A 53,020-nucleotide genomic window follows, 5' to 3' on the forward strand; every position below is an offset into this window, starting at 1 on the left:
TGACCGAGAACGAACAACACGCCGATCGCCACCATCGCCGCGGCCAGCGTCACCAGGGAGCGGCGCCGTCTCACCGATCCGTTCATCGTCACTTCGGTCCTCCCCTGCCGTGGTGGTGTCGACGAGGTGTGCTGCTGCGCGGGGTGGGCGGTTCATGCGGATCTCCGGATTGACAGGGAGGGCACAGCGCGGGCACAAGGGCATCCTCAACTCGGAGGAAATTCTTGGCGTCGTCCCGATGAACTGTTACGAAGGGTGAGTTCTGATGCCTCCCTACCAGCTGTCCCGCCGCTCCTTCGGCGCTGCTCTCGCCGGAGTTGTCGGCCTTGTCGCGCTCGGCGCCTGTGCTGAGGACGCGACGTCAGCGGGGGGATCGACCACGGCCACCGCTGGCAGTGGGCTGTTCGACGACACCCAGGTGCACGACATCGAGTTCACGTTCGAGCAGGCCGACTACGACGCGATGGTCGACGCCTACCTGGAGTCCAGCGACAAGAAGTGGATCGAGGCGACGGTCACCGTCGACGGCTCGACGTTCGAGAAGGCCGGCCTGCGGCTCAAGGGCAACTCGACCCTGCGCGGCCTCACCAAAGCCGGAGCCACAGCGAGCACAGCGAACACGGAGAGCAACAACCGAGGCGGTCCGGGTGGCAGTCTGTCGTCGGACAACCCCCAAGATCTTCCCTGGCTGGTACGTCTGGACAAGTACGTGGACGGCCAGGCCATCGGCGGCTACTCGGAGTTCGTCGTCCGGTCCAACAACTCGGAGTCGGCACTGAACGAGGCGGTCGCCCTGGAACTGCTCGGTGAGACGGGCCTGGCCACCCAGAAGTCGGCGTCCACCCGGCTCAGCGCCAACGGCGGTGCCGAGGTGCTGCGCCTGATCATCGAGAACCCGGCGGACAAGTGGGATGCCGACAACTTCAGCGGCGCCGGCATCCTCTACAAGGCCGAGGCGAACGGCGACTACAGCTACCGGGGCGACACCGCGGAGGACTACGAGGACGTCTTCGATCAGGAATCCGATTCGGACAACGTGAACTTCGCGCCGCTGGCCGCGTTCCTCAAGTTCATCAACGAGTCCGACGACGCCACGTTCGGCTCCGGCCTGGGTGAGCACCTGGACACCGCGGCGTTCGCCACCTATCTGGCGTTCCAGGAGCTGATCAAGAACTCGGACGACATCGACGGGCCGGGCAACAACTCGTACCTGCGGTACACGACCGACAAGGATCAGTTCACCGTGGTCGCGTGGGACCACAACCTGGCGTTCGGCGGCATGGGCGGTGGCGGCGGCAACCGCGGCGGAGGCGGTGACCAGGGTGGGGGCGGTAACCAGGGTGGAGGCGGCAACCCGCCCGCCGGCGCTGGAGGCTACGGCCAGCCGCAAGAAAGAGAAGGGAACAAGGGTGGCGGCGGCCGGATGGGCGGCAAGAGCAACATCCTGGTCACCAGGTTCAACGCCAACACCACGTTCAAGAAGGCGTACGAGAAGGCCCTCACCGATCTGAAGGCCAGCCTTTACACCAGTGGCAAGGCCGAGGAGATCCTGACGGCCCGGGCGGCGGTCCTGACCGCGAAGGCCTCCGACCTGATCAGCGCCGACACGGTGACCAGCGAGTCGGCGAGCATCAAGGCGAACTTCGGCTAGGCGAGGCTGGGCCCCGCTGAGGGATCGCCGTCGACGGCGAGGGTGAGCCGCCCCAGGAAGTCGAGGATGACGGTCTTCTCGGCATCCGGTAGGGCGGCGCACACCTCGTCGATCCGGCTGATGACCGGCGCCCACGCCTCCAGCGACGCCTCCCGGGCGGCTTCGGTCTCGGTGATGGTGACCCGGCGCCGGTCGATGGTGTCACGATGGCGTTCGACGAGACCGGATCGTTCCAGGCGGTCGATCAGCAGGGTCGCCGAGGCGGTCCGGATCCCGAGGGTGTGGGCGAGCTCGGTGGAGCCCATCGGCCCGTTCTGCACGAGAGCCCCGATGGCGGACATGTCGTTGGCGTTCATCCGCATCCGCACCGCCATCTTGCCGACGAGCTCCCGCGAACCGCCGATCATGTCGCGCACGGCCAGGGTGACGGGGTCGAGTCCGTCGTACAGATGGATCAGGTCTTCCCGCATGTGGTTATTTCATCATGCCTTGCAACTTCACCATCAAGTAGTTAGTTTGCCTAGGTGACCTGCCATGACCTGGTCCAGCAGCACGTTCGGTGCCTGCTGGAGGCGCCGTTCCGTGCCGAGGCGGACCGACTGCGGCAGGCCGAGGAGATCACCCGGACCGGCCTGCGGGTCGTCGAGGGTGTGCTGTCGTCGGCCACCGGCTGGGAGTTGCGGGACTGGCTCACCGGCGCGGTGATCCGCCGCGGCGACGACGGCCCGGCCGGGCTGACCCGTGCCCTGAGCGGCCATTACGACGCCGACGACCTGTTCACCGACGTGCCCGAGCCGGCCACGCCGGGGATCCCGCCGTCGCTGGGCCGGGCGATCGAGGAGTGGCTGTTCGCCGCCTCGACCCCGGATCAGGACATCGCCGAGTTCATCGGCTGGCCGGTGGGCGAGGTCCGGGAGCACCGATAAAAGGTGAGGGAGCGCCGACGATCTCCCGCAGTGTGGTCAGGACGGTGCGGACCGCCGCCCGGTGCAGGGTCTCCGGCCGGGTCAGCACGTCGATGTGCCGGACCGCAGGCAGATCCGCCAACGGTCGCAGGACAAGACGAGGATCAGGCGCTGTCGTACGCCCGGGCAACAGCGCCAGCACCGCACCGCCCGCGACCACCGACGCCGCCACGGTGAACTCGTTGATCCGGTGCCGCACGTCCAGCGGCCGCCCGGCCGTCGCCGCGATGGCTGCCAGGATCCCTTCCAGGGGGAATCCGGTGTGCGTGCTGATCCACGGCCAGGCACTGACGTCCACCGCGCGCAGCGGGTCGCGCCCGGCGAGCGGATGGTCGACGGACATCGCGACGTACAACGGCTCGATCATCAAAGGGATGACGGTGAGCCGCTCGGCCGGCCAGGGCGGACTGTGCGCCAGCCGATGGGCGATCACCAGGTCGTAGTCGCCGACCAGGGCCGGGAATTCGGCGTGCGGCACGTCCTCGTCGAAGCAGCGCACCCCGGGCGAGCGGGCGAGCAACGGCGCGAACCAGGAGAGACCGGCACTGTGGTACGCCGCGACGGTCACCGCCGAGTCCTCGTCGTCCAGGTGGTCGCCGACGGCGCGGGCGGCCCGGTCGAGCGCGGCCATCACGTCCACCGCCGCCGCGGCCAGTGCCTCGCCGGCCGGGGTGAGCACCAGCCGCCGCCCGCGGCGCTCGGTCAGTGGCACCCGCGCCGATCGCTGCAGGACGTTGAGCTGCTGGGACACCGCCGACGGTGTGATCCGCACCGCACGGGCCACCGCGGCGACACTGCCACGCTCGCCGAGTTCACGCAGCAACCTCAGGTGATGCGGATCCACAAGTCCTCACTACATCGTCGTTTCACCAGTTGGCGTCTTGTCTACCGTATCGGCGGGCCTCAGGCTTCTGACTGTGCTCGGAGACCTTCTGCTGTTGGCCGTCGCGATCATCTGGGGGAGCAGCTATCTGGCCGCGAAGACCCTGGTGATCGCGGGCGGCGTGCTGCTCGTGCTGGCGTTGCGTTACCTGGTGTCGGCGGCCGTGATGCTGCCGCTGATGCTCCGCCGCCGTCGCCGGATCGGCCGTGGGGAGTTGGGCGTCGGGATCCTGCTCGGCTGCACCCAGGCGTCGGTGCTGGCGCTGGAGACCTACGGGGTGTCGCTGACCAGCGCGACCAACGCCGGTGTGCTGATCAGCCTGACGATCCTGATCACGCCGATCATGCAGGGCGGGCTGCCGCCGCGGTTCTTCGCGGCTGCCGCGACGGCCACCGCGGGCGTGGTTCTTCTGGTGGCCGGACCCGGTCTGCGTACGCCCAATCTCGGCGACCTCCTGATGCTGCTCGCCGCACTGGTCCGCGCGGCGCATGTGACGCTCTCCGGCCGGCTCAGCCGCCCCGAATACGACACCGGTCACGTTGACGACGCTGCAGACCGTGGTCGGCGCCGTGGTCTTCGGCGCCGCCGCGTGGCCGCTGACCACGACCGGTTTCGGTCACGCCGAGTGGGCCGGGGTGCTGTACCTGGCGCTGGGCTGCAGTGTGTTCGCGTTCCTGGTCCAGTTGTGGGCGATCCGCCGCACGTCCGCGGCCCGGGCGAGCCTGCTGCTGGGCACCGAGCCGGTGTGGGCGGTCCTGATCGGAGTCGGACTCGGCGGCGAGCACCTGACCACCCTCGCGGTGGCCGGCATCGTGCTGGTGCTGGCCGGCACGTTCTGGGGTCAGCGGGTGGAACGCGAGGTGCGCGTCTCCAGGGCCCGCACCACAGCAGCCATGTCCGCGGTCCCGTGACCGTCCCGGAGGGCCTCGGCATACAGCTCCCGGCACACCTCCGACAGCGGCGCCGCGACACCTCCGGCGTGCGCCGCGTCGACGATCAGCTGATTGTTGTAGAGCACGTCCCGGATCGAGGCCTGCACCGAGAAGTCGCGTTCCCGTAGCTTGCCGCCCTTGGCCCGGGACACCGTACTGGCCATCGGCCCGGCGTCCAGCACCGCCGACAGTGTTCCCGGATCGAGCCCGTGCTCCCCGGCGAAGTGGAACGCCTCGCACAACGCGGTGACGGTCCCGATCAGGAACGTGTTGACGGCCAGTTTCATCAGCAGCGCCCCGGGCACCGGCCCGCACCGCACGATCTCCCGGCACATCGGCCGCAGCATCCGCTCGACTCCCGGGTCGACGGCATCACCGGCGATCATCACCACCAGGTCGCCGGTCTCCGCCGGGCCGCGCGACCCCGAGACCGGAGCTTCCCGGTACGTTCCACCAGCGCGCGCGACGTCCGCCGCGAGCCCGGCCGAGTAGTCCGGGGCGGTGGTGCCCATGTGCACGAGCGTCCGCCCGCGCACCATCCGCGCGAAGTCTCCGGTTCCGCGCCGCAGCACGGCGTCGACGACCCGGTCGTTCGCCAGCATGACGACAACGGTGTCCGCGCCCCGGAAGACCTCTTCCACGTCGGTGGCGACTGTCGCGCCGGCCGCCCGCAGTGGCTCCGCCCGGTCCGGGGTCCGGTTCCAGACGATCAGTTGTGTTCCGGCCCGGGCCAGGTTGAGCGCCATGGGCTGCCCCATCACCCCGAGGCCGATGAATCCCACCGTCATACCGTCGACGGTACGAACCGTCTCCGCCGGGCGCGGCGTCCAATTCGTGTTTCCCGGCTCTATACCCTTCGATAGAGCGGAACATCGGCCCGGAGCGGGTCGTCCGGCGGGCCGGTGATCGGCAGACTATCCGCCATGGACAGATCCTCCACCCGCGTCTGGCTCCGCCGGCTGGTCATCGCCCTCTCGTTCGTTCCCATGGTTGCCGCCTTGATGCTGCTCGCCATGGGAAGATCAGGCGATCACGGGGTGCTCGGCGAGTGGTACGTGCTGGTCCCGCTGGCCGTGGTGCTGTTCTTCGGCTGGGACATCGTCGAGGCGGCCATCGTGAAGACGTCGGCCACGAAGACCGGTTCGGCTACTGAGACCGGTTCGGCTACTAAGACCGGTTCGGTCACGAAGACCGGTTCGGTCACGAAGACCAGTGAGGAATCCTGATGGTGACAAAACGTGGTCTTCGTTTTCAGGTCGCAGCCGCCGTGCTGGTGGCAGCGCTGTCCGCGCTGGCCTGGTTCGGCTGGCTGGGCTGGGACACCGAGTACCAGTTCGACGCGGCCACCAACTCGTACAGTGGGCCGTACGAAATCTGGCAGGTTGTCGGTTGTGGGTTGTCGCTGGTGATCCTGCTGGTCGGGGCGTTGCTGGCCGGGACGCGTGAGGTGGCGGCGGCGGCCGCGCTGACCGTCGGGTTCACCGTGGCCTGGACCATCGGCGCGGCCCGGACCGACCAGACCGGCCTGTTCGCGGTCGGCGCCGTCATGGTGTTCCTGGGACTGGCGGCGGCCTCCGGCCTGATCGCCGCGATCATGTTCGGCATCCGTGACCGACGGTCACCTGGTGCTGGGTGAAGCCGGCCCTGAGTGAGCCGGCTTCGGACGAGGCCGGCCTCGGGTGAGCGGCGAGGCCGGCCCTGAGAGAGCGGTGAGACCGGCCCTGGGCGCGGCCGGGTGGTGCGGCCTATCGTGGACCGGTGGTCGGCAACCTCGAGACGTTTCAGGGCAAATTGGCGGACAGCGGATTCCCGACGCTGGTCAACCTGCTGGCCGGCCCGGACTTCCGGGCCCGGATGACCACGCGCGACCTCGGGCCGCTGCGACTGGTCTCGCTCGGCACGCCCGCGAGCGCGGTCGTCGGGACGGCGCGTGACGTACCGGACGGCGAGAACCTGGCGGTCAAGGTGATGACCCGGGGCCGGACCCGGATCGAGCAGGGGCACGGTGACGCCGACCTCGGGCCGGCCGACTGGGTGCTGCTCGATCCCACCAGGGCGGTCCGGTTCGAGAGCACCGCCTCGACACACGTCACGATCCTGCTGCCGCGCCGGGAGCTGCGGATCCGGCCGGCACAGATCGACCGGCTGATCGGCGTCCGCATCGACGGCAGGCAGGGCCCGGGAGCCCTGGTGTCGGCGCTGGCCCGGGATTCGGCCCGGTCGATGAGCGGGTTCCGCCCCGGTGACGCGCTGCGATCGGCGGCCGCGGTGGTCGAGCTGATCGCCGTCGCGCTGGAGGCCCGGCTGGGTGCGGAACGATCGGCCCCGGACGAGCGGTTACGTGACCGGATCACCGGCTACATCGAGGCCCGGCTGGCCGATGCCGATCTGTCCCCGGCCGGCATCGCCGCCGCCCACCACATCTCGATACGACGGCTGCACAAGCTGTTCGAGGACCAGCCGCTCACGGTTGCCGCCCTGATCCGCCGTCGCCGCCTGGAGCGCTGCCGGGCCGAGCTGATCGCAAGCGGTCACACGATCACGGCGGTGGCCGCGCGCTGGGGCTTTGTGGACCCGACCCACTTCAGCAAACTCTTCAAGGCGACGTACGGCTATCCCGCCCGTGCACTGATTGACGCCAACCGTGCGCTGACGACCAGGACACCCGGGCCCGGCCCGGAACAGGATGGTGATCACCAAGGCAAGTGGTGACAAGGAGAGCATTCATGGCGAAGGTATCGATCGTCCGGCCCGGTGAAGGCGAGATCCTCGGCAGCGGCCCGGCGCGGGTCCGGATCCTGGAGAACGGCGAGCACACCCAGCACCGGCTGGGATTCGCCGAGATCACCGTTCCGCCGGGTTTCCCGAGCCCGTTGCAGCACCGGCACGCCCAGCACGACGAGGGCTTCTACGTGCTGTCCGGGACGCTCCGGTTCACCATCGGCGAGGACGACCACATCGCCGGGCCCGGCACCTGGGTGATCGTGCCGACCGGGGCGCCGCACACGTTCGCCAACGACGGCGACGAGACGGCGGTCATGCTGAACACGTTCACGCCGGACCTGTACGTGCAGTACTTCCGGGACTTCAAGGCACTGATCGATTCCGGGCAGCCGGTGAACGCCGACACGATGACGCCGCTGTGGAAGCGCTACGGCACCGAGATCTCCGACGAGTACGCCTCGTAGGGTCCGGCAGGTGGCCGCGAGCCCGGGCACCACCAGGTGCCTACGCTGGAGCGATGGACAACCGGGCCGAAGTCAGCGCGTTCCTCAAGTCGCGCCGGGGCAGGATCACTCCGGATCAGGCGGGCGTGCCGTCGTACGGCGAGCGCCGGGTGCCGGGGTTGCGGCGTAGCGAGGTCGCTCAGCTGGCCGGGGTGAGCGCCGAGTACTACACCCGGCTCGAGCGCGGCAATGTGGGCGGTGTCTCCGAGAGCGTCCTGAACGCGCTGGCCGGAGCGCTGCAGCTGGACGAGATCGAACGGGCGCACCTGCGTCATCTGGCGCGGGCGGCGGCCACCCCGGGCTCTCGGGTGGGCCGGCGCGCCGTGGTCCCGTCGGTGCGGCGGTCGGTGCTGCGGCTGATCGAGGGTATGCCCGGAATGCCGGCGTACGTCAGTAACAACCGTCTTGACGTGCTGGCGACCAACGCGCTCGGTCGTGCCCTGATGAGCGATCTGTACGTCGATCCCGCCAGCGAGGAGAACATGGCCCGGTTCACGTTCCTGAACCCGGTTGCCCGGCACTTCTACCTCGACTACGACCGTGTCGCCCGGAGCACCGTCGGGCACTTCCGGGCCGAGGCGGTCAAGAACCCCTGCGACAGCGGGCTGTCGGCCTTGATCGGCGAGTTGACGGCCCGCAGCGACACGTTCCGCGTGTTGTGGGGCGCCCACGACGTGCTCGCCTTCCGTGACGGCAGCAAACGCTTCCGGCACCCGGTCGTGGGTGAGTTCACCCTCGACTTCGAAGCGCTGCCGCTACCGGACGACAGCGGTCTGCAACTGGCGATCTACAACGCCGAGCCGGGTAGTACCGCGGCTGATGCCCTGACCCTGCTCGCCAGGTGGGCCGCGACCACCCGCAGCCCGGCGGACGTCCCGTCAGTCGAGGGCTGACCGGCGCTGGGGGGCCCTGCCGGTACCTGCTACGCCAGGGACTCTCACCCCAGCCGGGTTCCGGGCTTTCCTGGTGGGGCAGGAACGACCACGGCAGATCACGAGGAACATGATCATGAGCAAGACCCCCACCGTCACCTTGAACAACGGCGTCGAGATGCCGCTGCTCGGCTTCGGCGTCTTCCTGATCCCACCGGATGACACCGAGCGAGCCGTCCTCCAGGCGCTCGAAGCCGGCTACCGCTCGATCGACACCGCAGCGGCCTACCAGAACGAGGAAGCCGTCGGGCGCGCGATCGCCGCCAGTGGCATCCCGCGCGACGAGCTGTTCGTCACGACGAAGCTCTGGATCACGGATGCCGGTGACGAACCGGCCCAGCGGGCGATCGGAACGTCGCTACGTAAGCTCGGCCTCGACCAGCTCGACCTGTGCCTGATCCACGTGCCCTACGGGGACTACTACGGCACCTGGCGCGCGCTGGAGGCCGCTCATCGTCAGGGCTCGGTACGTGCCATCGGGGTCTCGAACTTTCACCCCGACCGGCTCACCGACCTGATCGCGCACAACGAGGTCGTCCCAGCCGTCGACCAGGTCGAGACACATCCCTACCTCCAGCGCACCGACGACGAGCAGGCCATGCGCAAGCGCACCGTGCAGATCGAATCCTGGGGGCCGCTGGCGCAGGGGCAGCACAATCTGCTCCAGGATCCGGTTCTCCTGGAACTGGCCCGCACCCACGGCAAGTCCACGGCTCAGGTCGTGCTCCGCTGGCTGACGCAGCGCCGGGTGCCGGCGGTCGTGAAGTCCACCAGGCCCCAGCGCATCCGCGAGAACCTCGCCGTCTTCGACTTCGAGCTCACCGACGCCGAGATGGCGCGGATCGCGGCCCTCGACGGCAGGACCGGACCGACCTTCGACCTCCGCGACGCCGACACCGTCGACTTCACCAACAACATGACGCACTGATGGCGTCCCTCTGAGTCATCCCTGCCGGTGCATCGGTCCCCGTGCGGGATCGGCGGAGCGGCCCGGGTCACCGGGATCGGCTGAAGCGCCGGTGGCACGTCGTTGTCTCAGGGCGGCGATCACCGCCGCCACGGCCGGGTGGGCGGCGGCACCGCGCCGGAAGCCGATGCTGGTGCGCCTGCTGACGGGCAGCGCGGTCAGTCGCACTCCCGCGGGTGGCGTGGTGGCGGCGAGCTCGGGGACCAGGGAGACGCCCTGCCCGGCGGCGACCAGGGCGAGGACGGTGGCGAAGTCGTCCGCGTGGTGCCGGGCCCGCGGGATGAACTCGGCGTCCCGGCAGACCCGCAGGATGGCCTCGTGACACAGGGTGCCCGGCGTGGCCAGGATCCACGGGGTGGACGCGACGCCGGCGACGGAGCCGGTCGCGGTCGACGCGGGTTCAGCCAGATAGACCGTCTCCCGCAGCAGCGGAACGGAGTCCAGGGACGGGTCGGGTTCGGCCGGGGCGATGTCGTAGTCGCTGGTCAGCCCCACGTCCAGACGCCGCTCGCGGAGCGCGGCCGGGACCAGCGCCGGGTCCAACTCGGTGACGGTCAGCTCCAGGGCGGGGTGGTCGTGCCCCAGCGTGACCAGCACCGGCGGCAGCAGGGTGCGCATCACGCTGGGGAACGCGCCGATCCGCACCGGCCCGGCCGGCCCGGATCGGACGGCGGCGAGCGAGGCGCCCGCCTCCTCCAGTGCGGCCAGGACCGTCTCGGTGTGCCGGACCAGGACCTGCCCGGCGGCGGTGAGCGTGACCCGGCGGCCGGTGCGTTCCAGCAGTGCCACCCCGGTCTCCCGCTCCAGGGCGGTGAGCTGCTGGGACACCGCGGAAGCCGTGTAGGACCGGGCGTCGGCGACGGCGGCGATGGTGCCGAGCCGGTGCAGATCGCTGAGCAGCCGGAGCCGGCGGACGTCGAGCATCAGTTCAGCTTACGCTCGACCGTCGAAACGTGAACTGGACCTGATGCTCGACGGCGACCAGGCTGATGGTCATGACACTGAACGGGATCCTGGTACCGCTGATCACGCCTTTCGACACCGACGGCACGGTGGCGCTCGGCGCCCTGGAACGCCTGGCCCACCGGGTTCTCGACGAGGGCGCGGCCGGGCTCGTCGCGCTCGGCACCACCGGTGAGCCGGGTTCGCTGACCGCCGCCGAGCAGGAGGCGGTGGTCGAGGTGACCGCGGCGGTCAGCCGGGAGCGCGGCACGACGCTGCTGGTCGGCGCCCGGCCGGATCTCGTGGCCCGCCCGGAGGTCACGGCCGCCCTCGTCACGGTCCCGGCTTTTGTACGCCCGGGCGAGGCAGGCGTGATCGCCCACTTCGAGACGGTGGCCGCGACGATGCCGGTGGTGATCTACCACGTCCCGTACCGGACCGGTCAGCAATTGTCGGCGCAGACGCTGCTGCGTCTGGCCGCGATCCCCGGCGTGATCGGCATGAAGTACTCGGCCGGCGCGATCGACGAGACGACGGCCGCCCTGGTTGCCGGCATGCCGGACGGTTTCGCCCTGCTCGGCGGCGACGACGCGGTCCTGTCCCCACTGCTGGCGATCGGCGCACACGGCGGCATAGCGGCCTCGGCAAACGTGGACGCCAGGTCCTTCGTGGATCTGCACACCGCCTGGCGAGACGGCGACATCGAGCGCGCACGCACACTCGGCAACCGCCTCACCGCCCTGTCCCGGTCCCTGTTCGCCGAGCCCAACCCCACAGTGATCAAGGGGACACTGCACGATCAAGAGCACATTCCGACCACGTCGGTACGCCTACCCCTGCTCCCCGCGGCCCCGGCCTCGATCCGTCACGCCCTGGACCGCCTGACGCTCAGCGGCTCTGCCCGAGGAACCCGGTGATGGTGCCGCGGACCGACGGATCCTGTTCCGTGGCCAGGTGATCGGTGAGGACCTCGCGCAAGTGCGGGCTCAGCGATCGTCCGTCGCGGTGGTGGTGGGTCATCAGGATCGCGGCGAGTGACCGGAGTTCCGGATCCCGGTCGGCGAGCGCCACCGGCAGGAGATCCCGTCCGGCGTCACCCTGTGCGCCCAGCGCGCGCAGGATCGCCCCACGGACGACGGCGTTCGGTTCCGCCGGATACACCTCGGCGAGCGTGCCCGGAAGCGACCGGCCCCCAGTGGGATACGTGATGAACGTGCAGGCAGCCGCCCGCCGGCGTGCCACATCGGGATCGGTGGCCAGGGTGGTCACCAGTTCCGTCTCGTCCCCGGCCATCTGATCGGTGAACCAGGTCAGATCACGGTGCCCGGTCAGGACGAAGTCGAGCCACCGCTCGTACCAGGCCAGGAAATCCGTGTCGACGATCAGCGTGATCGAGCAGAAGCGGCGACTCGTGAACCGGCGGAACTCCTCGGGCAACCGGATGCCGCAGCGGTCCTCGAAGGCGGTGACCTGGTGCTCGGTCAGTGGTGGTCCGAGGGTTTCGGGCAGGGTTGTGAGTTTGGTCTGGATCCTGGTGATCCGGTCGTCCACGGGAACTTCTTGTCATGGGTGAGCAGACGGTGGAAGCCGTCAGAGTACAAGTTTCATCCGCGGCGCCGACGTCATGGTGAAGCCCAGTTTTGTGTAGAGGGGCCGGGCGTCGCGGGTGGCGCTCAGGTCGACGCGGTCGGCGGCTATGGAGCGGGCCCAGTTCAGCACGTCCAGGATGATGGTGGTGGCGAAGCCGTTGCCGCGGTGGCAGGGCACGGTGATCACGTTCATCAGGCGGACGGTGCGGCCCTTCACGCAGTGCGGGTTCGGCACACCGACCTCCAGGGTGCCGATGGCGGTGGCCACGATCGTGCCACCGACCTCGATCACCGGGAAGCGGGCGTTGTCGGCGTCGTCGACGAGGCGGGTGAACCAGCCGGCCGCGTGGTGCCGCCACGGCTCCCGGGTGGCGGTGACCGCCTCGCCGAACAGCAGGGCCCAGAGCTGGACCAGCTCACCGCAGTCCTCGGGGGTGGCGGCCCGCAGACGGCCGTCGACAACGCTTGACACGCCGACATGCTGACACGTCCCGGTTGCCGGCCGTTCACCGGCCCAGGATGACGTCCAGACCCCGCGCGAACAGGGTGTCCTCGGACCACCGCCCGGTATCCAGATGACCGGATTCGACCAGCGTCGGATAGGCGCCCTGGTCCGCGGTGACGTGGTCGCGGGCCGAGGCCGTCGGGACGTCCCGCCAGGCGGTCTCGGTGACGGCCGCCGATCACGTAGTTGGCCAGCAGCCGGGTCGTCACCGCCAGCCGCTCGCCGGTGAATCCGCCCCGGACCAGGCAGGACTGCAGGAACTCGGTGCGTGCGAGAACGTTCGGCCCCAGCATCGGCCGGCCGATCAGGGCGGGCACCCACGGGTGGGCGAGCATCGCGGCCCGCCACCCGAGCAGCAGCGCCACCACGTCGGAGCGCCAGGCGGCACTCACCGCCGGGATCGCCACCTCACCGAAGACCTCGTCGACGGCCAGATCCAGAACATCGTCCCTGGTACGTACGTGCCAGTACAGCGCCGTCGAGATTCAACTGGACAGTGATCATGCGGCCGCCCGCCGCGTGATGGCCCTGCACCTGGCGGGGCGGGTGCACCGGGAGTCGGTCGAGGCGGCGCGGGCCGAGGTCTGGCGGCACGGGCGGACCCCGGCCGGGGAGCCGGTTTTTGTCGGGGTCAGCAACGGGGAGCCGGTGCGGCTGCTCTACGACGTCGAGGTCCATCTGGGGGAGTGACTGCCGGAAACGGGGTTCGCGGGACCACCGCGTCCGGCCCGGCGGTCGCGGGTCGGTCCCGAGAGGGGACCGCCTCGCGTGGTCGATGCGGGACCGTTTCGGTGGAGCGTACAAAAGTGTGGAAAGATTGGATTTAACAGGGATTTGCAACGGAATCCCTTGCCCAATGCGGTGGTGGCTACCAATATTGCTGGGATGGAGCTGATCCGGGGAGCGGGGTATTCGTCGCCGGCGCGTGTCGGCGCGCCGGTTCGGGCGTCGCTGACGGTGGGGCTGGTGCAGCATCGGTGGCGGGAGGATGCTGCTGAGCTGCGGGAAGTCCTGTTCGCGGGCATCGGGGCGGCTGCTGGGGCGGGGGCTTCGGTGGTGTTCCTGCCGGAGCTGACGCTGTCGCGGTACCCGGCGTTCGCGTTGCCGGCCGGGAAGCCGGTCGAGCAGGCCGAGGATCTGGCTGATGGGCCGACGCTGGCGTTCGCGGCGGCCGCGGCCCGGGAGTTCGGGGTCGCGGTGCACGCTTCGTTGTACGAGCGAGTGGATCTCGGGGACGGGCTCGGGTACAACACCGCGATATTGATGGACAAGTCCGGAAATCTGGTGGGGAAGACTCGGAAGACGCATATTCCGGTAACCGAGGGATACGTCGAGGACCACTATTTTCGTCCCGGCCCGGCAGACGACGCCTATCCCGTGCACCGATTCGGAGATGTCGGGATCGGGCTGCCGACCTGCTGGGACGAATGGTTCCCCGAGGTCGCCCGCTGCTACGCCCTGGCCGGCGCCGACGTCCTCGCCTATCCGACCGCGATCGGCTCCGAACCGGACCACCCCGACTTCGACACCCAGCCGCTGTGGCAGCAGGTCATCGTCGGGCACGCGATCGCCAACGGTCTCTTCATCGTCGTCCCGAACCGCACCGGCGACGAGGGCCGGATCAGCTTCTACGGCTCGTCGTTCATCGTCGACCCGTACGGCCGGATCCTCGCCCGCGCGCCCCGCGACGAGGAGGCGGTCCTGGTCGCGGACCTCGATCTGAACCAGGGCAGAGACTGGCTGGAGCTGTTCCCGTTCCTGCGCACGCGCCGCCCGGACACCTACGGCGGCCTGACATGACGCGCCGGCACCTGCGGTGGCCTGATATGACGTGGCGGATGCCGGCCGAGACCGAGCCGCACACCTGTACCTGGATGGCCTGGCCGTCCTCCGGTTACACCGACGGCGACACCGCCCGCGAGGCGTGGGCGTCGGTGGCCCTCGCGGTCGCCGAGTTCGAGCCGGTCCGGCTGGTCGTCGACCCGTCCGCGGTCGCCGACGCCCGGCGCTGGCTCGGTGGCGCCGTCGAGTACTTCGAGACGCCGCTGGACGACGCCTGGATGCGCGACATCGGGCCCACGTTCGTCGTCGGCCCGGCCGGGCTCGGCGCGGTGGACTGGGTGTTCAACGGCTGGGGCGGGCAGAGCTGGGCCACCTGGGACAAGGACGCGGAAGTCGCCCGGCAGGTCGCGGAGTGGGCGGGCGCCACGCTCGTCGGCTCGGCGCTGGTCAACGAGGGCGGCGGGATCCACGTCGACGGGCACGGGACCGTGCTGGTGACCGAAACCGTTCAGTTGGATCCGGGGCGTAACCCGGGGTGGTCCCGCAGCGATGTGGAGGCCGAGCTGCGGCGGACCCTGGGTGTGCACGAGGTGGTGTGGCTGCCCCGTGGACTGACCCGTGATTATGAGGAGTTCGGGACGCGCGGTCATGTCGACATCGTGGCGACGATGATCGCCCCGGGGAGGGTGCTGATCCACGCGCAGCCCGACCCGCGGCACCCGGATTTCTCCGTGATCGAGGCGATGAAGGCGACATTTCCGCGAACCTGGGAACTGATCGACCTCCCGGCGCCGGAGAACCTCACCGACGACTTCGGCCCAGTTGATCATTCGTACGTGAACCACCTAGTCTGCAACGCCGGTGTCGTCGCCGGCACGTTCGACGATCCCCGGGACGCCGCGGCACTCGACATCCTGGCCGCCGCCTACCCCGGCCGCCGGGTGATCGGCATCGACGCCCGTGCGATCTTCGCCCTCGGCGGCGGCATCCACTGCATCACCCAGCAGGAACCCCGCGTCACCCAGCAGGAACCCGCAGTATCAGGAGGAAGACCGTGACCGATTTCGACGTCGTGGTGGTCGGTGCCGGTGTCACCGGGCTGACCGTCGCCAACCGCCTGCACGCCGCCGGTAAGAGCGTGCTCGTCCTGGAGGCCCGCGACCGGGTCGGCGGCCGGCTGCTCACCGAGGACATCGAGGGCGTCCGCCTGGAGGTCGGCGGCCAGTGGGTCTCCCCGGACCAGACCGCCCTGCTGGCGCTGATCGACGAACTCGGCCTGGAGATGTACTCCCGCTACCGCGCCGGCGAGTCGGTCTACATCGGCGCCGACGGGGTGCGGCGCACGTTCGAGGGCGAGCAGTTCCCGGTGCCGGCGACCACCGAGGCCGAGATGGAACGCCTCACCAAGGAACTCGACCGCCTCGCTGCCGCGATGGACCCGCTCGCCCCGTGGGAGCACCCGGACGCCGACGAACTGGACCGGATCTCGTTCGCGACCTGGCTCGCCGCGCAGACCGACGACGCCGAGGCCCGCGACAACATCGGCCTCTACATCGGCCCGGCGATGCTGACCAAGCCGGCACACTCGTTCTCGGCGCTGTCGGCGGTGCTGATGGCGGCGTCGGCGGGCGGGTTCAGCAACCTGGTCGACGCCGATTTCATCCTGGACCGGCGGGTCGTCGGCGGACTGCAGCGGGTGCCGCTGGCGCTCGCCGCCCGGCTCCCCGAGGGCACCGTGCACCTGTCCGAGGCGGTCACCACAATCGAATGGGATGCCGACGGCGGCACCGTTTTCACCGGCCGGGGCAGCTATTCCGGCCGCCGGATCCTGATGGCCGTCCCGCCGACGCTCGTCAACCGGGTGCAGTACATTCCGGCACTGCCGCCGGTGCAGGCCCAGATGCGCCAGCACATCTCGTTCGGGCTCGTGGTGAAACTGCACATCACCTACGACACCCCTTTCTGGCGTACGAACGGACTGTCCGGAACCGCGTTCAGCCCGTACGCGCTGGTGCACGAGGCGTACGACAACACCAACGAGGACATCGACGGCGAAACCCGCGGCACCCTCGTCGGTTTCGTCTCCGACGTGAAGGCCGACGGCATCCTGGCCCTGTCCCCGGAGGCCCGCAAACAGGCGGTGCTGGAATCGCTTGCCGCCTATTACGGCCCGGAGGCACTGAACCCGGTCGGGTATTACGAGAGCCCGTGGATGGCCGACGAATGGACGGTCGGCGCCTTCGGGACCAGCTTCGACATCGGCTCGCTGACCCGGTACGGCAGCCACCTGCGCCAGGAGGTGGGCCCGCTCTCGTTCGCCAGCAGCGACATCGCCGGGCTCGGTTTCCAGCACGTCGACGGAGCGATCCGAATGGGAGAGGCGATCTTCCGGCGGTACGCGTGACAAACGGCGGTTCAGGGCCGCAGGGCGTACCGGAAATCCTGGTAGGTCCGTTCGATCTCGCCCTCGTGACTGGCGACGAGGCGGGCGTTCGGGCGGGTCGGTAACAGGGCGATCAGCCGGTCGTAGAGTTCGCCGATCTCGGCCGGGGCCGCACCGTCGCGGTCGGCGCAGCGGCGGAGGGCGTTCTCGCGGGTGTCGGTCAGGACCACCTCGTGGAACGTGCATCCCAGTTCGGCGGCGAGCGCCTCGGCCTGCTCGATGAACGCGGGACGGGCCAGCAGTTGCGGGATCACCACGTCGTACCCGCTGAGCAGATGTGTCCTGGCGGCGGCGAGCGCGATGTCGCGGGCGAGCAGCCCGGCCGGCCCGGGCTGCTCGCGCCAGCCGCCGATCAGGTCACGGATCCGGTCGACGTCCAGCGTCAGGGCGAGCGGATGCCGCTCGGCGAACATCCGGGCGATCGCCGACTTGCCGCACGCCGCGGGCCCGTTCAGCAGGATGAGCCTGGCCATCCCGGCATGGTAGAACGCGCCGGGCCCCGTGGGGGCCCGGCGCGTTCACCAGATCAAGATCAGGAGCGGGTCGCCAGCGTACGCCCGGCGACGGCACACGCCTCGTGGGCCGACTGGCGCATCTCGGCCGCGAGGTCCTTGAACGAGTCCAGCGCCGGGTTGACCCCGACCAGGGTGAACTCGCGCTCGATCAGGGTGAGGTCGGCGCCCCAGATGTCGGCGACGATGCGGCGCAGGAAGTCGGTGTTGTGGTCCCAGCCCTCACGCGGGGTGCCCGGGCCGTACGCGCCGCCACGGGTGGTGAGGACGACGGCCGGCTTGCCCTCGAGGAGCTTCTCGCCGCTCTCGCCACCGGCGATGGCCAGGTCCATCCAGGTCTTGGCGTGCTGGGAGACGCCGTAGTTGTAGAACGGGAGGGCGAGGATCACCGCGTCGGCGGCGCGCAGCTCGTCGGCCAGCTCGGTGGCCAGCGCGACCGCGCTGTTGTGGGCGTCACTGCGCTGGTCGACGGGGACGTAGGCGGCCTGGATGGCGGTGGCCCAGGCGTCCGCGGGCAGCGGGTCGGCGCCGAGGTGGCGGCGCTTGATCTCCGCGCCGCCGAGCTCCTTCTCCACCAGGTCGGCGAGTTCGGTGCTCGCGGAGTTGGGGCCGAGGATGCTCGCGTCGATACGCAGGATGGCCATGGGGATCCCTTCGTTTTGAATGTTCAACACGAGACTGCCACGTCTGGTGTTGAACATTCAAGTAGGGAATCCAGTAGTCTTTCCATCCGTGAGCGACAGCACATCCGTCCCCTGGCTCTCCGCCGCCGAAGAACCCGCCTGGCGAGCGCTCATCTCCGTGCTCACCACCCTGCCCCCGGCCATCGACGCCCAGCTCAAGCGCGACTCCGGGATCAACTTCTTCGAGTACGCGATCCTGTCCTCGCTGTCCGAGGCTCCGGGTCGGGCCGTCCGGATGGGGCAGCTCGCGCACCTGGCCGCCGGCTCGCCGTCGCGTCTGTCGCACGCCGTGGCCCGGCTGGAGAAACACGGCTGGGTCGAACGCCGCAGTGTCGAGACCGCCACCGAGGCCCGCTGCGTGTGGGCCGCCCTCACCGACGCCGGCTGGGACGCGATCGTCGACGCGGCGCCGCCGCACGTCCGCGAGGCCCGCCGCCTGGTCTTCGACGTGCTCACCCCGGAGCAGGTCGATCAGCTCACCGTGATCGGCCGTCAGCTCCTGATGGCCGCGGCCCCGCACATGCGCTCATGCTTGGGGCCGCAGTCCGGCAGTTGACGATCAGATCCGTTTCAGCCTGTCCCGGATGGCGTCGGCGCACAGCCGGGTGGAGTCGTGATCTGTCGACGGATCGGACGACAGGAAGGTGAATGCGGTGAGTGTCGTGCTCCGTTCCTTTCCGACTCGCACCAGGATCCCGGTCCGGATCCGGCCGTGGGGAGACTTCTGATCGGTGTGGTTCCCGGATTCGCCGGAGTAGCTCGTAGCTGAGTATGTGGCCAGGAAATCGAACTCGATCGTCCCCTGGTAGACGTCGCCGAATCTGGCCCCGACCAGGGTCGGCACTCCGATGGTTCCGCTCACCTGTCGTTCGCTGCCGCTACGGGCCAGCGGCGTTTCCTGCTGGGTCGTCACCTGGGAAGTGAAGACGATTCCGGTGAGATATGTGACGATCTTCTGTTCGATCGAGGCGGTGACCGGGTCGGCGGCCTGTGCCGGGGATCCCATCGGAATCGTGGCCACCAGTGTGAGGGTCGATATCAGACGCGAAGTCATCCGTGCTGTCCTTTCAGGTTTCGCCGGAGCGCTCGCCCGAAGGAGATCAACGAAGGAAACGTTCCTTTACCGTCCCTTGTCCTTCCCCTGACGCTCGCGGCGGGATTTGTCGGCGCTCGGTGATCACTCGTTCGCGCCGGGTGATCCGCCTGGCCGTGGGGAAGCCCACGACCAGGGGAATCGTCATTGATCGCGGCTACTCTTCCCCGGTGCGTGTGCTTCTGGTGGAGGATGACCATCCGGTGGCGGAGTCGCTCCGTCGCGGGCTCGGCCGGTACGGCTTCGAGGTCGAGTGGGTGACCGACGGCCGGTCCGCGCTCGACGCCGGCCCGTGCGACCTGGTGCTGCTGGACCTGGGCTTGCCGGACACCGACGGCCTCGACGTCTGCCGGGAGTTGCGGGCCCGCGGCTCCGTCCCGATCATCGTGATCAGCGCCCGGGCCGAGGAGATCGACCGGGTGGTCGGTCTGGAGCTGGGCGCCGACGACTACGTCTCCAAACCGTTCGGCATCCGCGAGGTCGTCGCCCGGATCCGGGCCGTGCTGCGCCGTACCGCCCCGTCCGCCGGTGGTGATCCGGTGCTGTCCGGGCGGCTCACCATCGACCTGCGGGCCCGCCGGGTGCTGGTCGACGGCGCCGAGGTCACCCTGGCCCCGCGCGAGTACGAGCTGCTCGCCTACCTGAGCACCGAACCCGGCCGCCTCTTCACCCGTGAGGAGATCATGGAGGCGGTCTGGGACACCAACTGGTTCGGGCCGACCAAGACCCTGGACGTGCACGTCGGGGCGCTGCGCCGCAAACTCGGCGAGGTGATCACCGTGGAGACGGTGCGTGGCGTCGGTTTCCGGCTGGTGGCCGCCGCATGATCCGGCAGCTGGTGGTCAGCTACGTGGTGCTGGTCGCGATCGCCATCGCGGCGTTCACCGTGCCGGTCGCCTGGCTGCTCACCGACCAGTTGCACGAGGACGCGGTCAGCGCGGCCACCCGCGAGGCGGACACCGCGGCGCTGCTGGTCGCGGTCGGGGACGCGCCGTCCCGGCAGGCGCTGGCGAGCCTGACCGAGGCGTACCAGAGGCAGACTCCCGGCCGTCTCGACGTGGTCTTCGGCACCGACGGCCCGTCCGATTTCGATCGGGCCCTCGCCGGGGAGCGGGTGGTCTCCTGGGGGCATCAGCCGGTGCTCGGCGCGGACGGCCTGATGGTGGTGGTGCCGGCCCGCGCCGACGACGGGACGATCGCCGGTGCGGTCCGGGTGACGTACCCGTCGGCGCCGATGGAACAGCGGCAGTGGCAGATCTGGGGCTTCCGGGCCGGGCTGGCCGTCGCCGTGCTGATCGCCGCCGCCCTGCTCGGGTTGCTGCTGGCCCGGCGGGTGACCAGCCCGCTGCGCGCGCTGACCCGGATGGCCGGGCGGCTGCGCGACGGTGATCTCACGGTTCGCGTCGAGGAGACCGGGCCGGTTGAGGTACGAACCCTGGCGCGCACCCTGAACACCGCCGCCGGAACCATCGACGGGCTGGTCGGTTCGCAGCGCACGTTCATCGCCGACGCCTCCCACCAGCTGCGCACCCCGCTGACCGCGCTCCGGCTCTCGCTGGACAACATCGCCGACGAGGCCGACGACCCGGCCCTACGCGACGACGTGGACCTGGCCGCCGCCGAGGTGGTCCGGATGAGCCGCCTGGTCAACGGGCTGCTCGCACTGGCCCGCGCCGAGGGCCACGTCTCCGCGCCGGAGGCGATCCGCACCTCGGACGTGATCGATGAACGCCTCGACGTGTGGCGGGCCGCCGCCGACGAGAAGGGGGTGCGCCTGCACCGGCCGCCCGGTTCCGGCCCGGCCGCCCTGATCACCCGCGGGAACCTCGAGCAGATCCTGGACAATCTGCTGGCCAACGCCCTGGAGGTGTCGTCGGCCGGCGACGAGATCACGGTGGCCGCCCGGCGGACCGGCTCCGCGGTGACCGTCACGGTCCGCGACCAGGGCCCCGGTATCCCCGCCGACCTGCGCGACCGGGCCTTCGACCGGTTCTGGCGTGGCGGCGACCGCCCCGGCGGCTCCGGCCTGGGCCTGGCCATCGTGAAACAGCTGGTCGAGGACGACGGCGGCGCGGTGCGCCTGCTCTCTCCCGACGGCCCGGGCCTGATCGTGGAGCTCCGGTTTTTACTCGGGCATGGCTGAGGAATGGTGGTTCACGATCAGCCATGCACCATCTCGCTGCTCGTAGACGAACGTGTAGCGGGCGTCCACGGTCCGGTCCCCGCCCAGCGTGAACCGGTAGGTCCCGGTGTCCACAGCGGTATCGGCGTCGAGCACGCTGACGTGCGACTCGGTGATCACGGCCGTGGGGTCGTTCTCCAGGAAGTGGTCGAAGTAGTCCACGATCCGCGCCCGGTCGGCCCGGACCTCATTGGACACTGTCGGCACCAGCACGGCGTCCGCGGCGTACCGATCCGCGACCTTCCCGGAGTCCCCGGTGGCCAGCGACGCGTTCCACTCGACGAAGAGCTCCCGGATCTGCGCCTCGGACGCCTTCTTCCCGGGCGCGGCCGCACTGACCGCGAAGGGTGTCGCCACCCCCACCACGGCCCCGACCCCCACCACGGCCATCAGCCGCTTACTGACTCGCACACCCATGAACTGCCTCCTTCGTGACTCCCTTCCAGCCTGACGAGAGCGTCGACAGCAGCCGGTCAGCCGACGGGCAGCGGACCGTAAGGATCACGTAAAGCCGGGTTCCCGGCGGTGGGTATCGTCCGGGCCATGGGTGAACATTTTGATCTTGTGGTGGTCGGGGCCGGGCCCGGGGGATACGTGGCTGCCATCCGTGGGGCCCAGCTCGGGCTCAAGGTGGCCGTCGTGGAGGAGAGGTACTGGGGCGGCGTCTGCCTCAACGTGGGCTGCATCCCTACCAAGGCACTGCTCAGGAACGCCGAGCTGGCACACATCTTCACCCGTGAGGCCAAGACCTTCGGGATCAGGGGCGACGTGACGTTCGACTACGGTGCGGCGTTCCAGCGCAGCCGCAAGGTCGCCGACGGGCGGGTCAAAGGCGTCCACTTCCTGATGAAGAAGAACAAGATCACCGAGTACGACGGGCGAGGGGTCTTCACCGGCCCGCACACCCTGAAGGTCGGCAAGCAGGAGATCACCTTCGACCACTGTGTCATCGCGGCCGGCGCCACCCCGCGGCTGCTGCCGGGGACCACGCTGTCGGACCGGGTGGTGACGTACGAGGAGCAGATCCTCGCCGACACCCTGCCGGAGAGCGTGGTGATCGCGGGCGCCGGGGCGATCGGGGTCGAGTTCGCCTACGTGCTGCACAACTACGGCGTGAAGGTGACAATCGTCGAGTTCGCCGACCGGATGCTGCCGCTGGAGGACCGGGACGTCTCCGCCGAGATCCAGAAACAGTACCGGAAGCTCGGCATCGACGTGCTCACCGGCACCCGGGTGGAGGGCATCACCGAGCGCGGCGGCAAGGTCCGGGTCACCGTCAACAAGGGCGGCACCACCAAGATCCTGGATGCCGACAAGGTGCTGCAGGCGATCGGGTTCGCGCCGAACGTCGAGGGTTACGGCCTGGAGACCACCGGCGTGAAGCTGACCGAGCGTGGGGCGATCGACGTCGACGATCACGGTCGTACCAGCGTCGGGCACATCTTCGCCATCGGTGACGTGACCGCGAAGCTGATGCTGGCGCACGCCGCCGAGGCGATGGGCGTGATCGCGGCGGAGACGATCGCCGGCGCCGAGACGATGACGCTGGACTTCGCGATGATCCCGCGGGCCACCTACTGCCAGCCGCAGATCGCCAGCTTCGGTTACACCGAGGAGCAGGCCCGGGAGCGGGGGTACGACGTTCGGGTCGCGAAGTTCCCCTTCACCGCGAACGGGAAGGCGCACGGGCTCGGTGACGCCACCGGCTTCGTCAAGATCTTGAGCGACGCGAAGCACGGGGAGCTGCTGGGCGCGCACCTGATCGGCCCGGACGTGACCGAGCTGCTGCCGGAGCTGACCCTGGCGCAGCAGTGGGATCTGACGGTGACCGAGATCGCCCGTAACGTGCACGCGCACCCGACGCTGGGCGAGGCGGTGAAGGAGGCGATCCACGGGCTGTCCGGCCACATGATCAACTTCTGAGTGGCCGCCTTGAGCGACTGCTCAATCGTCGCTATGCTGGGGCTGATTGAGCGTTTGCTCAAACGGGGGAGGTCGATGGTGGGGTCGAGGCGACACCTCATCATCGACGCCCCGGGCACCTGCGGCAGAATGAGCGTCGATGAGCGAGCTTGTGAGCGGATCATGCGACACGGCAGGCCCGGCGCGGCATGGCTGACACCAAACAGCGCCTTCTCGACGGGGCACTGACCGCGCTGCGGGAGCACGGCGTCACCGGGGTCTCGGCCCGCACCATCGGGGCCGCCGCCGGTGTCAACCAGGCGCTGGTGTTCTACCACTACAAGAGCGTGGACGAGCTGCTCGGCGCGGCCTGCCTGGCGGCGACGCGGGAGCGGGTCACCCTCTACGCGGACCGGTTCGCGGCGGTCGGCTCGCTGCGGGAGCTGCTCCAGGTCGGGCTCGACCTGCACGCCTCGGAGCTGTCCGAGGGCAACGTCTCGGTGCTGGCGCAGATGCTGGCCGCGGCACAGACGGGGGAGCGGCTCGCCGAGCCCACCGCGGCCGCCCTGCAGCTGTGGACCGACGAGATCGAGATGGTGCTGCGCCGGCTGCTCAGCGGGTCGCCGGTCGCCGAGGTGGCCGACATCCCGGGGCTGGCCCGGGCGGTGTCCGCGGCGTTCGTCGGGCTGGAGCTCTTCGAGGGTGTCGACCGGGAGGGCGCCCGGCAGGCGCTGGCCGCTCTGGATCAGCTCGCGGTGCTGGTCGAGGTGGTTGACGAGCTGGGCCCGATCGCGCGGCGGGCGCTGCGGGCCAAGGTCAAGAGTCACCTGAAAGTGCGGGAACCATAGGGTCCGCGGTGACGACCAACCCCTCGTGACACTTCCTGATTTGACGGCATATGTCCCGCACCGAACCGCCCTGGACGCGGACTTCGAGGGAACCGTGGTGCCCGGCCTGCGTGCCGAATTCTTCCGCCGCCCGGACGGCGACCGCATCGCCAGCGTCGGCCGGTACTCCTACGAGGGCCGCGAGGTCCTGATGGCCTGGGGTTTCGTGGACGAGACACACTGCCGCCAGCATGCCGTCCACGACCCGGTCAGGGGCTGGCAAGCCGTCACCGACGGATGCCCAGATATCCGGAAAAATTCGGGCAATTTGCTGGAAGTACGCACCCCGAACGGCACCTGGCTACCCGTGGGCAGCTAGCCGGCGTTCTCACGCCGGCACTGGCTACGGTGTCGGCACCGCACGTGAAGGTGAGATCGCGGCTTGCCGTTTCCGTGCGGCGGCCGGGGCCACGGCGGGTGGTGGCGGTGACCACCGCATCCGGCCCGGCGGTCGCGAGTCGGCCCGGGCCCGGGCCCACCTCGCGTGACGAGGCAGAGCTTTGCCCTGCCGTACCAGAAAATGGTTTTGAACCGGGGTTGCCGTCCCGCGATGATCGGCCGGTGACGGATGTGCGCTGGGCGGATGTGGCACGGCATTTCGCGGATGACGGCTCACTGGTGGATGTGTACGTCTTCGACGTCGGCATCGCCGGATGGCAACTCGTTCTCGACGTCATTCGGGCGGCCGGCTGGCCGCACGTCTACCACGACGGTGACGAGCGGCAACCTCTGCCGGACCGCGTGGAGGAGGTCTTCGAGCGCCGGGGTGAATGGTCACCCGTGCTGCACATCCGGCCGGCACCCGGCATGGTGGTCACCACCCTCTTCTTCGGCCCCGACGACATCGAGTTCGACCTCGACCCCGGTGACGTGCGGGACCAGGAGACATGGGACGCCCTGTGCTGCTTCCTGCGCACGGTGGGCCGGAAACTCCACAGGCAGGTGGTGCTGACCCCGGAGAGTACACCGGAAATACCGCTGATCGTCTATTCGCCGGCCGGCGATCGTGTCACCGCCGCGGCCTTTCCGGACACCTCTACGATGCTCCGGTGAATGAGCGGAACGAGGCGCGGTACTGGGATCCGATTCCACACCTCGGCGCGGTCCTCGCGGCGACGACGAGACCCGACCCGGACGCCATATTCCGGGGGCAGTGGCTGGAGCGTAACTGGCGTAACGTTCCCGGGCCGATCTACGGGGCCATGACCGACAACTGCTGGACGGGCCGGCTGCATGCGCCGCGTCACGTCCTCTACGGCGATGACCTCGAATACGAGCAGGAATTCCTCTACCGGCAGCCGCGCGACGTCGCGGAACTGCGCGCGGTCGTCGACGCCGTGGAGCAGGATCCCTGGGCCGGCTGGGCTTGCGACGGTGACCGTCATTGGACACCGGGCCTGGTCCGCGAATGGTGGCGGGATCGCGGTCGGCTACGGGACTGGATCACCACGAAACACAGCCGGTGGAGCATCTCCGAGCGCGCCGATGAACGCGAGGCCGCAACCGGGCTCACGGACTATCTGGCGTATCTCGACGACGGTCTGGAAGGCGATCTGCGGCTGTACTGCTATTTCCTGGACAACCGGGTCAGCCCCACGGCCGATGACCACCTGCCATCCCTTTGACGGCGGCGGGTCAGTCCTCTTCCTCTTCTTCTTCCTCGTCGTCCTCGAAGAATTCCTCCACTGCCTCCTCGGCGAGGTAGCCCGCCGCGAAGCCGCCGGCCGCGCCCAGCAGCACGCCGCCCATGCCGCCGCCCTCGTCACCGTGTGACCCGTGCGAGTGCTCGTGGGCGCCGTATCCCGCGTGTTGCCGCTGGTACGCCGCCTGCTGCAACCAGGCGTCCACCTGCGCGGCCCAGTCGGTGGTGTCGGCGGCGTTGTGCTGGACGGTGTACCGGTTGACGCTGTCGTGGGAGCCGTCGAACTCCAGGACCACCTCGGCCGCGTACGGCGTCGTCACGAACGTCAATTCGATCGAGCCGAACGAATGCGCGTACTGCGGCGCCGACCGGTACTCGATCTCCTGGTAGAACGGCAGCGTCTGCGGCGACCCGGCGATGTGGCCGCACTCCAGATCCGCGGTCTGGAAAGCGAACCCGAGATGCTGCAGAGCGTCCAGAATCCGGTGCTGAACGGGCAGCGGCTCGACCTGCAGCGGGTCCAGGTCGCCCTTGTCGACGGCCTGGTCGATCGACACGTCGGTGCGCAGGCCCAGCGCCATCCCGTGCAGCGGCTGGCCGTACACCGCGGTGATCGGGGTCTCCCAGGGGACCTCGAAGTGGAACGGGATGGAGATCTCCTGCCCGGCCGCCAGGTGCAGCGGGCCGGAGACGGTGACCCGGTGGAATTCGCCTGTCACGTCCTCCTCGGACGTCTCGACCCGGGCGATCAGGCTGAGCGTGACGTCGTTGATCGACGCGTCGTGGCTGCCGCCGACCAGGTCGACGCGCCCGGTGACGGGGCCGCCGGGGTAGGTGCGCGGGTCGGTCAGGACGGTGTCGACGCTGGGGCCGCCCACTCCGAGAGCACCGAGCATCCGTTTGAACAAAGCGTCCTCCAAGGCAGTATCGACACCAAATCGGACACTAGCACGCACGACTGTATGGTTAGACCAACGGCGAGTCGACTATCGCGAGCGCGAGGTCGATCAGGGCGTGCGCCCGGCCGCTGATCAGAGAGAGAAGGGCGTGCGCATGCGGGGCTCCCTCGGCGGCCTCCTGCAGGGCCCGCAGATTGGCGGAGAGATCGGCCAGGCCGGTCGCCAGATCACGGTCGCCGTCGATGACCGAACCGTGCAGGGCGGACGCGATGGTCTGCAGGTTCAGCCCGTGCGACTCCAGGCTGCGAACCGTCGCGATCGTGTCAACAGCCGCCTGCTCATAGAGACGGAAGCCACCACCGGTCCGGTCGGCGCACGTGAGCAGGCCCAATTGGGTGTAATAGTCGACGGTGCGGGTAGAGACCCCGGCCTGAGCGGCGAGCTCACCGATGCGCAACAGATCGCTCATCGGGCAAACATACATTTGACGGTGCGGAGGAACCCCGGTTGCTGATCACGATCGGCATCGTGGCGATTGTGCTACTCACTGCGGCCACCGGATATTTCGTGGCCCAGGAATTCGCCTACGTGGCGGTGGACCGGGAACGGTTACGCGCCATGGCCGACGAGGGGGACGCCGCTGCCGGCCGAGCCCTCCAGGTCACTCAGAAACTCTCGTTCGTGCTGTCCGGCTCCCAGGTCGGCATCACGGTCACCGCGCTGCTCGCGGGCTACGTGGCCGAACCGTACCTGGGTGAGGGCACCGCGGAGCTACTCGGCCTGGCCGGGCTGCCGGAGGCGGTGAGCGCCACCATCTCGATGGTGTTCGCGCTGCTGTTCGCGACGGTCGTGCAGATGGTCCTCGGCGAGCTGGCCCCGAAGAACCTGGCGATCGCCAAGCCGGAAGCCGTGGCGCGGGCGCTGTCCCGGTCCACGATGATCTACCTGACCGTGGCCGGGCCGCTGATCCGGTTCTTCGACTCGACGGCGACCCGGCTGCTGCGCCTGGTCGGCATCGAGCCGATCGAGGAGCTGCCGCAGGGCGCCACCTCCGAGGACCTGGACCGGATCATCGAGGCGTCCAGCGCGCAGGGTGTGCTGGACGCGCGGGCCGCCCGGCTGCTGGACCACGGGCTGGACTTCCGGATCCGGACCGCCGCCGAGGTGATGCGCCCCCGGGTCGACGTCACCTCGATCGGCGGCAACGAGCCGGCCTCGCGGGTGGTGGAGCTGCTGGACACCGGGCACTCCCGGTTCCCGGTGATCGGGGACGGCCTCGACGACGTGATCGGCGTGGTGTCGATCGCCGAGGTGGTGGCCCTGGACCCGGCGGTGCGCGACAGCACCCCGGTGAGCACGCTGGCCACGCCCGCGGTCGCGCTGCCCGAGTCGTGCCGGCTGCCGGTGGTGCTGGACCGGCTCAAGGCCGCGCACCGGCAGATGGCCGTGGTCGTCGACGAGTTCGGGGGTTTCGCCGGGATCATCACCCTGGAGGACGTGGCCGAGGAGCTGGTCGGCGAGATCCGCGACGAGGACGACCTGCCCGAGCCGACCATCGAGAAGAACGCGGACGGCTCGTGGGTGATCCCGGGTCGCGCCCGGATGGACGAGATCGCCGAGGCGACCGGGATCAACCTGCCCGAGGGCGACCTCTACGACACGCTGTCCGGCCTGGTCCTGACCCGGTTGGGCCGGCTGCCGGCGGTCCAGGAGAGCATCGAAGTGACACCGGCGCCCTCGATCGACGACGACGGCAACCCTCAACCCCAGGCGGCGGTACGTTTGACCGTGCTCGAAGTCCGTAGGCGCGTGCCCTCCAAGGTCGCTCTCACCGAGGCCTCCGAGGTGACCGAATGAGCACCACGCTGTCGCTGACGATCTCGTTCTTCCTGCTCGTCGCCAACGGCTTCTTCGTGGCGGCCGAGTTCGCCCTGGTCGCCGCGAAACGGCACCGGCTGGAGACGGCCGCCGCCGAGGGATCCCGGGGCGCGCGGGCGGCGATGTCCGGCACCCGGCGGCTGTCGCTGATGCTGGCCGGCGCGCAGCTCGGCATCACCCTGTGCACGCTGGGGCTGGGCGCCCTGGCCAAGCCGGCGGTCGCGCACCTGCTGGAGCCGGTGTTCACCGCGGTCGGGATCCCCGGTGACGCGGCGTACGTGGTGGCGTTCCTGCTCGCCGTCGTCCTGGTCAGCTTCCTGCACGTGGTGGTCGGCGAGATGGCCCCGAAGTCGTGGGCGATCAGCCACCCGGAGACGTCGGCGACCATGCTGGCCATCCCGTTCGTCGGGTTCACCACGATCCTCAAGCCGGTGCTGCTGGCGTTGAACGGGCTGGCCAACGCCGTGCTGAAGATCTTCAAGGTGGAGCCGCAGGACGAGCTGGCGCAGGTGCACAACGCCGAGCAGCTGAGGCTGCTGCTGCAGACGTCCAAGGAGCACGGGACGATCCCGGAGGCCGAGCACGAGCTGCTCACCGCGATGCTGCAGATCGAGTCGCGCACGGTCCGTGAGGTGATGACCCCGCGGGACCGGATCGTCACGGTCGCCGCGCTCGACGACGCCCGCACGGTGGAGCTGCGCAGCACCGAGGCCGGCCGCTCCCGCCTGGCCGTCACCGACGGATCCGGCGAGATCACCGGGATCGTGCACGTGCGGGAGGCCGCGAAGGCGGTCGGTTCCGGTCAGGACGCCACCGCCGGTTCGCTGATGTCGTCGGCGCTGCGCCTGCCCGCGGACACCACGGTGCTGGACGCGATCGCCTCGATGCGCCAGCTGCGCAACCAGGTGGCCCTGGTGGTGGACGGCCAGGTGATCGGCCTGGTCGCCCTGGAGGACCTCCTCGAGCAGGTGATCGGCCAGTTCGACGACGAGACCGACCCGGTGATCGACGCCGCCCGCCGAGCCGGCCGAAAGTCGAGGTCAACCACCTAGGACCCTTTTCCGGTACGCCAGGGAAAGGCCCTGTCCCGTCCCTCGAGGCGGTCCGGACACCGGACCGTCTCGCGACCGCCGGGCCGGATGCGGTGGTCACCGGACGGGATGGGTTGACAAGGGTCGTCAGGATGCCGGGGTGAAGAAGCGCTGGATCGTCGCTGGGGTCCTGGTTCTGCTGGCGGGCGGGGTCTACATCGGAAACCGTTCCGGGGACGGTGGCGACGCCCCGCCGCGGCTGCTCGCGCACCGTGGCATCGCGCAGACCTTTCCCATGGACGGCGTTCAGGCCGACACCTGTACGGCCACCCGGATCCACCCGCCGGACCACACCTACATCGAGAACACCCTGCCGTCGATGCGGGCGGCGTTCGCGGCCGGCGCCGATTCGCTCGAGTTCGACGTGCAGGTGTCGGCCGACGGTGAACTCGTCGTCTTCCACGACTCGACGCTCGAATGCCGCACCGACGGGCGCGGCACCGTCAAGGAACACACACTCGCCGAACTGCGCCGCCTCGATCTCGGATACGGCTACACGGCCGACAACGGCGCCACCTTCCCGTTGCGGGGAAAGGGCACCGGCCTGCTCGTCACGGTGCCCGAGGTGGTCGCCGCGTTCCCGGACCGTGAACTGCTTCTCGACCTCAAGAACGACGACGCGGCCGACGGCGAGCGGGTGGCCGCGTTCCTCGACACGTTGCCCGCCGAGCGGTTGACGACCATCTCGGTGTACGGCGGGGACGCCTCGGTGGCGGCCGTCGGTGATCGGGTCCGGGGCGCGTCCAAGGCGACGATGAAGAACTGTCTCCTGGCGTACGAGGGACTCGGCTGGACCGGTTACGTGCCGGACGCCTGCCGCAACACCGAACTGCACCTGCCGCATCAGTACGGCCGTTTCCTCTGGGGCTGGCCGAACCGTTTCGAGGAGCGGATGCGTGCCGTCGACACCCGGGTGGTCCTGGTCGCCGGGGACGGTGACTGGTCCGAGGGCTTCGACGACGCCGAGGCCATGGCGGACGTGCCGAAGGGCTGGTCGGGCTGGCTGTGGACCAACCGGGTCGACCGTATCCACCGGCCGGGGTAGCTCCGGGCGCGATACGGTCGGGCTCGTGAGCATCGTCTTCGCTGATCGTGGCCTGCATCTCGGCGTTCTGGACGCCCTTCTGAACGCCGGGGCGCTGGACCCCGCCGCCCTCGTCACGATCGTCGAGTCGACCGGGCCGGACGGGCCGGAGGACGGATATCCCGGGCCCGGCCCTCGGCTGGCGGCGTCGCTGACGCTGCTGCACGCCTTCGGGATCACCGAGGCGCAGGCGGCCGCCGTCGAGGCGGTGGACTTCGACGGCGGCAACGAGATCTACATGCTCGTCGAACAGACCCTGGACATCGACACCGGCGGCGAGTCCGACGACTACATCGTGGCGTCCTTGGCCGGCGAACGACAGTTGCCCGGTCTTCGGTCGTTGGACCTGGACGGGCACGGCTACCGTTCGGCGGCGCTGGACCTGACACCGCTGGCCGGGCACCCCACGCTGGAGAAGCTGCTGCTGACCGGCGACGCCACCGCGGCCGCCACGCTGGAGTCACTCCCGGCCCTGCGCGACCTGGACGTCTCCCTGGCCGGGAACCTCGACGACCCCGACGTCCTGAACCGCCTGGAGAACCGCGGCGTGGCGGTGCGCCGACGGGGGAGATGAGCCGGTAAATAGCCGATCATCCGATTCCTCGCGGTCCGCCAAGATCGGGACGGCGGTGTTCCTGGCCATCGCGCTGCTGGTGCCCGCGGGGGTGCTGGCTTTCAACCGCTGGTGGTCCGATCTCGAGGTGACGTTCCCGGGGCAGATCGACGTGCGGGAGGACTCGGCCACGTCGGTGAAACCGGAGATCGCGGCCGGCTGGGACGGCGGCACGCTGGTGTTCACCCCGGCACTGACGCCGGTCACCGCATTGATTGACTGTGTGATCCCGGCCGTCCTGCGGATCGTTCCGAGGATGGACGGCCGTCCGGGCGAGGTGATCGCCGCCCGGTCACCTATGCCTGCTGCTGTCGGCCGTCATGGTCGCCGCCCTTGCCGGAACCTCCGCCTGCGGGAAGGAGGAGGAGGTCGATCCGGCCGCGTACCTCTCGGGTGAGGTCCTGATCGGCATCAACACCGACCTGCCGGGCTGGAGCGAGTACTCCAACGGGGTGTGGCAGGGCTTCGACATCACCCTGAGAAGCCGACGCGGTCTCCTCGGACCGGGTGGTCCTGGAGGGCTTCGTCTCCCACGACACCGTGGGTGATCTCCGGCTGGTGCCCGGGATCCGGGTGGGCAGTGAACGCTACGGGATCGGGATCCACAACAACCGCCCGAAACTGTGCGAGTACCTCACCAGGAAGCTGGTCAAGTTCGTCAACGAGAAGTGGGATCAGGCCTTCCGTGACAACCTGCCGAACGTCTCGGCCGCGGACCGCAAACCGAACTCGGCGATGCTCGACCCGTGCGAGCAGCCCGCGGCCGGCTGAGCGGTCAGTGCCGGGAGACCAGGATCTTGGCGAGGTTGCGGGCCTTGGCGTGGGCGGTGCGGCGGGCCGGGTCGGGGTCCGGGCCGGTCAGGTTGGGGCCGAACCGGATCGGGTGGATCTCGGTGACGCCGGTCCAGCGCAGCCAGTCCTCCAGGTAGGGGGCCTGGAAGTCGGCGCCGAACGTGGGCGGGAGGCCGGGCCCGTACACCGCGCTGGTGTAGATGATCGCGGCCCGTTTGCCGCGCAGCAGCCCGCGGTAGCCGGACGCCGGGTCGAAGGCGAACGCCAGGCCGGGCTGACTGATCACGTCGATCAACTGCTTGAGGATGTACGGGATTGCGGAGTTCCACATCGGGACGCTGAACAGGTAGGTGTCGGCGGCGTCGAACCGGTGGAACGCCGCGGTGGCGGCGTCGTAGGCGGTGGCGGCCGGGCCGGACGGGGTCAGCCCGGCGAAGACGGTCATCTTGCCGGTCACCGCGTCGGGGCCGAACGACGGCAGGGTGCCGTCCCACAGGTCCCAGGTGCTGATCGGCAGGTCCGGGTTCGTCTCGCGGGCCGCTTGCAGGAAGCTCGACGCCACGGCGAGGGACTCGGAGCGGGGTCCACGGGGTGACGCGGAGATGTGCAGCAGGTTCATGACCACTCCTTCAAACAGGATGCGTGCGCACGCACATTCGTCCACCAATGCGTGCGCACGCACATTCGTACACCGATGCGTGCGTGCGCACAAGAAATCGGTAGCATCGGGTGATGAGCGACACCGACGTGGCTGCCTGGTCAGCCCTGCTGCGGGTGCACGCGGCCCTCGTCCCGGTCCTCGACCGCGAACTGCAGAACACCTGCAACCTGCCACTGACCTGGTACGACGTACTCCTGGAGCTGTATCACGCCCCGGACCGCAAGCTCAGCATGGGGGAGCTGGGCCAGAAGGCCGTGGTCAGCCGCACCCGGGTCAGCCGGGTCGTGGAAGCGCTCGGGGCGGCCGGCCTGGTCACCCGGGAGGGCAACCCGGACGACCGGCGCAGCGCCTACGCGACGATGACCGAGGCCGGCCGGGCCCGGTTCCTGGCCGCCGCGCCGGTGTACATGGCCGGGATCAAACGCCATTTCACCGACATGATGACCAAGCAGGAAGCCCGAACCGTGGCGGTCGCCCTCGAGAAGGTGTTGCGTGGTTGACCGGAGCCCGTCACGATCCTGTATCGGGCGGGCCCCGGCACCGGAGACGGGGCCGAGGGGACATCGAAGCTCTGATACGTTTCGGGCTCTCACGGGGTATTCAGCGTAAGGAATGACATTGCGTCACAAGCGTCTCGGCCTGCTTCTCTCCTCCGTCGCCGCGGTCGCGCTGATCAGCGCGTGTGACCCGGCCACCGAGTCGAAGGACGCCGCCGGCACCACCGCGCCCGCCGGCCAGGCCTCGGCCCCGGCCGAGGTCGCCAGCACCGCGCCGACCGTGGACGAGGCCACGAAGAAGGCCTGCACCGAGCTTCTCGCCGCGATCGAGGACACCGCGAAGCGGGTCGCCGCGGCGGAGAAGATCGGCCCGCCCGCCGGGCACATCGCCGTCGGCGCGGAGTACATCGCCGGGTCCGCCGACCTCTCCGCCAAGTCGATCGGCGCCAGCCCGGTGGTCGCCGACGCCGCCACCGAGGTGGCCGGCGCGATGGACGCGCTGGACGAGGCCTACCAGAAGGACCCGGACAAGAAGCCCAGCAAGACCGCCCTGAACAAGGCGGTCACCGGGCTCGAGACCGCGTGCGGAGAAGGCTGATCCCGGCGGTGGCGTAAATCGGTGGCCACCGATCGGGCCGGTGCGCGAGGATCGGGTGCGCCGGCCCGTTCGTACCGGAAAGCGGGGTTGAAGGTTGATGAACCGCGACCGGACCACCATGGCCGAGATCGCCGACGCTGCCGGGGTCTCCCTGCCCACCGTGTCGAAGGTGTGGAACGGGCGGGCCGACGTGTCGGAGCGGACCCGGCGGCGCGTCGAGGAGCTGATGCGCAAGCACGGCTACCGGGGCCGCACCCCGCGGCAGGAGAGCGGCCTGATCGACGTGGTCTTCTCGGAGATCGACTGCTCCTGGGAGGGTGAGCACATCCGCGGGCTGGAGGCGGCCGCGTTCGAGGCCGACGTCCGGATCGTGGTGTCCAGCCTTGATCACGGGGAGGCGTCCCGGCGGCGTCTGCTGCAGCGGCTGCGGTCCGGGCACACCGACGGCGTAATCCTGGCGACCGAGACCGCCACCGCCCCGCTGGTGGCCGCGCTGTCCCGGCTGAACGTGCCGTTGGCCGCGCTGGACCCGGTGGCCCGGCACGCGGACATGCCGTTCGTCCACTCGGCGAACTTCGCCGGGGCCCGTGCCGCCACCGCCCACCTGCTCGCCCTCGGGCATCGCCGGATCGGGCTGATCACCGGCCTCGACCAGCTGGTCTGCAGCCAGGCCCGGAGGGACGGATTCTTCGCGGCGCACGACGAGGCCGGGGTGTCACCGGACCTCGATCTGGTCGAGCGCGGCGACTACAACACCCCGTCCGGGATCACCGCCGGTGGCCGCCTGCTGGACCGGCATCACCCGCCGACGGCGATCTTCGCGATGAACGACGGCATGGCGATCGGCGTCTACGAGGCCGCCCGGCGGCGGGGCGTGACCGTTCCCGATCAGCTGAGTGTGGTCGGGTTCGACGACCTGCCCGGTGCCCGCTGGGCGTCGCCGCCGCTGACCACGGTGCGCCAGCCACTGCGCGAGATGGGCGCGCTGGCCGTGCGCACCGTGCTGGGTCACGCCGACGGCGGCATGCTCGGGACGGAGCTGGTGGTCAGAGAGAGCACTTCCCCGCCGCTCTGATCCCCGGGAACCGCCGCTTCAGTTCGCCGGAAGACGCCCTGCCGCCCACAGCAGTCCGCGCTCGGTGAGGGTGCGGGTCTGGGGCACGTCCAGGTCGGCGGGGGAGTGGCCCAGCGTGGAGACGAAGACCCGGCCCTGACCGAAGCGGCGTGTCCACACCACCGGCATCACCACCCCGGCGGTGTCCGGCTCCTCGTACCCGCCGTCGAACGTGGTGGTGGCCAGCACGGTCAGGCTCGGGTCGACGTGGCAGTAGTACTGCTCGGTGCGCACCGCGAACGACTCCAGCCCCGCCGTGATCGGATGCTCGCCGGTGAACTCGACGGTGTGGTCGATGATGCCGCCCGGATGGCATACGAAACGGCCGCCGACCATGAACTGATACCGGGCCGCCTGATAGCCGAACGCGATGATCCCCCCGTGCCACCCGGCGAACCCGGCGCCGGCCCGGACCCGCTCGACCAGCCCGTCCTCCTGCTCGGCGGTCAGATCCCCCCGGGTCCAGCACTGCACGATCAGGTCGGCGGCCCCGAGCACGGCCTTGTCGGTGTAGACGTCGAGGCTCTCGGCGACGGTGACGGTGTCCCCGCGTGACTCCAGGAACTCCCGGAACTTCTCGGTACAGGCCACCGGTTCGTGCCCGTCCCACCCACCACGCACGATCAATACGTTCATGAGTGGAACACTAACGGCCGCCGGGTCGTCGCCCGGTGACGCTCATCAACCGGGGTGGTCAACTGTGGAGAATCCGTTGTTGCACGCCTCGGGCTGCCCGCACGCCCGCCCCACCGATGTCACCCGCCTCGACGTGCTGCCCGGGTACGGCGCTTTTCCGGTCTGGGGGTGGTTTACCCTGCCCGCCCGTCCCGGCGTCCCGGCCCGGGAGGTGCACGGCAACACCGGCCCGCGATCGCTGGGCCTCAGCGACGCCCTGGCCGCGGAGCTGCAGGAGTGGTCGATCTGGCAGGACCGGCGGCAGGCGGGGCCGGCGTTGCCGCAGGTGGCGGAGGTTGTCGAGGCCACTGGTGCGGAGTGGGCGCAGTGGCGGGCGGCCGGAAAGGAACTGGCCGGGCGCCTGGCCCGGGAGACCGGCGCGGCTGTCGTCTACCTGTGGCCGTCCGAGGGGCGGGATTCCTCCTGCGCGGTGTGCGGCAAGTGGTAGCGGGCGGCGATCGCGGCGGCGCGGTCGTGCAGGGCGGCCCGGAGCGACGGCGGGGACAGGGCCTCGGCCTCGGCTCCCAGCTGCCACAGGGCCCATTCGGCGTGCCATAGGTCCTGGTACGTGACTTCCAGGCGTACCCAATCGCCGGTGTCCTGCTCTTCGGCCCGGACGGCTACCGCGGTCTGCAGCAGGGCGTCCCGGCGGGCGGGGCTCACCCGTACCAGAACCGGGATGTGGCCGGTCGACAGGAACCGGTCGCAACGGGCCCGCCAGACCTTGTCCAGGTCGATCTGTGCCGGCCGTGCGGCGGGCTCGGGCAGCGTCCCGGCGGCGTGGATGCGGGACAACCGGTAGGTGCGGTCGGCGCCGTCACGCAGCGCCAGCAGGTAGGCCCGGCCGCGGACCGTGACCAGGCCGATCGGGTCGACGGTGCGCCAGCGCGGGTCCTCGCCGGTGGCCGCGTAGTGGATGCGCAGCCGCCGCCCGGCCAGCACCGCGCGCCGGACCTCGGTCATCGTCGCGGCCGGCACCTCGTCGGGCGGTGTGCGGCGGGGGAGCAGGTCGGTCTGCGGTTCGACCAGCAGGCGCTGGGCCGCGTCCGTGGCGCCGGCCGGCACCGTGTCGGCGACCTTGCGGATGGCCGAGGCCAGCGCCGACTCCAGGCCGAACGCGGGCGAGCCACCGGCGGTCAGCAGGGCCAGGGCCTCGTCGTGATGGAGGCCGGTCAGCTCGGTCCGGAAGCCGGGCAGCAACGCGAACCCGCCGTGCCGCCCCCGCTCGGCGTAGACCGGAACCCCGGCCGCGGACAGGGCGTCGATGTCGCGGAGCACGGTCCGGGTGGACACCTCCAGCTCCCGGGCGATCACGTCGGCGGTCAGCCGGCCCCGCTGCCGCAGCAGCAGGACCAGCGAGACCAGGCGGTCGGCGCGCATCCGCGAACCCTAGCGGAATACACGACACAGGATGTCGTGATTAGCCGTGAGGCTGTCCGCATGACAGTGACAAGAACGGCGATCAACCCGTGGACCTGGTCGGCCGAACTGGGCTTCGACCAGGCTGTGCTCGTCTCCGGGCAGACCCGGACGCTCTACTGCTCGGGGCAGACCTCGATGACCGCCGACGGCAGACCGGAACACGACGGCGATATCGCCGCCCAGCTGGCCCTGAGCCTGGCGAACCTGGACGCGGTGCTGGCGGCGGCCGGCATGACCCGGGAGAACCTGGTGCGGCTCAACGTCTACACCACCGATGTGGACGCGTTGTTCCCGCACTACGCGACGTTGGGCACGCTGCCGGCCACCACGCTGCTCGGCGTGACCCGGCTGGCGATCCCGGGTCAGCTGGTCGAGTTGGAGGCGACCGCGGTTCAGTGACCGGGAGGCCGCTCCGGCGTCATGCCGGGGCGGCCGCCGGCTCCACGATCAGTGCCGGCTTGGTGGGGACGAGCAGGGCCACCGCGAACGCCGCCGCGGCTGCTGCCGCCAGGATCAGGAACGATGTGGTGTAGCCGGACTCGGCGGGCAGGCCGTGTGCGCCCGGGTGGGCGGTGACCACCGCGCTGACCACGGCAGTGCCGATGGAGGCGCCGATCGTGCGGATGTTGGTGTTCATGCCGCTGGCCGCTCCGGTCTGGTGCCGGGGGACCGCCTGCACGATCAGGTTCACCATCGACGAATAGATCAGGCCCAGACCCACCCCGAAGATCGCCCCGGCAAGTACGACTGTCCACTTCTGATCGTGCGCCAAGGCCAGGGTCAGGCACGAGACGGTGCCCATCGCGGAACCCCACAGCAGCTGTGCGCGGTTGCTGACCCAGCGGGTGAGCGGCCCGGACAGCGACCCGAAGACGGCCATCGCGACAAGCATCGGGGCCATCAGCAGGCCGGCCCCGGTGACGCTGGCGCCGAACCCGTACCCGGAAATGGTGGGGATCTGCATCAACTGGGGAAGGAAGGCGAAGACTCCGAACATGGCCGCCCCGAAGAGCAGTGCGGACAGGTTGGTGGTCCAGACCGCGGGCAGGCGCATCATCCGCATGTCGATCAGTGGCTCGGCGGAGCGCAACTCGGCGACCATCCACGCGATGAGGAGCACCACGGCAAGACCGAAGCTGATCAGCGTACGCCCGGATGACCAGCCCCAGGTCGCGCCCTTGCTCAGGGGCAGCAGCAGAGCGACCAGCCAGCCGCCGAGCAGCACCGCGGACAGCACGTTGATCCGGCCGGGACTGCGCACCGGGGATGCCGGGACGAGCCGCCACGCGAGCAGCATGACGACGCTGACCACGGCCATCGGGATCCAGAACAGCCAGCGCCAGTCGAGGAAACCGACGATCGGGCCGGCCAGCACGATGCCGATCCCGGAGCCGGTGGCGATGACGGCGGCCATGGTGCCGATCGCGGAGGCGACCCGGTCCGGTGGAAACTCGTCGCGGATGATGCCGAACGACACCGGGAAGACGGCCGCGCCCATGCCCTGCAGCACCCGGGCGGCGATCAGCACGCCGATGCCGGGGGCGAGCGCCGCGATCAGGCAGCCGAGCGCGATGGCGCCGAGGGCGACGAGCAGGGTGCGGTCCTTGCCGATGATGTCGGCGACCCGGCCCATCAGCGGGGTGGCGACCGAGGCGGCGAGCAGCCAGGCGGTGAGCACCCAGGTGACGGTGCCGGTGGTGGTGTGCAGGTCACGCTGGATGGTCGGCAGGACCGGGGTGAGCAGGCTCTGCATCAGCGCGAACGCCGCTGCCGCCGCGGCGAGCACGGCGAAGGTCGTCCGCGGTGCTGCCTGGAGGGCCGGGGCCGTCTCCGGTGCGGACTGGTAAAGTCGAGGCATGCCTCCACATTAACGGAGGTATGCCTCCGGTTCGCAAGGGGTTAACGATGATCACCGTGCGGCGACCGCACCGCGCCGACGCCCGGCGCAACTTCGACGCGCTGCTGACCGCCGCCCGCGACGCGTTCGCCACGTGCGGCGCCGACGCCTCCCTGGAGGACATCGCGAAGAAGGCGGGTGTCGGCATCGGCACGCTGTACCGCAACTTCCCGACCCGGCAGGACCTGATCGAGGCCGTCTACGTCGAAGAGGTCACCCAGCTGGCCGAGGCCGCCGAGTCGCTGTCCGGCGAGCCGCCGTGGCCGGCGCTGCGCGCCTGGCTGGAGCGTTTCGTGGCGTACGCGGCGACCAAACGCGCCATCATCGACCTGCTCAACCGCGACTCGGAGATGTTCGGCTCGTGCCGCGCGGTGATGTATGCGGCCGGCCAGCCCCTGTTCGACCGCGCGAAACAGGCCGGCGAGATCCGCCCCGACGCCGAGTTCGACGACGTCCTGCGCATGGTCTCCGGCCTCACCGCAGCCACCTTCGTCGACGACGGCCAGCGGCACCGGGTGCTGACGTTCGCCCTCGACGGCCTGCGCCACCGCCCCTGACCACAGGTCAGAACGGCGGGTCCAGCAGCCCGGTCCGCTCCGGTCCGGTGGGCCGCTCGTGCAGGCACCAGTCGAGCCAGTGCCGCACCCAGGGGTCCGCCTCGTCCCCCTGCATCCTGCGCAGCTCCGGGTGCAGGGCGGTGATGGCGAACCACTGGACGAGCGCGATCCCGTGCGAGCGGAGAAGCGGATCCGGGTCGGCGATCAGTTCGGCGGCCACGTCAGCCGGCACCGCGCCGTCGACGCCACCACGATCCCACGCGAGCCGGTACGCGGCCGCCCGCCGCCGTTCGAGGTCATCGGTGGCCAGTTCGGCCAGCACGTCGTCGAGCGTGAGCAGGCCCAGGATCACGAGAGCTTCCAGGTCGACCGGGGTCCGGGCCCGTGCGGCGCCGGCGATCTCACGGGCCGCCGACTCCCGCTGGTCGTCGCCGGGTCTCAGCAACGCCGCACGGACGACCGGAGCATCGTCCGACGTCACCGCCGTGGCCAGCGCCGCGAGGCCTGCCGTACTGATCACGGGCGCCATGCCGAGCGACTCGCCGGCCCGGATCCGGCGATCCGGCGAGGGGCCGTCCGCGAGCACGGCGATCAGCGCCGCCTCGTCGAGCGGCAGACGTTCCCCGAACCAACCGACGTCGTATCCGGCGAGTGTCTCGTCCAGCCACCGCTCGTACCAGGAAAGGAAGTCGGGGTCCTCGACCACGTAGGGCCCCACCGGTCCGTCGTGGTCGAGATTGATCAGTCGTCCCCGGGCCGGCCCGGTCACCACCAGACGCGTGACGAGCGAGCACCCGTGGTCGGCGACCACCAGGGTGCCCGGCATGAGGATCCGGTCCGGTCCCGGTGGCTGTTCGTGACGCTGCTCCCAGTCGTCGCGGTAGCGGGGTCCGGGCAGATAGCCGCTGGGCCGGGCGAGGTGCCCGGACCGCCGGTACCGGCAACAGCTCCGGGTGAGGCGGGTCAGTCCGTGACCGGGACCGGCGCCCTCGCTGCCCAGTTGCGTGACGAACAGGCGAAACGCCGCGGGCAGCGACACCTCGTGACGTTCCTCGAACTCGGCGACGGCCGCCTCGGGCAGCGGATCCGCCAGCCGGAAGCCGTGCGACGCCACACCGAACGCCTTCGGCGGCTCAGGCATGTCCCGCAGCGCCGTCAGCTTCCCGGCGATCCGGATGAGCCGCGCCTGATGATCGTCCGTCACCGGCTCAAGATAACGGCCCGGCACTCGGGTGAGTGCCGGGCCGTCTGCTGTGGGCGTTACTTGGTGAGGGGGGCCAGCTTCGGGTCGTCGGCGTAGGCCTCGGCCGCGGTCGCCTTCGTGACGATGACCGGCGGGAGCAGGTAGGAGGGGACGACCTTCACCCCGTTGTCGTACGACTTGGTGTCGTTGACCTCGGGCTCGGCCCCGGTCTGCAGGGTCTTGACCATCTTGATGGTCTCGGTGACCAGCTTGCGGGTGTCCTTGTTGATCGTCGAGTACTGCTCACCCAGCATGATCGACTTGACCGACTCGACCTCGGAGTCCTGGCCGGTCACCACCGGGATCGGCTTGCCGGCGCCCTTGACCGAGGTGATGATCGCGCGGGCCAGGGTGTCGTTCGGCGACAGCACCCCGTCCAGGGTCTTGCTGCTGTAGGTGGAGGTCAGCAGCGAGTCCATCCGGCTCTGCGCGTTCTCCGCCTTCCAGCCCTGGGTCGCGGTCTGCTTGACATCGGTCTGCCCCGACCCGACCACCACGTCACCTTTGTCGATGGCCGGTTTCAGCACCTCCATCGCGCCGTTGAAGAACACCCCGGAGTTGTTGTCGTCGGGCGAACCGGAGAACAGTTCGATCGTCCACGGCCCGGTGGCCTTCTTCGCCTTCATCCCGTCCAGGAGCGCCTGCCCCTGCAACTGCCCGACCTTGAAGTTGTCGAACGCGATGTAGTAGTCGACGTCCTTGGTGTTGGTGATCAGCCGGTCGTAGGCGATGACCACCGCACCGGCCTGTTTCGCCTGCGCGACCTGGGTGGACAACTGGGCCGCGTCGGTCGCGCCGATCACGATGACCTTCGCGCCCTTGGTGATCATCGCGGTGATCTGCGCCTGCTGGTCGGCGACGATGGTGGACGCGCCGGCGTACTGCACGTCGCCCTGGAATCCGGCCTCCTGCAGCCCGGCGGTGAACAGCCCACCGGCGAGCACCCAGTTCTCCGACGTCTTCGACGGCAGCGCCACCCCGATCAGCGAATCCGCCGCGAATCCCTTGGCCGGAGCCCCCGATTCACCGGTCGACCCGGACCCTTCGCGTTCCGATCCACAGCCGCTGGCCACCATGGCAAGGGCAGAACCGACTGCCAAAATCTTTGCGATTGAAGTACGCATAAAAGCGATCACCTTCCGGAAGAAGAACTGCTGGCTTTCTCGCCTTCGGCACTGGGGACTGCCGGATCTGCCGTGGGGGCGGCAGCCGAACCTCGGAAGGGCCGCATCAACGATCCGATGATCGAGAACCGGCCCTGTTTCTTGTTGTAGACGTCCAGCGCGACGGCGGCGAGCAGGAACAGCCCACGGATGATCTGGTCCATGTCGGATCCGACACCGGTGAGTTGCAGACCGTTCTTGAGCACGGCCATGACCAGGCCGCCGACGATCGAGCCGCTGACCGTGCCGAGACCGCCGGAGACCGCGGCCCCGCCGATGAAGACCGCGGCGATGGCGTCGAGTTCCCAGTTCAGCCCGTCCTGCGGGCCGGAGGCCGTGGACCGGGCCACGAAGATCATGCCGGCCACCGCGGCGAGCACGCCCATGTTCGTCATGACCAGGAAGTTGACCCGGCGCAGTTTCACCCCGGACAGCTCGGCGGCCCGGGCGTTGCCGCCGACCGCGTAGATGTGCCGGCCACCGGCGGTGTTGCGGGTGTAGAACGAGTACGCGACGACCAGGACCGCGAGGATGATGCCGGACACCGGGAAACTGGTGCCGACCCGCCCGCCGGCGAACTGGAGCGTGGCGAAGACGATCACCCCGAGCAGCAGGGCCAGCCGCACCGCCGAGATCCACACCGGAGCCGGTTCGGCGCCCTCCATCTGCTGACGGACCCGCCTGGTGCGCCACTCCCGCCACGCCACCGCCGCGCACAGCACCAGTCCGAGCAGCAGGGTCGCGTTGTTGTAGCCGGTCTCCGGGCCGAACTCGGGCAGGTAACCGGCGCCGATCACCCGGAAGCCCTCCGGGACGGGCACCGTGTCGGCATTGCCGATGTACTGGTTGCCGCCGCGGAACAGCAGCATCCCGGCGAGCGTGACGATGAACGCCGGCACCCCGATGTAGGCGACCCAGAACCCCTGCCAGGCCCCGATCAGCGCGCCGACGAGCAGGCCGAGCAGGATGCCGGCCGGCCATGGCACGCCGTGTTCGGTGATCGCCTTGGCCACCACGATGCCGGTGAACGCGGCCACCGAGCCCACCGACAGGTCGATGTGACCGGCGACGATCACCATCAGCATGCCGATGGACAGGATCGAGATGTACGCGTACTGCTGGGTCAGGGCGATCAGATTGCCCGACGTCAACGTCAGTCCGTCGGTGCGGATCTGGAAGAACACGATGATCGCCACGAGCGTGAAGATCATGCCGAATTGACGGGCGTTGGACGTCGTACCGCCGAAAAGGTTCTTCTGCAGGTCTTTGATGCGGCTCATGGCGTGGTCAGCTTCCGGTTCGAGGTCATTCGCCTCATCAGCAGTTCCGGATCGGCGTCCGCGCGGGCGACCTCGCCGGTGATCGTGCCTTCGAAGACGGTGTAGATGCGGTCGCAGAGCCCGATCAGCTCGGGCAGTTCCGAGGAGATGACGATGACGCCTTTGCCCTCGTCGGCGAGCCGCTGGATGATGCCGTAGATCTCGTATTTCGCGCCCACGTCGATCCCGCGTGTCGGCTCGTCGAGAATCAGCAGATCAGGGTCGGTGAACATCCATTTCGCCAGGACGACCTTCTGCTGGTTGCCGCCGGAGAGCCGGGTGACGCCCTCGTCGACGGTCGGCGTCTTGATCCGCAGACTCCGCCGGTAACTCTCCGCCTCGTGATACTGCGCGGCCTGGTCCAGCACGCCCCGGCGGGTGATTTTGGACAGTTTCGCGGCGACCACCGACGTCTTCACGTCGTCGAGCAGATTCAGGCCGATCGCCTTGCGGTCCTCGCTGACATAGGCGAGCCCGTTGGCGATGGCGTCGGCGACCGAGTCCACCTGGATCTCCTGGCCGTCCTTGAAGACCTTTCCCGCCAGGTGTACGCCGTACGAATGCCCGAACACACTCATCGCGAGTTCGGTGCGGCCGGCGCCCATCAGCCCGGCGAATCCGACGATCTCGCCCCGGCGGACGGTGAACGCCGAGTTCTTGCAGACGAGCCGTTCCGCCGAGATCGGATGCCGCACGGTCCAGTCCCGGACCTCGAAGAACACGTCACCGATCTGCGGCGTGTGCTCCGGGAACCGGCTCTGCAGATCCCGGCCGACCATGCCGCGGACGATCCGGTCCTCGTCGACCCGGTCCGCACCGACGGTGATCGTTTCGATGGTCCGCCCGTCGCGCAGAATGGTGATCGCGTCGGCGACCGCCTCCACCTCGTTGAGCTTGTGCGAGATCATGATCGAGGTGATGCCGCGTTCCTTGAAACCGCGCAGCAGATCGAGCAGGTGCCGCGAGTCGTTCTCGTTGAGCGCGGCCGTCGGCTCGTCCAGGATCAGCAGTTTGACGTCCTTGGCGAACGCCTTCGCGATCTCCACCAGCTGCTGTTTCCCGACCCCGATGTCCTTGATCAGGGTGTCCGGGTCCTCTTTCAGCCCGACCATCGCCATCAGTTCCAGGGCGCGGTGGTTGGCGGCTTTCCAGTCGATGCGGCCCCAGCGCCGGGGCTCGTTGCCGAGGAAGATGTTCTCGGTGATCGACATGCCCGGGACCAGCGCCAACTCCTGGTGGATGATGACGATTCCGGCGTTCTCGCTGGCCCGGATGTCGGCGAAACGGCACTCCCGTCCCTGGTACAGGATCGTGCCCTGATAGGTCCCGAACGGGTGCACCCCGCTGAGGACCTTCATCAGCGTTGATTTACCGGCGCCGTTCTCTCCGCAGATCGCGTGGATCCGCCCGGCGGTGACCGCCAGGCTGACGTCGGCCAATGCGACGACCCCGGGGAACTCCTTGGTGATCGATCGCATTTCGAGCAGGGCATCGCCCACACTTACCCCCGGGACTTCTGATCAAGTTCGATGAACAGGGCGTTTCCGCACTGTAAATCCAATTGACCGTTGCCGCCATCCCCGCGGGGCAAGATCCGGTTCCGGAACCTCAGTCCTGGTGATCCGCCCTGGTCAATGCTCCGAAAAGGAACAGATCGACCAGCTCCTCGACACTGATCGTGCTCTCGGCCGGGGTGCTGCGCCGGACCTGGCCGAAGAACAGGTTCAGGAACGCGTCGGCCAGGGTCGCCGCCGGCAGCCGCAGCCGCTCCTGATCGGGTTCGAACAGGTCGAGGACCGCCTGCCGGGTGATCGCCTGGGATTCGTCCCGGGCGCCCGGGAGTGGGCCGGGGCCACGGCGGCCGGTGCCGAGGGTGCCGTGCATGGCGCGGATGACCGTGCCCATCCGGTTCAGGTAGGCGTCCAGCGCGTAGATCGCCTCGGCGAGCCGGGCGGCGAGGGGCTGGTCGAGGGGGATGGACTGCAGCTCCTGGTGCACCTGGGTGGGGTCGAGGGCGGCGGCGACGCAGGCTTCGAGGACCGCGTTCTTGTCGTCGAAGACCCGGAAGATGGTCGCCTCGCCGATGCCGGCCGCCCGCGCGATCTTCGCGGTGGTGACGGCGGCCCCCAGCTCGGCGACGAGGGGGAGCGCGGCCCGGACGATGGTCTCGCGGCGCTGGTCGGGTGTCATGCCCGGTGCTCGTGTCGGTGTCATATCCTCGACGGTACGGAGTGAGTACTCACTCCGTCAACGCCTGAACGTTGCCAGCCCGGTGCGATCCGGCAGGTTCCGGGGGCCGCGGCACTCTACTCTTACGGAAGGGTAGAGTCTGCGCACATGTCGAAAACCGTTGGTGCGCGCTGGTCGCGGCCGGATTGGCTGGCCTCGCCGCGAGTGTTGCGCACCGAGATCCTGGCCGGGCTCGTCGTGGCCCTCGCCCTGATTCCCGAGGCGATCTCGTTCTCCATCCTGGCGAACGTCGACCCCAAGGTCGGGCTGTTCGCCTCGTTCACGATGGCCGTCACGATCGCGATCTGCGGCGGCCGCCCCGCCATGATCTCCGCCGCCACCGGCGCCATCGCGCTGGTCGTCGCCCCGCTCGCCAAGGAGCACGGGCTCGGCTACCTGACCGCCGCCGTCGTGCTCGGCGGTGTGTTCCAGATCGTCCTGGCCCTGCTCGGGGTGGCCCGGCTGATGCGGTTCATCCCGCGCAGCGTGATGGTCGGCTTCGTCAACGCCCTCGCGATCCTGATCTTCACCGCGCAGCTGCCGCACCTGATCGACGTGCCGTGGCTGGTCTACCCGCTGGTCGCGGTGGCCCTGGCGATCATGTTCCTGCTGCCCCGGTACTTCACCGCGATCCCGGCGCCGCTGATCGCCATCGTGCTGCTCACCGCGTTCGTGCTGATCGCGCACGTCACCGTGCCGAACGTCGGCGACGAGGGCACCCTGCCGGACAGCCTGCCGATCTTCGGCATCCCGAGCGTCCCGTTCACGCTCGACACGCTGACCCTGATCGCCCCGTACGCGCTGGGAATCGCCCTGGTGGGTCTGATGGAATCGTTGATGACCGCGAAACTTGTCGACGACGTCACCGACACCCGCTCCGACAAGACCCGCGAGTCGTGGGGCCAGGGTGTCGCCAACATCGTCACCGGCTTCTTCGGCGGCATGGGCGGCTGCGCCATGATCGGCCAGACGATGATCAACGTGAAGACGTCCGGCGCGCGCACCCGGCTGTCCACGTTCCTGGCCGGTGTCTTCCTGCTCATCCTGGTCGTCGTGCTAGGTGACGTGGTGGCGTTGATCCCGATGGCCGCCCTGGTCGCCGTCATGATCATCGTCTCGGTCGGCACCTTCGACTGGCACAGCATCGCCCCGGCCACCCTCAAGCGGATGCCCGCCGGTGAGATCGCCGTCATGGTGATCACCGTGGCCGGCACCCTGGTCACCCACAACCTCGCCGTCGGCGTGGTGCTCGGCGTGCTGGCCGCCATGGTCGTCTTCGCCCGCCGGGTCGCCCACTTCACCGAGGTCACCAAGATCAAGGACACCTATGTCGTACGTGGGGAGCTGTTCTTCGCCTCGTCCAACGACCTCGTGCACCAGTTCGACTACGCCGGCGACCCGGACCACGTGGTCATCGACATGAGCGCCGCCCACATCTGGGACGCGTCGTCGGTGGCCGCCCTCGACGCGATCACCCACAAATACCGCTCCCGCGGCAAGAACGTCGAGATCATCGGCCTGAACGAGGCGAGCGCCGGCTTCCACGCGAACCTCGCGGGCAAGCTGAACGCGGGGCACTGACAAACTGTGGCGATGACCGGACGGCACATGCAGATCGGGGAAGCGGCGGAACGGGTCGGGCTCAGCATCCGCACCATCCGCCACTACGAGGAAGCCGGCCTGATCGTGCCGTCCGCCCGCAGTGACGGCGGTTTCCGTCTCTACACCGACCCGGACCTGGACCGGCTGCGGGTGGTGAAACGGATGAAGCCGCTGGGTTTCACCCTCGACGAGATGCGCGACCTGCTGGAGATCCTCGACCAGCTGACCGCCGACACCGGCGACCGGGCCGCCCTGATGGACCGCCTGGCCGGCTACCACCGGGCAGCCGACACCCGGGTCCAGACCCTTCGCGACCAGCTGGCCCACGCCGAGGGTTTCGCCGAACAGATGCGCGACCACCTGGACCAGCACACCCGATAGCCGGGCGCGGCCGGCGGCGAGCGGCGAGGATGGCCTGATGCCCGATCTTGCAGGCCGCCGTTTCGATCTCGCTCGTCGCCATGAGTTCCGGGTGCTGGCCGCCGCCAAACCGAGCCTTCCCGTGCTGCTCACCGCCGGGCGCCTGGCCGGAAGCCTGCGACGGGTGCCCCGGATCGGCTGGGTCACCACCGATCCGGTCGTGGCCCGGCGGATCCTCAACGATCCGGCGCATTTCACGCTGCTCGGTGAGGGCGGTGTCGGGCACATGTGGGCGCAGGTTCTCGGCGACTGGGTCAACGACATCTTCGACGGGCCCGGACACCACCAGCTCCGCTCCCGGACCCGTGACCTGTTCACCGACGACAGCGCCCGCGAACTCAACAACCGGGTCGTCGGCCCGCGCCTTGCCCAGGCCGGGGCGGAACTGCGGGCCGGCCGGGCTGTCGACATCGCCGACCTGGCCCGGGTGCTGGTCGGCCGGATCGTCGCCGACCTGCTGCAGCTGCGGGTGGCCGATCACGATGACGCGTACCGCGAAATTTTCGGCACCGGGGAGGAACTCGCCGCGCTCGCGCTGGGGACCACCACCTCCACCCACCTCGCGCCGGAGACCGTGGCCCGGGCGAAAGCCATCGTGGCCCGGCTGACCGTGAACGTCGCCGAGGCCTGGCGAACCGCCCCGCCGGAGACGGTCCTCGGCCGCTGCCGTGACCTGGGCCTGGAGCAACGCCAGGCGGAAGGCCTAGCCACCCTGCTGATGGTGGCCGGCACCGAGACCGCGGCCAGCGCGATGGCCCGGACCGTAGCGATCCTGCACGACACCGGGGCCCAGCACCGTCTCCGAGCTGATCCCGCCCTGCTGCCCGACGCGGTCCGCGAGGGCCTGCGGGTCACCTCCCCGGCCCCGGTGATCGGCCGGGCGGTGTCCGCGGACGTCGCCGTCGAGAGCCGTCATCTGCGTGCGGGGGAGCGGGTGCTGATGTTGACGTGGACCGCGAACAACGCCGCCGGTCCGTTCGACCTGGACCGCGGATACCTCCCGGACCAGCGTCAACTCTGGTTCGGTGCGGGCCGCCACCTGTGCTTGGGTGCTCCGGTCGCCCGAGCCGAGATAACCGGAATGCTGCAGACGCTCCTCGACACCGGCCGGGCATGGCGCATCGGCAGGCGCGGTTACCGCCGCAAGGTCCTGATCCCGTCCTACGCCTACCTACCCCTCCGCCTGTCCCACCACTGACCCGGCCCGCGCCCGCTCCCGCCACCCCCGCCCACGCCGTTCCCGCCGGTCCCGCCTGCGCCGTTCCTTCCGCTCTCATCTCTCCCGCTCCGGCCGCTTTCGCCGCGCCTGGCCTTACCGGTGGCCGCGGCCCAGCCGCGCCCGGGCCCGCCTTTCATTGACCCCTGTCGACGGCTGGCTTATCGTCGCGCCTAGAAACTTTCTCTCCGAGTTGCGATTGTTTCCCCGAACAGGAAGTGACTCATGATCTCCCCGATCCCCGCATTCCCTCCGTCTTCTCACCAACCGGCTTCGCGTCGGTCGCCCCGCCGCTCGATCCTGAGCGTCCTGATCGCCGCCGTACTGATGCTGGTCGGCGTCCTCGTGGCGACCGCGGCGCAGGCAGCCGCCGGCTGCAAGGTCGTCTACCAGGTGTCCTCGCAGTGGCAGGGCGGATTCACCGCCGACGTCGCCGTGACCAACCTCGGTGACACGATCAACGGCTGGAACCTGAAGTGGACCTGGACCGCCGGCCAGCGGGTGACCCAGGCCTGGAGCTCGACCGTGACCGCCGCCGGCGACCAGGTGACCGCCACCAACGCGAGCTGGAACGCCGCCCTTCCTACCAGCGGATCCGTGTCGTTCGGTTTCAACGGTTCGTGGACCGGCTCCAACCCGGCGCCCGCGTCGTTCGCCCTGAACGGCGTGACCTGCACCGGAGGCGCCACCCCGACCACCCCGCCGCCGTCGGACCCGGGCGGCGGCAGTTCCGATCCGGAGGCGATCGTCGCGGCGATGCAGCCCGGCTGGAACCTCGGCAACACCCTGGACGCGATCCCGGACGAAACGTCCTGGGGCAATCCGCTGACCACGCAGGCGCTGCTGCGGCACGTGAAGTCGCAGGGTTACAACAGCATCCGTCTGCCGATCACCTGGAGCAACCACCACGGCGCCGCCCCGAACTACACGATCGACGCCGCCTGGCTGGCCCGGGTGAAGCAGATCGTGGACTGGGCCCTGGCCGAGGACCTCTACGTCATGATCAACCTGCATCACGACTCCTGGCAGTGGATCAACACCTATCCCACTGATCGTACGAACGTGACCGCGAGGTACACCCGTCTCTGGACGCAGATCAGTGCCGCGTTCCGGGCCTATCCCGAGGAGTTGGTGTTCGAGAGCATCAACGAGCCGCAGTTCGCCGGAACCACCGACGACCAGCAGAACTATCAGGCCCTCGCCGAGCTGGACGAGATCTTCGTAGACCTGGTCCGCGCGTCCGGCGGCGCCAACACCACCCGCCTGCTGGTGCTGCCGACCCTGTTCACCAACGCCGACCAGGGCCGCCTCGACGCGCTGAACGCCGAGTTCGACGCCCTCGACGATCCGAACGTGGCGGCAACCGTGCACTTCTACGGTTACTGGCCGTTCAGCGTGAACATCGCGGGCGGCACCCGCTACGACGCCACCGTGGAGCAGGATCTGATCGGAACGTTCGACCGGGTCAAGGCAAGTTTCGTGGACCGCGGCATCCCGGTGATCATCGGCGAGTGGGCGCTGCTGAACTGGGACCACAACCGCCCCGGCGTCATCGAGCGCGGCGAGTTCCTGAAGTTCCTGGAGGCGGTCGGCTATCACGCCCGCACCCGGGGTCTGACCACGATGCTGTGGGACGCCGGCCAGTTCCTGAACCGCACCGAACTCCGCTGGCGCGACCAGGGCGTGCACGACATCATCCAGGCCAGCTGGACGACCCGTTCCGGCACCGCGTCGTCGGATCAGATCTTCGTCCCGCGTACCGGCGCAATCGGCTCGAAGTCGTTGACCTTGAACCTGAACGGCACCACCTTCCAGGGCTTGACCGGTTTGACCCAGGGCACTGACTACACGGTCTCCGGAAACAATCTGACCGTGACGGCATCGGCGTTGACCAGGCTGTTGGGAGACCGCTCCTACGGCGTCCGCGCCACCGTCGAGGCCCGTTTCAGCCAGGGAGTCCCTTGGCGGATCAACCTCATCTCGTACGATCCTGCGACCCAGTCGACAGCAACCGGCACGACGACAGCCTTCGCCATCCCCACCCAGTTCCGAGGTGACCAGCTGGCCACGATGGAGGCCAAATACGCCGACGGCTCCAACGCGGGCCCCGCGAACTGGACGTCCTACAAAGAGTTCTGGACCCACTTCCAGCCGGATTACAGCGCGAACACGATCCTGCTGAAGCCGGAGTTCTTCGCCGAGGTCAACGACGGCACGGTGACGCTGACCTTCCACTTCTGGAGCGGAGCCCGAACCACCTACACCCTCACCAAGTCCGGCACCACAGTCACCGGCGCCCCCAACTCCTGACCTACCCACCCGTCGCCGGGCCGGTCGAGGTGACCGGCCCGGCGGGGGATTCCGGGCGTGCGGTGGTGTCCGCTTGGCATCATGAGCGAATGTCCCGTTTCCGGCAGTCCGCGTTGCTTCCCGCCGTGATGGCGGCCCTCGTCGCCGGCTGTTCGAGCCCACCCGCGCGGACACCCGAGCCGTCCGCGCCGGCCCCTGTCGTGACCGCGGCCACGCCGTCTCCCGGCCCGTCGGCGGCCGCCGCCCTCGCCCCGCTCGAAGCACCCCCGGTCGTTCCCGGTGAGCTGTCCCGGAGGGTGGTCACCGTCAAGGACGGGCACTCCGACAACAAGACCATCCTGCACCGCGACGCGAAGAGCGGCACCGAGTACGGGGTGCAGGCGGCCTGCACCTCGGCGACTCCGGGCACGACGCTCTCCGTCGAGGTACGCAGGAGCAAACCCGGCGCCGACGCTGAACCGCTGTCCTCGGGCACGATCCCCTGCGACGGGAGGGTGACCCTCAACGGCTTCGGCAGCCTCCCGGCCGAATCGATCGTGGTCGACCTGAGTGGCGATCGATCCGGGGTGACCTCGGCCTATGCGGTCCTCGCGCCCATCTCGTCACTGATGGAGGTGGAATAGCGCAGATGGGCCGCCACGGCATCGCGAACCTCGGCGTCGGTGGGCGGGTGGACGCCCGACTCGGCGGCCAGCTGGTGGAGTGAGGTCATCGCCACGTCGTCCAGGCTGCAGGCGATGAAACTGTCGAAGACCGCCAGGTCGGGGTCGACGTTCAGGGCGAACCCGTGCGTGGTGATGCCGCCGCGGATGCGCATGCCGATCGAGACGATCTTGCGGTGGTCCGGGGTCCAGACACCGACCAGGCTGGCCGATCCGGGCGGGGTGTCGCGGCGGATCGCCGGGAACCCGAGGTCGGCCAGGGCGGCGATCAGCCCGTTCTCCAGCCAGCGGACCACGTCGACCGGCCCCCACTCGCGCAGGTCCATGACCAGGTAGCCGACGAGCTGGCCGGGGCCGTGATAGGTCGCGTTGCCACCGCGGTCGGCCTCGACGGTGGGGATCACCGACAGATCCGCGGGGAGGTCCCCGGGCGGGGTCCGCCGCCCGAAAGTGATCACCGGAGGATGGCTGAGCAGGAACAACCGGTCGGGGCGGTCCCGGCCCGGCGCTCGTCGGCCCAGCCGGCCATCGTGTCGATCGCGGTCCGGTAGTCGATCTCGCCGAGGTCCACTCGCAGCACACTCACGTCGCCGATTGTGCTCCTGTCCCGCTGCCCCGGCCATGAGACGCGCGACTCAGCCCTTGACCGCCCCGATCAGGACGCCCTTGATGAAGTGGCGCTGGATGAACGGGTAGACGGCGACGATCGGGGCCACCGTCAGGACCACCACGGCCATTTTGATCGCCTCGGTGGGCGGCAGTGACGCCGCCGCTCCGGATGTGTGCGGCGCCTGCCCGGCCAGCAGATAGCTCTGCAGCACCCGCTGGATCGGGTACATGTCGTTGCGGTCGATGAACAGCAGCGCGTCGAACCACACGTTCCAATAGGCGACCGCGTAGAACAGCCCGATGACGGCCACCACCGCCGACGACAACGGCAGCACGATGCGGGCCAGGATCCGGAAATCACCTGCTCCATCGATACGGGCACTGTCCAGCAACTCCGGCGGAATGCCCTGGAAGAAGCCGCGGACGACGACCAGATTGAAGACGCTGACCGCGGACGGCAGGATCAGCGCCCAGATGCTGTCCTTCAGGCCGAGCCCGGTGACGACCAGATATTTCGGGACCAGCGGCGGATAGATCAGGAACGGGATCAGGAAGTACGCCAGCAACCAGCGATGTCCGGTCGATCCGGGACGCGACAGCCCGTACGCGGAAAGGACCGTGACCGTCAGGGCGACCGCCGTCCCGATCACGGTGACCAGGGTGCTGATCCACAATGCCCGGGTGACCGCGCCACCGGCGAAGATGGTCCGATAAGCGGACAGGTCGAAACCGCGGGGGATCACCACGAAT

65 protein-coding genes and 2 pseudogenes (2 of these 67 running past the window's edge) are annotated in these 53,020 nt (G+C 69.5%); 40 read left to right on the forward strand and 27 right to left on the reverse strand.

Annotated features, from left to right (window positions below; translation table 11 throughout):
* Positions 1 to 74, reverse strand: the beginning of a protein-coding gene (locus tag Aco03nite_RS40750) for a hypothetical protein (RefSeq protein ID WP_203806246.1). It extends 274 nt beyond the left edge of the window; only the first 74 of its 348 coding nucleotides appear in the window; the start codon lies at positions 72 to 74; its stop codon lies off the left edge, out of view.
* Between the two features lie 191 nt (positions 75 to 265).
* Between Aco03nite_RS40750 and Aco03nite_RS40755 the strand changes: the two genes are divergently transcribed.
* Entirely contained in the window at positions 266 to 1,651 is a 1,386-nt protein-coding gene (locus tag Aco03nite_RS40755) for a CotH kinase family protein (RefSeq protein WP_203806248.1), read from the forward strand.
* On the opposite strand, the gene Aco03nite_RS40760 is transcribed toward Aco03nite_RS40755, so the two are convergent.
* Positions 1,648 to 2,121: a MarR family winged helix-turn-helix transcriptional regulator gene (locus tag Aco03nite_RS40760; protein ID WP_203806250.1), complete on the reverse strand. Its 474-nt coding sequence runs from the start codon at positions 2,119 to 2,121 to the stop codon at positions 1,648 to 1,650. The genes Aco03nite_RS40755 and Aco03nite_RS40760 overlap by 4 nt on opposite strands.
* 54 nt (positions 2,122 to 2,175) lie before the next feature.
* On the opposite strand from Aco03nite_RS40760, the gene Aco03nite_RS40765 reads away from it, so the two are divergent.
* Positions 2,176 to 2,577, forward strand: a complete 402-nt coding sequence (locus tag Aco03nite_RS40765; protein ID WP_203806252.1) for a hypothetical protein — start codon at positions 2,176 to 2,178, stop codon at positions 2,575 to 2,577.
* Here the strand turns inward: Aco03nite_RS40765 and Aco03nite_RS40770 are convergent.
* Positions 2,537 to 3,439 (reverse strand): LysR family transcriptional regulator, encoded by a 903-nt coding sequence (locus tag Aco03nite_RS40770; protein ID WP_239145856.1) that lies wholly within the window; start codon positions 3,437 to 3,439, stop codon positions 2,537 to 2,539. The genes Aco03nite_RS40765 and Aco03nite_RS40770 overlap by 41 nt on opposite strands.
* A gap of 94 nt (positions 3,440 to 3,533) precedes the next feature.
* Between Aco03nite_RS40770 and Aco03nite_RS53605 the strand changes: the two are divergent.
* Positions 3,534 to 3,794, forward strand: a pseudogene (locus tag Aco03nite_RS53605) (EamA family transporter); the annotation flags it as partial.
* Here Aco03nite_RS53605 and Aco03nite_RS53610 read toward each other — a convergent pair.
* The gene (locus Aco03nite_RS53610; protein ID WP_239145857.1) at positions 3,770 to 3,940 is read right to left on the reverse strand and encodes a hypothetical protein; all 171 of its coding nucleotides are present in this window, start codon (positions 3,938 to 3,940) and stop codon (positions 3,770 to 3,772) included. The pseudogene Aco03nite_RS53605 and the gene Aco03nite_RS53610 overlap by 25 nt on opposite strands.
* Positions 3,941 to 4,038: 98 nt before the next feature.
* On the opposite strand from Aco03nite_RS53610, the gene Aco03nite_RS53615 reads away from it, so the two are divergent.
* A complete protein-coding gene (locus Aco03nite_RS53615) occupies positions 4,039 to 4,410 on the forward strand; it encodes a DMT family transporter (RefSeq protein WP_239145858.1) in 372 nt (123 codons plus the stop codon).
* Here the strand turns inward: Aco03nite_RS53615 and Aco03nite_RS40780 are convergent.
* Positions 4,341 to 5,219 (reverse strand): NAD(P)-dependent oxidoreductase, encoded by an 879-nt coding sequence (locus Aco03nite_RS40780; protein WP_239145859.1) that lies wholly within the window; start codon positions 5,217 to 5,219, stop codon positions 4,341 to 4,343. The genes Aco03nite_RS53615 and Aco03nite_RS40780 overlap by 70 nt on opposite strands.
* Positions 5,220 to 5,354: 135 nt before the next feature.
* On the opposite strand from Aco03nite_RS40780, the gene Aco03nite_RS40785 reads away from it, so the two are divergent.
* From Aco03nite_RS40785 to Aco03nite_RS40810, 6 genes are all read left to right on the forward strand, one after another.
* A complete protein-coding gene (locus Aco03nite_RS40785) occupies positions 5,355 to 5,657 on the forward strand; it encodes a hypothetical protein (protein ID WP_203806256.1) in 303 nt (100 codons plus the stop codon).
* A complete protein-coding gene (locus Aco03nite_RS40790) occupies positions 5,657 to 6,067 on the forward strand; it encodes a hypothetical protein (RefSeq protein WP_203806258.1) in 411 nt (136 codons plus the stop codon). Before Aco03nite_RS40785 ends, Aco03nite_RS40790 begins: the two co-directional genes overlap by 1 nt.
* 122 nt (positions 6,068 to 6,189) lie before the next feature.
* A complete protein-coding gene (locus Aco03nite_RS40795; RefSeq protein WP_203806261.1) occupies positions 6,190 to 7,143 on the forward strand; it encodes an AraC-like ligand-binding domain-containing protein in 954 nt (317 codons plus the stop codon).
* A gap of 14 nt (positions 7,144 to 7,157) precedes the next feature.
* Positions 7,158 to 7,619: a cupin domain-containing protein gene (locus tag Aco03nite_RS40800; protein WP_203806263.1), complete on the forward strand. Its 462-nt coding sequence runs from the start codon at positions 7,158 to 7,160 to the stop codon at positions 7,617 to 7,619.
* A gap of 53 nt (positions 7,620 to 7,672) precedes the next feature.
* Positions 7,673 to 8,551 (forward strand): helix-turn-helix transcriptional regulator, encoded by an 879-nt coding sequence (locus Aco03nite_RS40805; protein WP_203806265.1) that lies wholly within the window; start codon positions 7,673 to 7,675, stop codon positions 8,549 to 8,551.
* Positions 8,552 to 8,666: 115 nt separating this feature from the next.
* Complete coding sequence (locus Aco03nite_RS40810; RefSeq protein ID WP_203806267.1) at positions 8,667 to 9,518, forward strand: aldo/keto reductase; 852 nt, start codon at positions 8,667 to 8,669, stop codon at positions 9,516 to 9,518.
* A 15-nt stretch (positions 9,519 to 9,533) separates the two neighbouring features.
* Here Aco03nite_RS40810 and Aco03nite_RS40815 read toward each other — a convergent pair whose 3' ends face one another.
* Positions 9,534 to 10,481 (reverse strand): LysR family transcriptional regulator, encoded by a 948-nt coding sequence (locus Aco03nite_RS40815; protein ID WP_203806270.1) that lies wholly within the window; start codon positions 10,479 to 10,481, stop codon positions 9,534 to 9,536.
* Positions 10,482 to 10,552: 71 nt separating this feature from the next.
* Here Aco03nite_RS40815 and Aco03nite_RS40820 point away from each other — a divergent pair, with 71 nt between their 5' ends.
* Complete coding sequence (locus Aco03nite_RS40820; RefSeq protein ID WP_203806272.1) at positions 10,553 to 11,416, forward strand: dihydrodipicolinate synthase family protein; 864 nt, start codon at positions 10,553 to 10,555, stop codon at positions 11,414 to 11,416.
* Here Aco03nite_RS40820 and Aco03nite_RS40825 read toward each other — a convergent pair.
* From Aco03nite_RS40825 to Aco03nite_RS54875, 3 genes and pseudogenes are all read right to left on the reverse strand, one after another.
* Positions 11,388 to 12,050 (reverse strand): SMI1/KNR4 family protein, encoded by a 663-nt coding sequence (locus Aco03nite_RS40825; protein ID WP_203806274.1) that lies wholly within the window; start codon positions 12,048 to 12,050, stop codon positions 11,388 to 11,390. The genes Aco03nite_RS40820 and Aco03nite_RS40825 overlap by 29 nt on opposite strands.
* Positions 12,051 to 12,089: 39 nt before the next feature.
* A complete protein-coding gene (locus tag Aco03nite_RS40830; RefSeq protein WP_203806276.1) occupies positions 12,090 to 12,560 on the reverse strand; it encodes a GNAT family N-acetyltransferase in 471 nt (156 codons plus the stop codon).
* A 266-nt stretch (positions 12,561 to 12,826) separates the two neighbouring features.
* Positions 12,827 to 12,928: pseudogene (locus Aco03nite_RS54875) on the reverse strand (TetR/AcrR family transcriptional regulator); the annotation flags it as partial.
* Positions 12,929 to 13,115: 187 nt separating this feature from the next.
* Here Aco03nite_RS54875 and Aco03nite_RS40840 point away from each other — a divergent pair.
* From Aco03nite_RS40840 to Aco03nite_RS40855, 4 genes are all read left to right on the forward strand, one after another.
* On the forward strand, positions 13,116 to 13,283 hold the full coding sequence (locus Aco03nite_RS40840; RefSeq protein WP_239145860.1) for a hypothetical protein: 168 nt from the start codon (positions 13,116 to 13,118) through the stop codon (positions 13,281 to 13,283).
* A gap of 195 nt (positions 13,284 to 13,478) precedes the next feature.
* A complete protein-coding gene (locus Aco03nite_RS40845; RefSeq protein WP_203806282.1) occupies positions 13,479 to 14,393 on the forward strand; it encodes a nitrilase-related carbon-nitrogen hydrolase in 915 nt (304 codons plus the stop codon).
* 26 nt (positions 14,394 to 14,419) lie between these two features.
* Positions 14,420 to 15,433, forward strand: coding sequence for an agmatine deiminase family protein (locus tag Aco03nite_RS40850; RefSeq protein WP_203806284.1), 1,014 nt, complete (start codon positions 14,420 to 14,422; stop codon positions 15,431 to 15,433).
* Positions 15,430 to 16,779, forward strand: a complete 1,350-nt coding sequence (locus Aco03nite_RS40855; RefSeq protein ID WP_239145861.1) for a flavin monoamine oxidase family protein — start codon at positions 15,430 to 15,432, stop codon at positions 16,777 to 16,779. The genes Aco03nite_RS40850 and Aco03nite_RS40855 overlap by 4 nt, the downstream gene beginning before the upstream one ends.
* Positions 16,780 to 16,790: 11 nt before the next feature.
* Here the strand turns inward: Aco03nite_RS40855 and Aco03nite_RS40860 are convergent, their stop codons facing one another.
* Complete coding sequence (locus Aco03nite_RS40860) at positions 16,791 to 17,291, reverse strand: P-loop nucleotide/nucleoside kinase family protein (protein ID WP_203806286.1); 501 nt, start codon at positions 17,289 to 17,291, stop codon at positions 16,791 to 16,793.
* A 59-nt stretch (positions 17,292 to 17,350) separates the two neighbouring features.
* Entirely contained in the window at positions 17,351 to 17,974 is a 624-nt protein-coding gene (locus Aco03nite_RS40865; RefSeq protein ID WP_203806289.1) for an FMN-dependent NADH-azoreductase, read from the reverse strand.
* 88 nt (positions 17,975 to 18,062) lie between these two features.
* Here Aco03nite_RS40865 and Aco03nite_RS40870 point away from each other — a divergent pair, with 88 nt between their 5' ends.
* On the forward strand, positions 18,063 to 18,569 hold the full coding sequence (locus tag Aco03nite_RS40870) for a MarR family winged helix-turn-helix transcriptional regulator (protein ID WP_239145862.1): 507 nt from the start codon (positions 18,063 to 18,065) through the stop codon (positions 18,567 to 18,569).
* A gap of 3 nt (positions 18,570 to 18,572) precedes the next feature.
* Here Aco03nite_RS40870 and Aco03nite_RS40875 read toward each other — a convergent pair whose 3' ends face one another.
* Positions 18,573 to 19,067, reverse strand: a complete 495-nt coding sequence (locus tag Aco03nite_RS40875) for a hypothetical protein (RefSeq protein WP_203806293.1) — start codon at positions 19,065 to 19,067, stop codon at positions 18,573 to 18,575.
* Between the two features lie 209 nt (positions 19,068 to 19,276).
* On the opposite strand from Aco03nite_RS40875, the gene Aco03nite_RS40880 reads away from it, so the two are divergent.
* Both Aco03nite_RS40880 and Aco03nite_RS40885 read left to right on the forward strand, forming a co-directional pair.
* Positions 19,277 to 19,933 (forward strand): response regulator transcription factor, encoded by a 657-nt coding sequence (locus tag Aco03nite_RS40880; protein ID WP_203806295.1) that lies wholly within the window; start codon positions 19,277 to 19,279, stop codon positions 19,931 to 19,933.
* Positions 19,930 to 21,249 carry a sensor histidine kinase gene (locus Aco03nite_RS40885; RefSeq protein ID WP_203806297.1) on the forward strand — a complete coding sequence of 440 codons (1,320 nt, stop codon included), beginning with the start codon at positions 19,930 to 19,932 and terminating at the stop codon, positions 21,247 to 21,249. Before Aco03nite_RS40880 ends, Aco03nite_RS40885 begins: the two co-directional genes overlap by 4 nt.
* On the opposite strand, the gene Aco03nite_RS40890 is transcribed toward Aco03nite_RS40885, so the two are convergent.
* Positions 21,232 to 21,705, reverse strand: a complete 474-nt coding sequence (locus Aco03nite_RS40890) for an SgcJ/EcaC family oxidoreductase (RefSeq protein ID WP_203806299.1) — start codon at positions 21,703 to 21,705, stop codon at positions 21,232 to 21,234. The genes Aco03nite_RS40885 and Aco03nite_RS40890 overlap by 18 nt on opposite strands.
* Before the next feature lie 126 nt (positions 21,706 to 21,831).
* On the opposite strand from Aco03nite_RS40890, the gene lpdA reads away from it, so the two are divergent.
* The 5 genes from lpdA to Aco03nite_RS40915 all read left to right on the forward strand — a co-directional run bounded on the left by lpdA (position 21,832) and on the right by Aco03nite_RS40915 (position 25,702).
* Positions 21,832 to 23,211 carry a dihydrolipoyl dehydrogenase gene (lpdA, locus tag Aco03nite_RS40895; RefSeq protein ID WP_203806301.1) on the forward strand — a complete coding sequence of 460 codons (1,380 nt, stop codon included), beginning with the start codon at positions 21,832 to 21,834 and terminating at the stop codon, positions 23,209 to 23,211.
* Between the two features lie 188 nt (positions 23,212 to 23,399).
* Complete coding sequence (locus Aco03nite_RS40900) at positions 23,400 to 24,038, forward strand: TetR/AcrR family transcriptional regulator (RefSeq protein WP_203806303.1); 639 nt, start codon at positions 23,400 to 23,402, stop codon at positions 24,036 to 24,038.
* Positions 24,039 to 24,078: 40 nt separating this feature from the next.
* Positions 24,079 to 24,396 carry a hypothetical protein gene (locus Aco03nite_RS40905; protein WP_203806306.1) on the forward strand — a complete coding sequence of 106 codons (318 nt, stop codon included), beginning with the start codon at positions 24,079 to 24,081 and terminating at the stop codon, positions 24,394 to 24,396.
* Between the two features lie 242 nt (positions 24,397 to 24,638).
* A complete protein-coding gene (locus Aco03nite_RS40910) occupies positions 24,639 to 25,130 on the forward strand; it encodes a hypothetical protein (protein ID WP_203806308.1) in 492 nt (163 codons plus the stop codon).
* Positions 25,127 to 25,702: a hypothetical protein gene (locus tag Aco03nite_RS40915; RefSeq protein ID WP_203806310.1), complete on the forward strand. Its 576-nt coding sequence runs from the start codon at positions 25,127 to 25,129 to the stop codon at positions 25,700 to 25,702. The genes Aco03nite_RS40910 and Aco03nite_RS40915 overlap by 4 nt, the downstream gene beginning before the upstream one ends.
* Positions 25,703 to 25,712: 10 nt before the next feature.
* Here the strand turns inward: Aco03nite_RS40915 and Aco03nite_RS40920 are convergent, their stop codons facing one another.
* Both Aco03nite_RS40920 and Aco03nite_RS40925 read right to left on the reverse strand, forming a co-directional pair.
* On the reverse strand, positions 25,713 to 26,639 hold the full coding sequence (locus tag Aco03nite_RS40920; RefSeq protein ID WP_239145863.1) for a sporulation protein: 927 nt from the start codon (positions 26,637 to 26,639) through the stop codon (positions 25,713 to 25,715).
* A 46-nt stretch (positions 26,640 to 26,685) separates the two neighbouring features.
* Positions 26,686 to 27,087 (reverse strand): MerR family transcriptional regulator, encoded by a 402-nt coding sequence (locus Aco03nite_RS40925; RefSeq protein ID WP_203806312.1) that lies wholly within the window; start codon positions 27,085 to 27,087, stop codon positions 26,686 to 26,688.
* Positions 27,088 to 27,125: 38 nt separating this feature from the next.
* On the opposite strand from Aco03nite_RS40925, the gene Aco03nite_RS40930 reads away from it, so the two are divergent.
* The 6 genes from Aco03nite_RS40930 (at position 27,126) to Aco03nite_RS40955 (ending at position 32,055) form a co-directional block, all read left to right on the forward strand.
* Complete coding sequence (locus Aco03nite_RS40930; protein WP_203806314.1) at positions 27,126 to 28,475, forward strand: hemolysin family protein; 1,350 nt, start codon at positions 27,126 to 27,128, stop codon at positions 28,473 to 28,475.
* Positions 28,472 to 29,548, forward strand: a complete 1,077-nt coding sequence (locus tag Aco03nite_RS40935; RefSeq protein ID WP_203806316.1) for a hemolysin family protein — start codon at positions 28,472 to 28,474, stop codon at positions 29,546 to 29,548. Before Aco03nite_RS40930 ends, Aco03nite_RS40935 begins: the two co-directional genes overlap by 4 nt.
* 139 nt (positions 29,549 to 29,687) lie before the next feature.
* Positions 29,688 to 30,632: a glycerophosphodiester phosphodiesterase family protein gene (locus tag Aco03nite_RS40940; protein ID WP_203806318.1), complete on the forward strand. Its 945-nt coding sequence runs from the start codon at positions 29,688 to 29,690 to the stop codon at positions 30,630 to 30,632.
* Between the two features lie 25 nt (positions 30,633 to 30,657).
* Positions 30,658 to 31,245: a DUF6892 domain-containing protein gene (locus Aco03nite_RS40945; RefSeq protein WP_203806320.1), complete on the forward strand. Its 588-nt coding sequence runs from the start codon at positions 30,658 to 30,660 to the stop codon at positions 31,243 to 31,245.
* A 55-nt stretch (positions 31,246 to 31,300) separates the two neighbouring features.
* Complete coding sequence (locus tag Aco03nite_RS40950; RefSeq protein ID WP_203806322.1) at positions 31,301 to 31,681, forward strand: hypothetical protein; 381 nt, start codon at positions 31,301 to 31,303, stop codon at positions 31,679 to 31,681.
* 110 nt (positions 31,682 to 31,791) lie between these two features.
* Positions 31,792 to 32,055 (forward strand): type 2 periplasmic-binding domain-containing protein, encoded by a 264-nt coding sequence (locus Aco03nite_RS40955; protein ID WP_203806324.1) that lies wholly within the window; start codon positions 31,792 to 31,794, stop codon positions 32,053 to 32,055.
* A gap of 4 nt (positions 32,056 to 32,059) precedes the next feature.
* Here the strand turns inward: Aco03nite_RS40955 and Aco03nite_RS40960 are convergent, their stop codons facing one another.
* A complete protein-coding gene (locus Aco03nite_RS40960; RefSeq protein WP_203806326.1) occupies positions 32,060 to 32,695 on the reverse strand; it encodes an FMN-dependent NADH-azoreductase in 636 nt (211 codons plus the stop codon).
* A gap of 113 nt (positions 32,696 to 32,808) precedes the next feature.
* Here Aco03nite_RS40960 and Aco03nite_RS40965 point away from each other — a divergent pair, with 113 nt between their 5' ends.
* The 3 genes from Aco03nite_RS40965 (at position 32,809) to Aco03nite_RS40975 (ending at position 34,907) form a co-directional block, all read left to right on the forward strand.
* The gene (locus tag Aco03nite_RS40965) at positions 32,809 to 33,237 is read left to right on the forward strand and encodes a MarR family winged helix-turn-helix transcriptional regulator (RefSeq protein ID WP_203806328.1); all 429 of its coding nucleotides are present in this window, start codon (positions 32,809 to 32,811) and stop codon (positions 33,235 to 33,237) included.
* 118 nt (positions 33,238 to 33,355) lie between these two features.
* Positions 33,356 to 33,832, forward strand: coding sequence for a flagellar biosynthesis protein FlhF (locus Aco03nite_RS40970; protein ID WP_203806330.1), 477 nt, complete (start codon positions 33,356 to 33,358; stop codon positions 33,830 to 33,832).
* 97 nt (positions 33,833 to 33,929) lie between these two features.
* On the forward strand, positions 33,930 to 34,907 hold the full coding sequence (locus Aco03nite_RS40975) for a LacI family DNA-binding transcriptional regulator (protein ID WP_203806332.1): 978 nt from the start codon (positions 33,930 to 33,932) through the stop codon (positions 34,905 to 34,907).
* 18 nt (positions 34,908 to 34,925) lie between these two features.
* Here Aco03nite_RS40975 and Aco03nite_RS40980 read toward each other — a convergent pair whose 3' ends face one another.
* Positions 34,926 to 35,582 (reverse strand): ThuA domain-containing protein, encoded by a 657-nt coding sequence (locus Aco03nite_RS40980; protein ID WP_203806334.1) that lies wholly within the window; start codon positions 35,580 to 35,582, stop codon positions 34,926 to 34,928.
* A gap of 64 nt (positions 35,583 to 35,646) precedes the next feature.
* On the opposite strand from Aco03nite_RS40980, the gene Aco03nite_RS40985 reads away from it, so the two are divergent.
* A complete protein-coding gene (locus Aco03nite_RS40985; RefSeq protein ID WP_203806336.1) occupies positions 35,647 to 36,069 on the forward strand; it encodes a hypothetical protein in 423 nt (140 codons plus the stop codon).
* On the opposite strand, the gene Aco03nite_RS40990 is transcribed toward Aco03nite_RS40985, so the two are convergent.
* On the reverse strand, positions 36,012 to 37,001 hold the full coding sequence (locus Aco03nite_RS40990; protein WP_203806338.1) for a helix-turn-helix transcriptional regulator: 990 nt from the start codon (positions 36,999 to 37,001) through the stop codon (positions 36,012 to 36,014). The genes Aco03nite_RS40985 and Aco03nite_RS40990 overlap by 58 nt on opposite strands.
* 60 nt (positions 37,002 to 37,061) lie before the next feature.
* Here Aco03nite_RS40990 and Aco03nite_RS40995 point away from each other — a divergent pair, with 60 nt between their 5' ends.
* Positions 37,062 to 37,442 carry a RidA family protein gene (locus Aco03nite_RS40995; RefSeq protein ID WP_203806340.1) on the forward strand — a complete coding sequence of 127 codons (381 nt, stop codon included), beginning with the start codon at positions 37,062 to 37,064 and terminating at the stop codon, positions 37,440 to 37,442.
* A 19-nt stretch (positions 37,443 to 37,461) separates the two neighbouring features.
* Here the strand turns inward: Aco03nite_RS40995 and Aco03nite_RS41000 are convergent, their stop codons facing one another.
* Positions 37,462 to 38,901: an MFS transporter gene (locus Aco03nite_RS41000; RefSeq protein WP_203806342.1), complete on the reverse strand. Its 1,440-nt coding sequence runs from the start codon at positions 38,899 to 38,901 to the stop codon at positions 37,462 to 37,464.
* A gap of 47 nt (positions 38,902 to 38,948) precedes the next feature.
* Between Aco03nite_RS41000 and Aco03nite_RS41005 the strand changes: the two genes are divergently transcribed.
* Positions 38,949 to 39,497, forward strand: a complete 549-nt coding sequence (locus tag Aco03nite_RS41005) for a TetR/AcrR family transcriptional regulator (protein WP_239145864.1) — start codon at positions 38,949 to 38,951, stop codon at positions 39,495 to 39,497.
* 7 nt (positions 39,498 to 39,504) lie between these two features.
* Here the strand turns inward: Aco03nite_RS41005 and Aco03nite_RS41010 are convergent, their stop codons facing one another.
* From Aco03nite_RS41010 to Aco03nite_RS41030, 5 genes are all read right to left on the reverse strand, one after another.
* On the reverse strand, positions 39,505 to 40,701 hold the full coding sequence (locus tag Aco03nite_RS41010) for a hypothetical protein (protein WP_203806346.1): 1,197 nt from the start codon (positions 40,699 to 40,701) through the stop codon (positions 39,505 to 39,507).
* Positions 40,702 to 40,757: 56 nt separating this feature from the next.
* The gene (locus Aco03nite_RS41015; protein ID WP_203806348.1) at positions 40,758 to 41,864 is read right to left on the reverse strand and encodes a substrate-binding domain-containing protein; all 1,107 of its coding nucleotides are present in this window, start codon (positions 41,862 to 41,864) and stop codon (positions 40,758 to 40,760) included.
* A gap of 8 nt (positions 41,865 to 41,872) precedes the next feature.
* Entirely contained in the window at positions 41,873 to 43,183 is a 1,311-nt protein-coding gene (gene mmsB / locus Aco03nite_RS41020; protein ID WP_203806350.1) for a multiple monosaccharide ABC transporter permease, read from the reverse strand.
* Positions 43,180 to 44,700 (reverse strand): multiple monosaccharide ABC transporter ATP-binding protein, encoded by a 1,521-nt coding sequence (gene mmsA, locus Aco03nite_RS41025; RefSeq protein ID WP_275415954.1) that lies wholly within the window; start codon positions 44,698 to 44,700, stop codon positions 43,180 to 43,182. Before mmsA ends, mmsB begins: the two co-directional genes overlap by 4 nt.
* A gap of 130 nt (positions 44,701 to 44,830) precedes the next feature.
* Positions 44,831 to 45,436 (reverse strand): TetR/AcrR family transcriptional regulator, encoded by a 606-nt coding sequence (locus tag Aco03nite_RS41030; protein ID WP_203806354.1) that lies wholly within the window; start codon positions 45,434 to 45,436, stop codon positions 44,831 to 44,833.
* Between the two features lie 123 nt (positions 45,437 to 45,559).
* Between Aco03nite_RS41030 and Aco03nite_RS41035 the strand changes: the two genes are divergently transcribed.
* From Aco03nite_RS41035 to Aco03nite_RS41055, 5 genes are all read left to right on the forward strand, one after another.
* Positions 45,560 to 47,032, forward strand: a complete 1,473-nt coding sequence (locus Aco03nite_RS41035) for a SulP family inorganic anion transporter (protein WP_203806356.1) — start codon at positions 45,560 to 45,562, stop codon at positions 47,030 to 47,032.
* Between the two features lie 12 nt (positions 47,033 to 47,044).
* Positions 47,045 to 47,434, forward strand: coding sequence for a MerR family transcriptional regulator (locus Aco03nite_RS41040; protein ID WP_239145865.1), 390 nt, complete (start codon positions 47,045 to 47,047; stop codon positions 47,432 to 47,434).
* Positions 47,435 to 47,471: 37 nt separating this feature from the next.
* A complete protein-coding gene (locus tag Aco03nite_RS41045; RefSeq protein ID WP_203806358.1) occupies positions 47,472 to 48,671 on the forward strand; it encodes a cytochrome P450 in 1,200 nt (399 codons plus the stop codon).
* A 243-nt stretch (positions 48,672 to 48,914) separates the two neighbouring features.
* Entirely contained in the window at positions 48,915 to 50,999 is a 2,085-nt protein-coding gene (locus Aco03nite_RS41050; RefSeq protein ID WP_373872674.1) for a cellulase family glycosylhydrolase, read from the forward strand.
* 89 nt (positions 51,000 to 51,088) lie between these two features.
* Positions 51,089 to 51,622 (forward strand): hypothetical protein, encoded by a 534-nt coding sequence (locus Aco03nite_RS41055; protein WP_203806360.1) that lies wholly within the window; start codon positions 51,089 to 51,091, stop codon positions 51,620 to 51,622.
* Here the strand turns inward: Aco03nite_RS41055 and lipB are convergent.
* The 3 genes in view from lipB to Aco03nite_RS41065 are tightly spaced (at most 49 nt apart) and all read right to left on the reverse strand, a layout consistent with a single transcriptional unit that may run on beyond the window.
* On the reverse strand, positions 51,577 to 52,119 hold the full coding sequence (gene lipB, locus Aco03nite_RS41060) for a lipoyl(octanoyl) transferase LipB (RefSeq protein WP_239145866.1): 543 nt from the start codon (positions 52,117 to 52,119) through the stop codon (positions 51,577 to 51,579). The genes Aco03nite_RS41055 and lipB overlap by 46 nt on opposite strands.
* Complete coding sequence (locus tag Aco03nite_RS54365; RefSeq protein ID WP_275415955.1) at positions 52,116 to 52,247, reverse strand: hypothetical protein; 132 nt, start codon at positions 52,245 to 52,247, stop codon at positions 52,116 to 52,118. Before Aco03nite_RS54365 ends, lipB begins: the two co-directional genes overlap by 4 nt.
* Before the next feature lie 49 nt (positions 52,248 to 52,296).
* Positions 52,297 to 53,020, reverse strand: the 3' portion of a protein-coding gene (locus tag Aco03nite_RS41065; RefSeq protein ID WP_203806362.1) for a carbohydrate ABC transporter permease. It continues 152 nt past the right edge of the window; the window shows 724 of its 876 coding nt (coding positions 153-876); the start codon falls outside the window, past its right edge — the gene reads right to left on this strand; it ends in the stop codon at positions 52,297 to 52,299.

The sequence above is a fragment of the Actinoplanes couchii genome (genome assembly GCF_016862075.1).
GTDB lineage: Bacteria > Actinomycetota > Actinomycetes > Mycobacteriales > Micromonosporaceae > Actinoplanes > Actinoplanes couchii.

Excerpts from the sequence above, each read along its gene's own strand:
- Aco03nite_RS40760 (WP_203806250.1), bottom strand. The coding sequence starts at position 2,121 with ATGCGGGAAGACCTGATCCATCTGTACGACGGACTCGACCCCGTCACC.
- Aco03nite_RS40860 (WP_203806286.1), bottom strand. The coding sequence starts at position 17,291 with ATGGCCAGGCTCATCCTGCTGAACGGGCCCGCGGCGTGCGGCAAGTCG.
- Aco03nite_RS40800 (WP_203806263.1), top strand. The coding sequence starts at position 7,158 with ATGGCGAAGGTATCGATCGTCCGGCCCGGTGAAGGCGAGATCCTCGGC.
- mmsB (WP_203806350.1), bottom strand. The coding sequence starts at position 43,183 with ATGAGCCGCATCAAAGACCTGCAGAAGAACCTTTTCGGCGGTACGACG.
- Aco03nite_RS41035 (WP_203806356.1), top strand. The coding sequence starts at position 45,560 with ATGTCGAAAACCGTTGGTGCGCGCTGGTCGCGGCCGGATTGGCTGGCC.
- Aco03nite_RS41045 (WP_203806358.1), top strand. The coding sequence starts at position 47,472 with ATGCCCGATCTTGCAGGCCGCCGTTTCGATCTCGCTCGTCGCCATGAG.
- Aco03nite_RS41015 (WP_203806348.1), bottom strand. The coding sequence starts at position 41,864 with ATGCGTACTTCAATCGCAAAGATTTTGGCAGTCGGTTCTGCCCTTGCC.
- Aco03nite_RS40900 (WP_203806303.1), top strand. The coding sequence starts at position 23,400 with ATGGCTGACACCAAACAGCGCCTTCTCGACGGGGCACTGACCGCGCTG.
- Aco03nite_RS41000 (WP_203806342.1), bottom strand. The coding sequence starts at position 38,901 with ATGCCTCGACTTTACCAGTCCGCACCGGAGACGGCCCCGGCCCTCCAG.
- Aco03nite_RS40865 (WP_203806289.1), bottom strand. The coding sequence starts at position 17,974 with ATGGCCATCCTGCGTATCGACGCGAGCATCCTCGGCCCCAACTCCGCG.
- Aco03nite_RS40755 (WP_203806248.1), top strand. The coding sequence starts at position 266 with ATGCCTCCCTACCAGCTGTCCCGCCGCTCCTTCGGCGCTGCTCTCGCC.
- lpdA (WP_203806301.1), top strand. The coding sequence starts at position 21,832 with ATGGGTGAACATTTTGATCTTGTGGTGGTCGGGGCCGGGCCCGGGGGA.
- Aco03nite_RS40790 (WP_203806258.1), top strand. The coding sequence starts at position 5,657 with ATGGTGACAAAACGTGGTCTTCGTTTTCAGGTCGCAGCCGCCGTGCTG.
- Aco03nite_RS40990 (WP_203806338.1), bottom strand. The coding sequence starts at position 37,001 with ATGCGCGCCGACCGCCTGGTCTCGCTGGTCCTGCTGCTGCGGCAGCGG.
- Aco03nite_RS41030 (WP_203806354.1), bottom strand. The coding sequence starts at position 45,436 with ATGACACCGACACGAGCACCGGGCATGACACCCGACCAGCGCCGCGAG.
- Aco03nite_RS40935 (WP_203806316.1), top strand. The coding sequence starts at position 28,472 with ATGAGCACCACGCTGTCGCTGACGATCTCGTTCTTCCTGCTCGTCGCC.
- Aco03nite_RS40785 (WP_203806256.1), top strand. The coding sequence starts at position 5,355 with ATGGACAGATCCTCCACCCGCGTCTGGCTCCGCCGGCTGGTCATCGCC.
- Aco03nite_RS40840 (WP_239145860.1), top strand. The coding sequence starts at position 13,116 with ATGGCCCTGCACCTGGCGGGGCGGGTGCACCGGGAGTCGGTCGAGGCG.
- Aco03nite_RS41040 (WP_239145865.1), top strand. The coding sequence starts at position 47,045 with ATGACCGGACGGCACATGCAGATCGGGGAAGCGGCGGAACGGGTCGGG.
- Aco03nite_RS40850 (WP_203806284.1), top strand. The coding sequence starts at position 14,420 with ATGACGTGGCGGATGCCGGCCGAGACCGAGCCGCACACCTGTACCTGG.
- Aco03nite_RS40995 (WP_203806340.1), top strand. The coding sequence starts at position 37,062 with ATGACAGTGACAAGAACGGCGATCAACCCGTGGACCTGGTCGGCCGAA.
- Aco03nite_RS40780 (WP_239145859.1), bottom strand. The coding sequence starts at position 5,219 with ATGACGGTGGGATTCATCGGCCTCGGGGTGATGGGGCAGCCCATGGCG.
- Aco03nite_RS40875 (WP_203806293.1), bottom strand. The coding sequence starts at position 19,067 with ATGACTTCGCGTCTGATATCGACCCTCACACTGGTGGCCACGATTCCG.
- Aco03nite_RS40925 (WP_203806312.1), bottom strand. The coding sequence starts at position 27,087 with ATGAGCGATCTGTTGCGCATCGGTGAGCTCGCCGCTCAGGCCGGGGTC.
- mmsA (WP_275415954.1), bottom strand. The coding sequence starts at position 44,700 with ATGCGATCGATCACCAAGGAGTTCCCCGGGGTCGTCGCATTGGCCGAC.
- Aco03nite_RS40965 (WP_203806328.1), top strand. The coding sequence starts at position 32,809 with ATGAGCGACACCGACGTGGCTGCCTGGTCAGCCCTGCTGCGGGTGCAC.
- Aco03nite_RS40975 (WP_203806332.1), top strand. The coding sequence starts at position 33,930 with ATGAACCGCGACCGGACCACCATGGCCGAGATCGCCGACGCTGCCGGG.
- Aco03nite_RS40890 (WP_203806299.1), bottom strand. The coding sequence starts at position 21,705 with ATGGGTGTGCGAGTCAGTAAGCGGCTGATGGCCGTGGTGGGGGTCGGG.
- Aco03nite_RS40980 (WP_203806334.1), bottom strand. The coding sequence starts at position 35,582 with ATGAACGTATTGATCGTGCGTGGTGGGTGGGACGGGCACGAACCGGTG.
- Aco03nite_RS40845 (WP_203806282.1), top strand. The coding sequence starts at position 13,479 with ATGGAGCTGATCCGGGGAGCGGGGTATTCGTCGCCGGCGCGTGTCGGC.
- Aco03nite_RS40960 (WP_203806326.1), bottom strand. The coding sequence starts at position 32,695 with ATGAACCTGCTGCACATCTCCGCGTCACCCCGTGGACCCCGCTCCGAG.
- Aco03nite_RS41005 (WP_239145864.1), top strand. The coding sequence starts at position 38,949 with ATGATCACCGTGCGGCGACCGCACCGCGCCGACGCCCGGCGCAACTTC.
- Aco03nite_RS40820 (WP_203806272.1), top strand. The coding sequence starts at position 10,553 with ATGACACTGAACGGGATCCTGGTACCGCTGATCACGCCTTTCGACACC.
- Aco03nite_RS40815 (WP_203806270.1), bottom strand. The coding sequence starts at position 10,481 with ATGCTCGACGTCCGCCGGCTCCGGCTGCTCAGCGATCTGCACCGGCTC.
- Aco03nite_RS40885 (WP_203806297.1), top strand. The coding sequence starts at position 19,930 with ATGATCCGGCAGCTGGTGGTCAGCTACGTGGTGCTGGTCGCGATCGCC.
- Aco03nite_RS41050 (WP_373872674.1), top strand. The coding sequence starts at position 48,915 with ATGATCTCCCCGATCCCCGCATTCCCTCCGTCTTCTCACCAACCGGCT.
- Aco03nite_RS40810 (WP_203806267.1), top strand. The coding sequence starts at position 8,667 with ATGAGCAAGACCCCCACCGTCACCTTGAACAACGGCGTCGAGATGCCG.
- Aco03nite_RS40805 (WP_203806265.1), top strand. The coding sequence starts at position 7,673 with ATGGACAACCGGGCCGAAGTCAGCGCGTTCCTCAAGTCGCGCCGGGGC.
- Aco03nite_RS41055 (WP_203806360.1), top strand. The coding sequence starts at position 51,089 with ATGTCCCGTTTCCGGCAGTCCGCGTTGCTTCCCGCCGTGATGGCGGCC.